The sequence below is a fragment of the Confluentibacter citreus genome, from assembly GCF_002807055.1.
Classification (GTDB): domain Bacteria; phylum Bacteroidota; class Bacteroidia; order Flavobacteriales; family Flavobacteriaceae; genus Confluentibacter; species Confluentibacter citreus.
Map to the genome: position 1 here is coordinate 1 of NZ_NIXN01000001.1, position 57,671 is coordinate 57,671.

The window sequence follows — 57,671 nt, forward strand, 5'->3', positions numbered from 1 at the left end:
AAACAAACAGAATCGGATTTGAATAAAATTGGAAATGAACGAGCAAAATTATTATTCGGATAAAAAACCGATTTGCCAACACCGTGTATAAAAAATTGCTAGTTTTAGCTAACACAAAGTTGGTTGCCCGTTTGCTGGCTTCCGATTTTCCTTCGGAAAATCCTCGCCCACAAACACGCAACTTTCCATACACGAACACGTTGTAAAACATTTGACCAACCTAATGAATATTAAGAAAATACTATCTGACTTTGGCAGTTGGATTTTTGCAGGACTTACTTTTCTCGGATTTATAATCATCTATGCTGGAATTGGAGGAAGAGGAAAATATAATCCTATGGGAGATACAAATTGGTATTTTGTCGGAACTGGAATAATTCTGATTTTACCTTTTGTTATCTATATGATTAAAATAAAGTTTATGCTAAAAAAGTCTTCTGACGAAAATACTGAAAGAATAAATGAATTGATTAGAACAGGAGACAAAATAGCTGTTAATTTAGATAAATTAGAAATTCAAACCAATAGCTACAGACAAGAAATAGAAGTTGGTAGCGGATATAATAGACGAAATGAATATATCAATGTCAACCATAACGTAATTCAAATTGACATTCCTTATAAAAATGAATCAATCAAATATAAATTGAACATTGATATGGATCCTACTAAATTAAAAATGCATTTTGCAATTAAAGAAAAGACTGAATTATATGTTGACCCTGAAAATCCGAACAACAACTATTTAGATTTAAAATTTTTAGAAAGTTAAATAAAAAACGTTTTACAACACCGTGTATAAAAAATTGCTAGTTTTAGCTAACACAAAGTTGGTTGCCCGTTTGCTGGCTTCTGATTTTCCTTCGGAAAATCCTCGCCCACAAACACGCAACTTTCCATACACGAACACGTTAGCCACCATTATGAAAAAAATCCTGCTCCCATTAATAATTTTCGGATTTATTACTCTTTTTTCCTTTCAAAGAAAAACGGATTCCGATTCTTATTGGATAGCAGTTAAATCTTATCCAAGTAACGATGAATCTTTCCATTATGTTTACAACGGAATGATAATTCATTTTACAGATGATAAAGTTGAAATTGGAAATGTTTTTTCAGATTTAAGAAAAGAATATGATTTGAAAGTGGAGAATCAAAAAATCCTTTTAAATAATACTCTTGTGTGTAAAATATTTGCAAAATATGAGGACAGTTTACTTTTAGATTTTGAAGAATCCACAAGAGTTAAATTCATCAGATTAGATAAGAAAAATGCTCTGGAAAAAGAAACCGACTTTCCAAAAAACAAACATTGGATTCTATCACACAATGACCATCAAAGGGGAATAATATTAACGGATTCACTTTATTTTGATGAAAGAGTATCTAAAATATGTATCCAAAAAAACCTTCAAAACAACATATTTATAAGTACCATTGACAAATGGAATTTCATAAACATTAATAATAATTATCTTTTTGTTAAAACCTACAATCAATTTGATGACGAATTTTATAGATTTAAAAATTATATTGGAGATTCCATAATTGAATTAGAGTTACTTGCAAACCCAGAAGTTAAAGCTTCTTTAAAGAAAATTCCATACGTATCTGATTTAAAAAAACGGGAAATACTTAATAAAATAGAAAATTATAAATGGAATACTAATAAAATTATTCAATTGGATACCTTAGGACAAGGCTCATATGATTGGGATTCTAACATAATAAAACTAAAATCACTAAAAGACAAAAAAGTATCATTTAAGTTTTCTAACAATTCGACCTATAATATTTACATATCGGATATTTCAATAGCAAATGGAAATTGGAAATTATCGCAGACTGGAAATGAAATTATTCTAAATGACGGAACTTCTCCTTCGGATTATATTGACTTGATTAATGTAAGCTTAGATAGTATGGTCATCGGTAATTTACGCAGATTTGAGTCGCAAGAAGTCAATTACGGAATGGATATAGAAATGTATTATAAAATTAAATTAACAAAATAACAGTGGCTAACAAAGAACTGAGTTAAAAACGAGCAGAAACTATATAAAAAATGAAAGCATTTTTCAAGGAATTATTTGAATACAATCATCACACAAACCAAAAGTTATGGACTGTTTTTAATGAACATCCAGATAAAACTTCTGAAAAATCCATCACGCTATTTAGCCATATACTCAATGCCCACCATATTTGGAATAGTAGAATTAACCAAATCCAAAACAGGTATGGCGTTTGGGACATACATCCCATTCAAAACTGTTTGGATTTGGATAAAATAAACTACGAAAACTCATTGCTTATACTTGACACCTTAGACTTGAATGATACCATTAACTATAAAACCAGCAACGGACTCGCTTTTAGCAACAGTATTCGCGACACGCTTTTTCATGTCATTAATCATTCTACCTATCACAGAGGGCAAATCGCAACCGACTTTAAGCACCATGGACTTGCTCCGTTAGTGACAGACTACATTTTTTATAAGCGATGATTTTTGGATAAAACAAACCGTTAACTAGAAGCTAAATGAACATCATTGAAGAATTATACAACCGAATTGAAAATGAAAAGTTGTGGACTAAACATATGGTGCTAAAACGAAATGAGTATTTAAAAGTTACGGGCACTACGGACACCAATTTATATTACATCGTGTCGGGAAGTTTAAAAATAACCATTATCAGTGAGTATGAAGAACACATCATCCGGTTTGGCTATAAAAATAACTTCATCACCTCATTGGATAGTTTTATTACCGAAAGGCCCTCTGATTTTTCAATCCAAGCCATCAAAAAAACGGAATTAAAAGTGATTCCTAAATCCATATACATAGACTTCATCAATCAATCCAGTGAAAATAAAATGCTGTGGGATACCATCTTGGAACAATTGATTTTACAACAAATGGAAAGAGAAAAGGATATTCTAACAACATCTCCAAAGGAACGATTTCAAAGAGTATTTAAAAGAAGTCCGCAACTTTTCCAAGAAATTCCGAACAAGCACATTGCCTCCTATTTAAGGATGTCGCCCGAAACACTATCTCGGCTTAAAAAATCTTGATTTCAATCAATCTTTCAAAAAAGTATTATGCCCAAATTTGCAGAAAAAAAACAATGATACTATATTCTGAAAAATTATTACAAGAGCTTTTAGAAATGACTCACGCAAACATAAAAGCGGTAGAGAAATTGAAAAATGAACCTATCGACGTTTTAAATTGGAAAGAACATCCTGAAAGCTGGAGTGCCCTTGAATGTATGGAACACTTAAACAGGTATGGCTATTTTTATATCCCAGAAATAACACAGAGAATTAACCATTCTAAGCACAAAAATTCTGAAATATTTAAAAGCAATTGGTTGGGAAAGTATTTTAGCAAGTCTGTTTCGTACCAAGAGCATTTGAATAAAATGAAAACATTCAAATCTATGAACCCATTAAATTCTAAACTTGATAGGGATACTATAGATACATTCTTAAATCAACAACAACAAATCATTGAGTTATTACATAAATCCAAAGACATAAACCTTGATAAAACCAAAACGAGCATTTCTATTTCAAAGCTAATTAAACTAAAATTAGGTGATACATTTAGAGTTCTTATTTATCATAATGAAAGGCATATAAAACAAGCTGAAAAAGCCATATTGAAAGCTCGCAAATAAATAAAGAAGTAAACTGACTCTAAAAATTCAAACCAAAACCAAACGAAAATCGAAGTCCTTCAGCACCTTGAAACAAATTAAAAGTACCTGATAGCGTTTGGGCTGCTGTTACCCAAAAACCGCCACCATAATCATTGTGCCATTTTCTGGATGGGTCGTTTTCCAACCACACCCTACCAACATCAACACCACCAAAAACGCCAAACTGCAAAGGCAAGACACTGGTTTTGAAAGATGGGAAACTATAGCGTAAATCGGCACTACCAGTTAGCGCATTTTTACCTGTAAAACGTTCGGTTCTATACCCTCTCAACCCATTATTACCGCCAATATTGGCTGCTTGGTAAAAGATGAGATTATCACCAAACCTTAGTTGACCTCTAACATCTGTTTTAATGACTAACTTTTTGTTTGTGGTTAAAGCGTTATAAAAACCCAATTCGGAATTCACAAAACCATAGGTGTTTTTGGTTTCCTTAAACTCTGTTTTTCCACCAACATTTAAAAGAAATGTCATCCCTCGCGCTGGGTTTATGGCATTGTCAAAACTTTTATAATGGTATTGTGCTTGAAGTCCGCCAAAAAAACGTCTTGTATAAAAATCATTGTTGACAAGAGGCATAAAACTAGAAACATAACGATCTGGAGTATCTTCAATCTCAATCCCTTCAAAAAGGGCTTTAAAACCATAATCGCTGCCGAAACTTCCTTTTTTAATGATACCGACATTAACAGCATAAATCCCTGTTTTCACTCGATTATAATCTAATCCCAAATCGTCATCATCATTAACGGTTTCATTGCCATAGCCAAAGAAGTTATTGGTAAAATTTTCGGATGTAAAACGTCCAGAAACCTGTAAGTTCCAAACTTGATGGATGTTGGCAAACTCGCCTTCATAATTAAGTTCAAACCCATCGGTAGCAAAAAAATAACCTCCTTTAAAATGATGTTGCTGGGAAAACGGATTCCGTTGAAATCCTTTTACCGTTTTAACTAAAGAAGCCCCTAATTTAAAACCATCATCGGGGTTAAATCCGAAACTGGGTGTGATTGTAGTTGTTTTGGTGATGTTCTTTTGAAAATCAAAGAGGTTTAAATTATAAATATCCGTGAATTTTATTTGAGCACCATGATTCTGTTCTATGGAATTTTTTTTCGATTTATGGTCGTACACCTTGATGCGTCTACCATTTTCAATGATATAGGTATCATCTCCTTGCCCTCCGATAAGGCGTGTAAAAATCATATTATTTGCCTTGCCCGACACCTGAAAAATATCTTTATCATCCAAGCCATACACCCAAATTTCCTTGGTGACGTCTCTATTAAAGGTTTTGTCTACTATCACATCGGCTTTTTCACCCGCTTTAATCCTTGATATTTTTATATGGGTTTCTTTGTCGCTTGTTCTAGTAATTTCAATATAATCATCTTTATCGGTTCCCATTAAAATGACCAGTTCATTTAAATGCTTGTAATATCGTGTTGCAATATCCAGAAGATTGCCTCGCCTTCCCTTTAGGTGTCTTTTAATGGCATCCAATGTTTCATCCTGTACTTCTTTGGGCACTTTTAAAAACGCTTCTTCAATAACGGCATCAGTGATATGTTCCTGTAAAAATGTTGCTTGCTTTAGCCAATCGTCTTGACTGGATTTTTGGATTAATATCCTATCCAATTTAATTCCAGCACTATTCATCCAGTCAATATCTTTTAATTCTGAATCATACACTTGCAGCTGTTTTGTTGGTCCTGATATGATTTTCATGACATCCAACAAAGCGCCATCAAAATTTGAAAAGGCTTGATCTCTATCTCGAGGTATCGGTCTAAACATTTTATCGCCATTCTCTATTTCAAACTCTGCCCATTTCCACTGGTCTTGATGCCTATCCCAATCGCCCAACAACATATCAAAAAGACGCGCTTTTATAAAATCGTGTTCATCAATTTTATATTTCTCATCTTCCTGAATCTTTTTAATGACATCATAAGTACTTCTAATATCCTTAGGATGTTCCATACTTTGGTCATTAAAAGAAATATCTTCCGGACGTTCTTCAACCATATACAGTTCGTCACCGAATTCATCATTATAATTACCCAACGCTTTGTGCTTTGGGATGTAAAATAATCTCGGATTTGTATGCATTATTTTGGCAGCACTTGACAAATCTGGAATCACAGTAAAAGCATAAGGATGTGCAGCGGTATAAAAATCAAGAACCAAGTTTTCAACAGCAGTTTTCTCAAATTCATCTACAATATAGGTATCTTTAAATAATACCGTTTGCAGGTATTGTGTCGCACTTTTACGGAGTGCCCGCATACTTAATTCTTCACCATCTTTAGTCTTTAAACGCAAAGAGCGCGTTTGGTGACCACCACCTTTTCTAATGACTTCCAAACCTCCATAAAGTGTATCTAAAGTCGCGACTTTAACCTTTATTTTTGTGCTGTAAACATCTCTATAATGTCCGCCCCAAACCGATTCAAAAAAACCTGTTTTATCGGTTTCTTCTTTGGCGTAAATAGACGTTTCAATGTCTTGAGGAAAGTTTTCAGATAGTTTAGAATAATCAAAAACCTGATCAATTTTTTGAACTTCTTTCTGAAATAGCAATTTTGCCTTTCCGTTTTCCGAAGCAAACATGTTAACCCAACTGCTTCCGTCTTTATAAATGACTAATTCAGCAAAACCTTGTTTCCCATAAGAAAACAGGCCATTTTCACCTAATGAAACAGGCGATTCTTTAGAACCAGAGCCAGAGACTATTTGTTTAATCGCTTTATTCTCTATGTATTGCAAAGCATGTTCATGTCCGGAAACAAAAACAACATTGTTTTCACCTAGTGCCATGGTTTCTAAACGGCTCATCAATTCATGGTAACGCTCGTTGTAAAGGTCTTGTGGCGAAACACCGCCTTGGGTTCTTATTTGTGTAATTAAAGACCCTATAATTGGTAATGGGATTTTTTGTTGAAACGGAAAAATATGTTTGTTGGCCGCAACATGACCGCCATGGGAACCATTGGTGTACATGGGATGATGCATAGCAAAAACCACGGTTTTATTTTGGGCTTTTTTTATTTCGCCTTCTATCTCTTCAAAAAAACGATCCCTGGTTTTTATCTCACAATCATCGTTAATGGTTGGCAAATAATCCCAATTTTCTATATACCATTGGCTATCAATGATGATTAATTGAATGGTTTCGCTAATGTCAATACTTTCCAAAGGACAACCATCTTCTGGTAAAAATGTATTTTTTCCTAAAGCGTCTTCTATATAATTTTCCTCGCGTTTTAAGCCCTCCAATCCGTTATCATACCAATCATGGTTTCCTGGTATAAAGATCGCTTTGCCCTTAAAATCCTTTATTGATTTTATTTGGGCATTTAAACTGTTTTCAGCGTTTGCCCTGCCATTCTCGTCTACATCGGGCAAGCCTGACGGATAAATATTATCGCCTAAAAAAATGACATAGTCGGCTTCTGTGTTTTTTTCCGAGATGTAATTTTGAAAGGCTTGTAAGCCATCGGACAATCCAATGTCAGGTGACAGACCCGCATCACCTATCAGATAAAATGTTTTTTCTACTTCTTTATTTGGGGATTGATAATTTATTAAATTCTCATGAGCATATTGTACTTTGTAGGTTGCACAAGCATTAACAAGTAATAAAATTAAAAAAAGAGGGATTGATCTAAATGGCAACTTCATGTAATGATGCTTCTTTTCTAACATAAATATACAAATTAGCAAATCATCTTTTTTCATAAATTTTTCAGTAATTTGTATTATTGTTTACAAATGCAAAATATGTCGGATATTTTAAAAATTACGCAGGAATTCGTTTTTAATTTATTTAAAGAAAAGCTACCAAGCACATTTCTGTACCACAATTATAACCATACCGAATGTGTTTGTAATGGCGTTGACGAAATTATTGAAAATACCAATCTCAACAATGAAGATCGCTTAGCTTTAAAATTAGCAGCGCTTTTACATGATACAGGCTACACTAAAACCATTGAAGGCCATGAAGATGAGAGTGTAAAAATAGCAACTGATTTTTTAAAAGAGCAGGGTATCGATAACAACACCATTGACGCTGTGAACCTTTGTATTTTAGCAACAAAGCTGGACCACAAACCAAACACCACACTCGAAAAAATCATGAGGGATGCGGATGCATCGCATTTTGGAAAAGATAATTTTAATGAGACAAGTGAATTTTTGAGAAAAGAGCTTGAAGTAATGGGTATAAAAAATTACTCGCCTAAAGAATGGTTGGACGAAAACATACAATTACTTTCTGAAAGACATCAATTTTATAGCGATTATGCACTTAAAAACTGGCAACCTCAAAAAGAGATAAACCTCTCTAAACTCATCAATAAAAAAGAAAAACAAACGCTAAAATCAAAAACCGAAGACCTAAAAAACAAACTGAAAAATGAAAATCCAGAAAGAGGCATTCAAACATTTTTTAGGGTTGCTTTAAAAAACCACATAAAGCTTAGTGATATTGCCGATACCAAAGCCAACATTTTATTATCGGTTAATGCCATAATTATTTCACTTGTGCTTTCTAACTTGCTTTCAAAATTAGACAGCCCTTCTAACAATTATTTAATAATTCCAACGCTTATTTTTACCATATCAAGTGTGATATCTATGGTATTGTCCATTATTGCCACAAGGCCGAATATTACTAGCGGATCATTTACCAAAGAAGATGTGGAACAAAAACGTGTTAACTTAACCTTTTTTGGCAATTTCCATAAAATGGAACTTAAAGAATACCAATGGGCCATTTCCGAACTTATAAAAGACAAAGAGTATCTATATGATTCTATGACCAAAGACTTATATTTTTTAGGAAAGGTTTTAGATAGAAAATATAGAATTTTAAGAATTACCTACAACATATTTATGACAGGTATGATTATATCTGTTATTGCGTTTATTGTGGCTTTTAAATTGAGCAAAGGTTAATTTTTAGTGCTCAAAAACGCTCAAATCACTAATATTTAGGCTTTAATTTCACTAATTAAGTCATTGTAGGTATAGAAATTTTTAGTGTCTTTTCCCTTATCTTTATAAAGCACACTTACCCTTATGGCTTTTAGTCCTGTAACGCCTTGAAGGTGTTCCAACTCTACAATTTCTTCATCTGTATCAAGCATTTTTTTAGATTGTAAAAACTTGATATAGCGTAAATATTCCTGTTCATCTTCTTTATGTGAATAAACAATAGCGATTTTACCTTTACCTGTTATGCGTTCTTGAGTTCCTTTAATAAAGGCTTTATCAACTCGTTTTTTAACGACTTCATATCTGGCATTGTAAGTTCCGTCTACATCAAATTTTTTCTCATCCATTCTAAACCTTATAGACAAAGGTTGATTAAAAACCAAAATCATGGAAGCGATATCAAGGCTTAACGGATAATTATCTTGATTGCTATAATAGGCATTTTCCATTTCACACATGGCCTGAAGCTGCCACAGCCTGAGGTTGTATAGGTATATGATGTTAAAATTATCCTCTTTTGTAATAGTTTCACCTATATACATATTGTGTTCTACACCATCGGTTTTAAAACGTTCAAAGAAATGTGGGTACATCTTTTGTGCCTCAATTTGCTTTTCATCCAGCAGCCTAGCCATGTTTTTATTGATCAATGCTACCGTATCGTCATAATTTTTACGGTAATGGTATACCAGTCCCAGACTTTCATCTATTTTACTAAAATAATCGTTAATAACTTCAGTAAATGATTCATCCTGTTTTAAAAGAAATTGGAACAACGGCTCTATTTCGTTTTTAAAAAACACAGAAAGCATCAATTCGCTATCGACTTTAAAATTGGATTTCAATTCTTCCTTAAAGCTTTCAATTTGAAATCGTATTTGGCTGTAAATGGGCAACTCCTTTTCTCTCTCTATTTTTTCAACTATCTTTTCTATCAAACTGAGTTGTAATGTTAAATCTCTTTGTGTGGCTTTATTTCTGGCCTCAGACGATCCTCTAATATCCATTTGACCAAATAAAGGATATACATTTTCGAACACGATTTTACTGAAAGTAGCATTGCCTGTTTGCTTTTGTTTATCAAATAAAAACTTTTTTGCGGCTTTTTTAAATTTCCACGATACACTTGGATGTATGGAAGTACATTCTCGTTGTATAACAGCCTCAATCAAGTTATGTTCCTCCTTCTTAGATCGTTCTACCGTAGAGACTATAAATGGCATGATGTCTACCAGTTTATTGGCATTAATGCTATTTAATACTTTGGGCTGACTTGAAACAAGTTCTAAAATACCCAATAATTCACCATTACTGGCGATGGGCGCTAAAATGGCACTCTTAATACCTTGTTCTTTAAAAATTTTAAACTGAGGACTATCCGAAAGTTTATCACACTTATCAACATCGGATATGGAATAGAATTTCTTTTCATTAAGAAGCATATCATAAGACTCATGGCATAAAGATGATTCACAAAGTAAGCCCTCATTTTTATTAACAAGAAAACTTACCATGCCCTCTCCCACAACCCGCTCAAAGGCATCTTCTTCTTTATTATAGACAGAAAACCCGACTCTTAAATCCTTTAAGCCCAATAACGATTGAAAAACATGTTGAAACTCTTTGATAAAATTCTCATCCTTTTGTTTTACCTCCTTAATTAAGCTAGATTTAATGTTTGAAATAGATTGATCGTCCGTTACATCAAAAATATTGGATATAACAAATCCTTTGAAAATATGGCTATTTGGCGGAAACTTCGCTTTCCAAAGCTCTATATTTCCAAAATTATCCAACAGTTCATCATAATCTTGTTGGGTAATTTTTACAGCATTTTCTGTTGGCACAATTTCACAAAAATCGGCATTGTACAATATTTTATAATAACGCTTAATACCATTCGCATCTGGTATCTCGTAAAACATAGGGCGCTTTAAACTTAAATTGTAACCATAGCACAAATTTAAGATGACCGTACAAGCAATAATGTAGGTGTCATCTTCGGGCATATTTTTGATTTTAAGCTCAAAATCCTTTCCTGCCGTTTTAATGATATTTTTAAACCTATCAGAAGCATTGAATATGATATTTTGGAAAGGGACCGATGCCGTTTTAATTTCGTTTCGTGTTAACAGTGGACTAAATGAATCTTGCAATATGGTTTCTATTTGTTCCTTGTAGGTTTCCAATAACGAAAAATCCGTAAAACCTTCCCTAAGCACAGGGTACTTCTCCTGAAACTCTAAAATATGTTTTGCTTTTGAAATCATAAAATCGTCACCACTATCAAGCAGTGTTTCATACTGTTCCAATAGCTTTTTAAAGCTTATTTGCAAAAGCATTGGGGATTCAATTGGTTGATACATAACAGTTAAACGATTTTATATAACAATAAAAATACAAATAATATACAATAGACGACCGTAATTGATTTTTATTACAAAAAAAATGAAGTTTTTTCTTTTGATTGATTTGAAGATAAATTTCTTTTAGTTTTTACATGCGTGAGAGTGGGATTAAATCTCATGTGTACTACTTCATGAAAATGAGAGTTGCCTTGCTACAGCCAAAATAAAATTACAAACAAATTCCAACTACTTTTTAGAATTAAAAAAGTCTGCATAATAATGCAGACTTTTTGAGTTAAAGTGGGGAGAGCAGGATTCGAACCTGCGAAGACGTAGTCAGCAGATTTACAGTCTGCCCTCGTTGGCCGCTTGAGTATCTCCCCAAAAACCGAGGGCAAATATATTACTCTTCCCTAAATGTGCAAAATAAAAACACCTATTTATAACTGATATATCAATCTAAAAGAAACAAACAAAGGCTGTATAAAATACTCTGTAGCACTAATAGATATATTATTGGAGTTTGTATTACTTTGTGATTTTGTATTAAACAAGTTAGTGGCTCTAACTTCATACTCCAACTTAGAATCAGCGTCTTTTCTGTATGACAATGAAGCATTCCAAAATTTAAAATTATTAAGTGTTTTTACACCATCGCTATAATTGTTATACGAAAAATCGGTTTTAAAAGTAAAGGCCTTTAATATTAGAGCATCTAATTGTATGGATGGCGATTTTGTATAAAATGTATTATTATTATTTTCTTGAATACTGTGGTTATAAGCAATTTCAACATTAGGAGCCGTTTTAAAATTGGTTCTTATCTGGCTTCCATAGGTTTGAGTAAAGCTCTCATTTACAGATTGAATCCCATTAAAAAATTGGTTGAATTTAGAGTAATTAAAAGTCCCATTTACAGACGCTGTAATTTTACCAAATGTTCGTTGATACCTACCATTGGCACTAGCACTTTCGTCGGCAAAGGGCGAATTAAAAGGGGTATTTACAAATATGACATTATTTGAAGCTGTTTGGTCTATTTGGTTTCTTATGTTATCAATACTTTTATTATAATTAAGCCTAGCGGAAACGTTTGTAAAATTAAACATACTGAAACTATTATAATTCAAACTTACATTATGGGACAAAGCACTTTCTAAATCTGGATTACCTGTAAACAATGAACTGTACCCATTTAAAACCAAACCTGCGGCAAATTGGGACACATCAGTAAACTGTGTTTGAACAGCATAGTTTAAAGTAATTTGTTCACTATTTTTTATTTGCATCAGTACATTAACATCAGGCAATACCCTAAAAAAGTTATCGGTAACAGTTGTACCCAGTTGTGTATTTTTAGCACTATAGGCATGTGCGGAAAAGCCTGGGGTGAGGGTGAATATACCAGATTTTAATCTGTAATGAAAACCTAAATAGATATCACTAAAATTATACTTAATAATATTATCGTCTAGACCACCATTTAATGTTGGCGTGGGATTAAACATAGAGTTATTATCTAGAAATTGGAAGATATTGGAATTGAATTTTTGTGTACTCAATATGGTTCCTAAAGTAACATTGATATTACTTGTATTGTTTAAAATATTCCAATAATCTATTTTAGCATCAATTTGATTGCTCTTTACTCTTTTATTTTGATTAAGATTATAACTTAACTGATCTCTATCCAATCCCAAACTTAAAGCTGTATTGTCATACGGATCAGAATCAACATCATCGTTATTTGTTGGGTCATTAGCTAAAATGGCATTATAGAATGGATCTTCGTCTTGCAATAAATGTAAAACTTCTAAAGCAAAAATATTGGAGTCGTTAAGTGTATAATAATATTTTAAATTTTGGTTAAGGCTATAAGGGCTTGAGCCTTCTGCCTGTAGAACGTCCCCATTTATACTTGAGAAAAACCCTTGATCTTGGGATTCTTTTGATAAGCGACCCATAATATCATAATCTAGTTGATTGCTGCCATTGGGTTTATACTTTGCCGACAATTTTAACATCCCTAAATCACTACGTTGTACCGTGTTACTTTCAGTACTCTCGTCAGGGATAACCGAGTTAGGAGCTAAATATTGGACAAACCTATTTTCTTGCATTTCGGTTTTATTATTAGAGAAAATAGCAAATCCACTTAAATCCAATGTCTTTTTAGGAGACCAACTAAAATTAGCTGCGGCCAGTTTTGAAACAATATTTTTGGCTCTATTATTCTGGGCTGTTAAAAACGCCAAATTATTAGATCCCAAATTTATATTGGTGCCACTTTGCTGACTAGGATTAGTAAAACCTCCCGTGAAGTTAAAATAATCTCGACGGGTAAAAGCAACCTCGCCTAAATTGTTCAAATCGGTTATAAGATTAATGCTATAAGTTGGACTATAATAAAATAACTTGGGTTGAAATAAATATAAGCCATCTTGATTTGAATACCCTCCACCAGCGGTTACTGTACCAAACCAGAAATTTGTTTTACCTTCTTTTAACTTAATATTAATGGCTATATTGTCTTGGTTGTTGGTTACGCCACTTAATTGACCAACTTCGGCATAATTTTTAAGAACTTGTACTTTGTCAACAACATTAGAAGGTATGTTTTGGGTGGCCAATTTGGTATCACCATCAAAAAACTCTTTACCATCAACCATGATTTTAGAGACCACTTTACCTTCAATCTCGATTTGACCATCATCATTAATCTCTACACCTGGTAAATTTTTAAGTACATCACCAAGTTTCCTTTCTGTTCCTGTATTAAAAGAATCTGCATTATAAGCAATGGTATCTCCTTTAATGGTTACTGGCATTTCATAAATCAATTCAATTTCGTCCAGACTATTATCGTTTTCTAAATTAAAATCCAAATAAATGTTTTGATCTGTTGTGGTTATGTCCTTTTGAAAAGTTTTCATACCAATATAACTCACCTGTATTTTGTAACTGGTATTTTTATCCAAATCCACTTTGTAACGACCGTCTGCACTGGTAATTCCGTAAGAATCCAACTTTTGTGTTTGTTGGTTAAGGGCAATCACATTTGCCAATTCTAAAGGTGTTCCAATACTATCCTTTACAAAACCTTCTAGTTTTACTTGTGCATACGTAGAGCATGCAACTAAAACAGTTGCTAAAAAAATTAATTTTTTCATTAAATTATCTTATGATTTGTTAGTTGGTAATATGTTTTTTAGAAAGGACCTCTTCCTCCACCAAATCCACCCCCTCCAGGTCTTCCTCCAGAGCTTTCACGCATTTCAGCTTCTTTTTCTTGAGCTATTTTTTCATACTCAGCAGAAGTGACTACTTTTCCCTTAGATGGGACTTTTAATTTTTCTTTATCGGTTGGATTTATAACAATTTTAGAACATAAAATGACCGTATTGTTATCATGAAGTTCTAATATCAAACCTGGCAAGCCCCAATAATCACTTGGCCCTTGGCTAACAGGTATTTGTGGTGTGTACCAAGCAGTAACCGTATACTCGGTTGGAGCTGCTACCTGATTTTCGTTGTTGTTTCTTCCAAAAGGCATCCCGCCGCCGCCAACAATCTTTCTAACTGCGGTAGCTTTAAAACACAAGTATTGACCAATCATTTTAGATTCTGTCCCCATGTCCCAATCCAATTTTGGTAAACTATCAACTATTAAAAATTGCTTACCATATAAATCTGCCTGTTGTATTAATTTTTCTTCTTTCACATTTTTATAATATTCTCCACCACCGGCACCCATCATTCTAAAACGCATATTCCCGCCACCTTGCGCTGGTGCTTCTAATTTTTCTTCTTCCTTATAAAAAGATTCTGATTGGTTAAATGTAAGTATGAAGGTCTTCTCCAAAGAACTTTTCATACGCTCAGCAATTTGCTTTTTTTGTGCCTCGCTCATTTGTGCACCCCCAAAATTCATATCTAGCGATGTCTTGGTTTGGTAATAAGCTTGCCCTTGAAATTCTTTTTGAGCAAAAGATAAAACCGTAGCAAAAAGTAATATGACTGTAACAACTATTTTTGAAGATATAATTTTCATATGGAAATATTTATTGTTTTTTAATGTTCATTTGGTATCGCCTTATTTTGATTGTTTTTTTTTGCAACTTATTGTTAATGGCGATTTCATAACTTTGTTGTTAATGTTATTTATTAACTTGGTTTAATGGCAATTAGACTTACTTAAATACATTTAGTTTAATTGTACACTGTTAAATTTTTATTGAATTATGTAATTAAAATTTTTATACCGAATTTTGGTTAGGTTTTTGTATTTTCAAACCCACTATGAGACACCTATATTATATTATTGCTTTTTTATCTTTATCAATAGTCTCTCAAGATTCTATTGAACCAATATTTATAGAGAAAACCGAATTTACTGCCGACACTTTAGTAAGTGTAAATGATTTCAGTACTACATTTTATATAGTAGAAAACATTTTGTTTAAAAAAAGTGAAGACGTAAAAGGTGTCGATATTGGCTACAACAACTTTCAATTAGGGAGTATTACCTCGGTAAACACTTTCAATCCTCTAAAAATTAATGTTTTTTACAAAGATTTCAATACGGTTGTAGTTCTTGACAACAGACTAGCTGAAATATTTAAAATTGATTTCAATACGCTTCAGCCCTATAAAAACGTTACGCATGTATCTACTGGATTTGACAATACCCTTTGGATTTTTAATCAAGACACGCAAGATTTAGAACTTTATGACTATAAAACCAATGCTACTCGCGCTAAAACCTTACCAATTAAAGGCAACGTTTTAGATTTAAAAAGCAACTATAACACATGTTGGTTACTTACTAAAGACCATTTATATGTATATAATTATTTTGGGAGTTTGTTGAAAAAAATGGCACATGATGGTTATACCCAAATAGTTGAAAACAATGGAAATCTTATTTTAAAAAAAGATAACGCCTTGTTTTATTTGAAAGACAATACAGAAACACCAAACACCATAAAACTCCCTGATTTGTTAATAAATCAGTTTTTTGTAACCAATGAAACCATGTATATTTACGATGGTGAATATCTTCATAAATTTAAAATAAATTAAAACATGCACATTGCAATTGCCGGAAACATAGGAGCCGGAAAAACCACACTTACTAGATTATTGGCAAAACATTATAAATGGGAAGCACAATTGGAAGATGTTGTAGACAATCCTTATTTAGATGATTTTTACAACCAAATGGAACGTTGGAGTTTTAATTTACAAGTTTACTTTTTGAACAGCAGATTCAGACAGGTGCTACAAATTAGAAAAAGCGGTAAAGACATTATCCAAGATAGAACTATTTATGAAGATGCCCATATTTTTGCTCCCAATTTGCATGCCATGGGTTTAATGACCAATCGTGATTACGAAAATTACAAATCCCTTTTTGATTTAATGGAATCTCTCGTTCAAGGTCCAGATGTATTGATTTATTTACGAAGCTCCATCCCAAATTTGGTAGCACAAATACACAAACGTGGTCGTGATTACGAAAATTCCATAAGCATTGATTATTTAAGCCGATTGAATGAACGGTATGAAGCTTGGATTCATGGATACAATAAAGGAAAACTTTTGATTATTGATGTTGACAAACTTAATTTTGTTGACAAACCAGAGGATTTAGGGTTTGTGATCAACACGATTGATGCAGAAATAAACGGATTGTTTTAAAAGTTTTAAAATATACTTATCCATATCATTTTTTAATTAATGCTACATTTTAAAACTTTATTAGCACTATCTTCTTATCTATTATTTTCAAGTATTAGTGTTGCTCAAGAAGACACAACTGCAACAAAAAACAGAGTATGGAAGCAACTTGCTTATGACGGGAAATTCACTTTACAAAGTGTGGGTAACGGATTTACGCAACCTCTAAGATGGCAAAAAGATGATTTTATCACCGCGGGCGGCATAGTTGCTGGCACGGGCATTCTTTATCTTGCAGATAACGACGCACGGACTTTTTTTCAAAATCATCAAAACGACGTTCCTCAAGTCTTGAAAGAATTTGGTTGGTATTTTGGAAGTCCGCAAAACTTCTTCATGATTTCTGCGGGAATTTATGGTTTCGGACTTATAACAGATAACGAAAAAATACGTCATACTGGTGTTCTAATTATTTCATCAGCAGTTACATCGGGTATTATTCAATCAATCACTAAAACCGCTGTTGGACGCGCACGCCCCATGTCAGGAAATCGAGATGATTTTAAGCCTTTTGATGGCACACCAGGATATCATTCATTTCCATCAGGTCACGCTATTCTATCATTTTCAATGGCACATGCTATTGCTAAACAATTTGATAATTTTTGGGTAAAAGCTGGTATTTATACCGTTGGTTCCATCGCTCCTATTTCAAGATTGTGGTCCGACGCCCATTGGTTGAGTGATATTGGTCTTGGCATGGCTATAAGTGTTGTGGTAGTTGATGGAGTAGATAATTTCATGAAAAAGAAAAACGCCTACAACTATTCAAAACCAAAACAAATAAACTGGCAAATGAAAGCTGGCTATGGCACTGTTGGCTTCGTTGGGACATTTTAAAAACTTAAATCAAGTCATTAGCGTGGGTTTTTCACTTCAAAATAGTGTTTTGAAACCACGTGTTTTCCTGCAAGAGTAAAACCTTCTAAAACTATTTCAAAACCACCTTCTATATCTGAAGTATAAAATTCAATGGTTTTTAAATTAGAATCTAGCTTTAAACTAGGCAACCATAATAATTGACTTCTGTAGTCAGGTATTCTTTTTAAATCATTTGAATTTTCGCTATAGTTGGGGCTATAATACATTTTATGGCTCAAAGGAGACTCGAGATTAAAAGTCACTATATCACTGCCATTATCAGGTAATTTAAAATCCTCTTGTTTTGTTTTTATATCTATAATTCCATGAAAAATACTAGGTCCATAAAAATAGGTGCCATTAACTAAATTGATACTTTCAATATTTTTAACAGCATAATCCATAATGACATCTTTGTCTTGTATCATGATACCATCAAAAAGGACTAAAGAACTATAATTAATGAAGTGACCATATTTGTCATCTCCAATATCGTAAACTTTAAATTTAAAATCCTCTTTACTATTCCTAATAGCGCCTGCTTGGATGACTTCAATAAACGTTTCCTTTAATGTAGGAAATCTTTTGTAATCATCTAAAACATATTCAATAGATGCTTTTCCATAAAATAAATTTGGAGGGCGTTCGATTAACACACTATCTTTCTTGGAGTTGTAATAAGCATTTTCAACTTGATTGTATATACTTTGTTTAACAAGCCAATCTTCTAAATTCTGATTTATTTTTATTTTTGTAAAATCCAGATTTGAATAATCTATAAAATTAAAATCATCCAAAATAATCTTGTAATTAGTCTTCTGTTCATCTACAATCTGAATTAAAACATCTGATGTTTTATAATTTTCATACAAATTGAATTTAAATTTTCCGAATTGATCGGTTTTAACATTTTTAAAAACATAGTTTTTTCCAGGGATTGATAATGAAACTATAATATTAGAAATAAGTGAATCTTTTTCTTTAGATTTAATAGTGCCTGATATTATTTCTCCTCTTAATTCAGGAAGCATATTAAAATCATTTTTCCATTTTATTTTAATATTGTTTTCTACGGTCTTATCTTGAATTTCTATGGAAGCTGTTTTTCTCACAGATAAAGAATAATTCCCAAAATATAAATCTTCAAAGCTACTTTTTAAATCTATAGATACTAAGCTTCTAGAATTTACAATATTTGAGTTTATTTCTATTTGAATGGAGTTGGCTTCTTCATTAAATCCATCGTTTTTTGATTCAGAAATTTGAATTTCATTAACAGATTCACTGTCTTCATTATTCTGATTTTGAAGATATGGATTAAGAATATACACATTCCCTATATAAGCAGCGCTAGCTGTTGTATCATGTATCCACTTCGTGTACGCAACTAATTTATACTGACCAGTTTTAATTTCAGTTGGAATAAAATAATCTCCATATCCAATACCTTTGTCTAAATTCAACTTATGCTTAAAAAGGATTTCTTCATTATCACCAACCAATTCAATATAGCCTATTTTACTAATTAAGCTAGCATTTTTATTATCATTTAGAAGACAAAAGAAATTATAGTACAAGGTTTCACCTACCAAAAATACTTTTGAATTGGTGCTTAAATGTACGGCTTCACGTGTCATCTCATTTAAAGAAACAGTATTCTGTGCTTTAGAACAAATACTTGAAAAGCATAAAAAAATTACAATTATGAGTATTTTATTTTTTTTCATTCTTCCCAAAAATCAGGCTTAACACTAGACGCAAAATAGGTACAGTTTCCACAGGGCTGGGTCACTATATCATAAACCGATTGCATATCGCTTACATACTTATAGTTATATAAAGCCATGTAATTATAAAATTCATATCTATCACCAACGGTTGTATAATCACAATCATAAAAATAAGGAGGCCTGCTATTAATATCAAAATCCCTATAATTAAAATATATTCTTTTTGAAGTGAAAGAAGACACATCAAAATAGCCAATCACTTTTTCCTGACTATTTTGTTGTGACATTATATTGCCTTTTACATATCCAGGTTGCGCATCTAATAACAAACTAACGTCGCCACTAAATTCTTTTAGAATTTTATAATAATTATTAGCGTTGGCAGATTGAACATACTGTTGAACTAGAATACTATATCTATCTCTTAAAACACTATTGTTCTGGTTTATAAATCTAATAGGAAATCTAGATATTTTATCTTCTGAGAGTCCATTTGTATTAGTTAGAATGATTTCGCTTGAGTAATTTGTTGAATAACATGTTTTCTGTTCAATGGGTCTATCTACAAATCCTATAGTATAGCTTATAGCCTGAGGATCGCCTGCATTTTGCACGTTACTAAAAACGACATCCCTAGTGGCATAATACGGGGCTACAATTTTATAAGTTTCTTCATAGGTGTATCTGAAAAATACAGCATCACCTAAATTATCATTCGTATCCACAAATACTTGCAGGCCCATATTCCCATTTAAATTTATCAATTCAGCATACGCATTTTCTATTTCAACTTTAGGTGGCATCAATTCTTCATTGGAGATGTATTGTTTTCCATCCTGAGTGTTAATTATGAGCTTATATGAAATACCTTGATAAGCTTGGAAGGGATTATCAGATATATAAATTCCACTGCCTGCATCATAAAAATTGTAAACATTTTGATTACTATCTTCAATTTGAACAGTGGCATTATATTCCAGTATTGGGAAATCATCTTCTAATACATAAGATCTTGAAATTTTAATGCGTTGATGCCTGAATTCATCTGTTATAGTAGCCTCTACTACCAAAACATCTTCAAAACTTTCTGTTTTTAACTCAATTTTTTCAGTACAACTAAAAATATATAAACTAGCTATACCTAAAGCTATAAAAATGGCTATATATGATTTATTTTTCATCAAAACTTAAAGTTATATGTTATAGTGGGTACGGGTACAGAAAAAATGGATGACTGGTAGGCCTGTATGCTTCCATTTTCATTTACAAAGAAAACAGAATACGGATTGTTTCTACCCAAAACATTGTAAACTGAAATATTTACAAAACTATGTGCCAACTTGACATTTTTGTGATTGCCTTCAATATTTACACCAATATCTAGTCTGTAATAATCCGGTACTCTATACTTATTTCTGTCGCTATAAAGTAAATATTCAGTTCCTGCATAGGTGTATTTTCCAACAGGATATGTGATAGGTCTCCCTGATTGATAATTAAAATTAAAAGCGACGCTGTATCTTTTGGTTATTCTATAATTTGAAATAATGTTAAAATCGTGAGGCCTATCTTGATTGGCCGCAAAATACTCTCCATTATTCACCTGATTGGTTAAGAATGGGCTATCAAGTTTTATTAATGTTCTAGAAAAAGAATACCCTAGCCAACCATTTAACCTTCCCTTTTTCTTTTTAAGCAAAAATTCAACACCATAAGCTTTACCAACTCCAGGTAACAACTCGGTTTCTATGTTTTCATTCAAAATTAACTCGGCACCCACCTTAAAGTCTAAAAGATTTTTCATTTTTTTATAATAGCCTTCAATACTGACCTCATGGGAATCATCATCAAAGTTTTTAAATAATCCCACTGAGAGTTGCTGTGCTTTTTGTGGTTTAATATTAAGATCGGATAATTTCCAAGAATCAACTGGCGAAGCGGTTGTATTTGTAGATAATAAATGGGAATATTGAATGGTGGTATTATATCCTGCCTTTACGGATAAACTTGGAGATAGAAAGTACCTTCCGGATAAACGAATCTCTGGACCTCCATAAGCTTTAATAACGTCATTGTTTTTATAAACTTTAGTTTCAATCACACTTTCATTACTTATTGGTTGGCTTGTATTATAAATATTCTGATTTTTTGGACCTAGAGCTAAAAAAGTAGAAAATCTAAGACCTACATCAAATGATAATTTATCATTAACTTCAATTAAATCTGAAACAAATAGTGCAGACTCCAAGCCTTTTTCTTTTTGGACTTTTTTCTCTTGTACTACGGATTGGTCTCCCAAAGGTTTCATATAACCCGGTTGAATATTATACAATTTACTACTTATTCCGTAATCAAACTTATGCTTTTTGCTGTGATTATATTTCGCAATCAACTTCAATTCAGTTTCATTAATCTTATAACCGTAATCAAAATTTCTATTAAAATTACCGTCGTATTCAATATTAAATTTATATTGGCTAGATGCCAATATCACATCTACACTATTTTTATTGTCAATTTTGTGTCCCCATTTTATGGAACCTAACAAGTTGCCATAACTAAAAACAGAATCTGAAGAAATACTAAACATGTCCCTACTTGTATAACTTGTAATTTGGAGTTTATTATTACTATTTATGCTATCTTCATATTTAATAACACCATCATAAAAGGATGCACTACTATTCTTTATAGATTCTTCTGAAATACTTTTTAATATCCAATCTGAATAGGTTGCTCTAACACCCATCATTAAAGAACTCTTACCCTTAACGATGGGTGTTTCTATACTTAAATTCCCTGTAACTGGTCCAATACTGCCTTCGCCAGACAGCTTCTCCTTATTACCCTCTTTAGTAGATATATCTATCACTGAAGACAAACGTCCTCCAAACTCTGCGGGTATATTTCCTTTATAAATATCGACACTTCCCGAAACAAATGGATTAATAGCTGAAAAAACACCAAAAAAATGCGCCGGGTTGTAAATGACTGCATGATCAAACAAAATCAGATTTTGGTCCACTTTGCCACCTCTAACATTATATCCTAATGCACCTTCTCCCGCTGTTTTGATACCTGGCATCGTCGTAGCTATTTTTAATATATCGCGTTCACCTAATACCAATGGAATATTTTTAATGCCTTGGATGTCAATTTTTGTGACACCAGCAATGATGGTCCTAATATTATCATCCTTGTTGGCATCAATAACCACCTCTTCTAATTGTTCAAGGGATTCAATAAGATCAAAACTGAGCGATCCATCACCATAAACGACCACTTGCTTTTGGGTTTTTCCGTAGGTCAGTGAGGAAGTTTCTAAAATATTTAATCCCGCGAGTAATTTCAACCTATAATAACCATTGGCATCGGTCACGGTATTGACATTGCCCTCTTTTACAAAAATGGCTACATTTTCAAGGGGTAACTGTGTTTTAAAATCTTTTATATATCCGGAAACCGTATGGCTAGTGTTTAAAGATGATTTATTTTCTTTACCAACGGAATAAACCCTAGAATCCGTATAGACATTTGAATTTCTCACATATTGCCTTTGAAGAATTGGTGCAGACGTGACTTCATTATCAGTTTTGGTTTTCTCTTCACCAAAGAAATTGGGAGGAAGTTGATCAACTATCAAATTATTTTTTGTTAAAATGACGTTATAATCAATAATTAAAAAATTGAGTGGTGTACCTTCTAATATTTGAGTTAAAATATCAGCAATATTTTCATTATTAAAAGATTTTGAAATTAAAGATTCATCAAACCATTCCTTAATAAAATAAAAATTTAACTCGACCTCTTTTTCAAGTTGCAATAAAGCATCCATTCGATTTACATTTTCAAAAGTGATGGATATTTTTTTTTCAGTTTGTCCAAAAGTATATTGGACTAACATTATAAATAAAAACATTAAGAATGCCTTTTTTACATCCATAAAACGTTTAGTTATTATTAAGGGCATCAAGATCTTCTAAATTTTTAAATAGCTTTTCTAAAAACTGTTCTCTATCTTTTTTATATAACTTTCTATAATTTGTATAAAATTTTTGAATTTGATCTTCCTTTTCTTGGAGCAAATTCATAACGTCTTTTATTTTACTAATTCTATAATAGTGATTATTATAGAAAAGAACATGAATCGATTGCTCACCGAATACATAATAAACCCTTTGATTATGAAACCTTTCGGATTTGCTTTTTAGATATTTTACGTAAAATGTGTAATTATTTCCTTTATAAGCTTCTTTAAAAAATCCATTTCCATAAAATGGAGTAAGATCTTGATTTTCAGTAATTTTATAAAATTTATACCCTTCTATTTTAAACTCATCAACTAATTCATTATTTAATTTTAAATAATTATGCATTTGATTAAGATACTCTACAACCAAAAAATCATATAATAAATCATACTTCATTTTAACATTAAAATAGGGTTGGCCATTATAGATAATATCTCCAAGTATGTATTCATCTTTACTGAAAAATTTATGATTCCCTTTTTTAAAATTCATATATCTATCAACATATTCTGCTCCATTAAAAATGCCATTATTGTAATAACTATCAAATGAATCAAACAACTTGTAGTTTTGGTTGTTTGAAATTTCAGACTGAGAAAATATAAGATTGGATATTAAAAAAATATGAAGAAAAAAGGTGGTGGGATAGTTGGTCATTAAATTCATTTTTTAAATATAATTATTTTTTTTATTTAAAAAACTGAAAGACAATTATTTAATAAGATAAATGCATATATGTTTTCGATTGACCTGGGAATAAACAAAAAACCCATTTCATTAATGGGTTTTTTGTTTTAAATTAAAATATATCATTTAACCATAACGTCTTCTCTAATCTGGGTCTTTGAAGTTGTGGATGTCATAGCGTTATTTTTAATTTTAAAAGCCTCAACATTAGCTTTCACTTCTGCTCCTGTTCCTGTAAAATTTTCGTAGCTGGTAGATGTTTCTCCATTTTTAGTGACAACCGTTGTTACTACTGCTTTATAGGTACCATCTTCATTTTCCATCATATCTACCTTAACTTCTTTAGAAACTAATTCTTTTGACACATCATTACTTGAAACATACGCTGTCATAATTTCATCTGAAGATAAAGCAATACTTGGTGCGATTACCAAGGCTACAACAGACATTAATTTTAACAATATATTTAATGAAGGTCCAGACGTATCTTTAAATGGATCCCCAACAGTATCACCTACTACAGCTGCTTTATGGGCATCGCTACCTTTACGTCCGTCTGCTTCTATCATTTTCTTGGCATTATCCCAAGCACCACCTGCATTTGATTGGAAAATAGCCATTAACACTCCACAGGTAGTAACTCCCGCCAATAAACCTCCTAACATTTCTGCACCACCAATAAACCCTACGGCTACTGGAACAGCAATGGCTAATAACCCTGGCAACACCATTTCTCTAATAGATGCTTTTGTTGAAATGTCAACACATTTTTCATATTCCGCATAACCATCGGCAGCATCAAAAATAGCACGATCCTCTGGAGTTGCTTTACTCATATCGGAATCGTATTTGCGCATCACTACCAAAGCCGCTTTTAACTGAGGAATGTCCCTAAATTGACGACGCACCTCTTCAATCATGGCCATAGCAGCTCTACCCACAGCATTCATCGATAATGCAGAGAACACAAAAGGCAACATACCACCAACCAATAAACCAGCCATAATATCTGGCTTAGATACATCAATAGAGCTAACATTCGCTACTTTCATAAAAGCAGCAAACAAAGCCAACGCTGTTAAAGCTGCAGAAGCAATAGCAAATCCTTTACCAATAGCGGCTGTTGTATTACCAACAGCATCTAATTTATCGGTACGCTCACGCACTTCATGAGGTAATTCTGCCATTTCAGCAATACCACCAGCATTATCAGAAATAGGTCCGTAAGCATCAACCGCTAACTGAATGCCTGTATTGGCTAGCATACCAACGGCAGCAATCGCAATACCATAAAGTCCTGCAAAATGGTGTGATACCAAAATAGCAGCTGCAATGAATAAAATTGGGAACATAGTAGACATCATACCAACACCTAAACCGGCAATAATATTTGTAGCTGCGCCTGTTTCAGATTGCTTAACAATGGAACTTACTGGTTTGGTTCCAGTTCCTGTATAATATTCCGTTATTTTTCCAACTGCTAAACCAGCAAGTAGGCCTGCAAGGGTAGCTAAAAAAACACCTAATGAGGTGTATTCAACACCACTATAAACCCATGTTTCAGGAATTAACGCATCAATAATAAAATAGGATGCTAAAACCATTAATCCTGCTGACCCAAACTCTCCAATATTTAAAGCTGTTTGTGGATTACCTCCATCCTTAACTTTCACGAAAAATGTTCCGATAATGGACATAACGATACCAACAGCAGCTAGCACCAATGGTAAATACACAGCGCCTAAACCAGCAAAATCTGGCGTAATTATAAAAGCACCCAACACCATGGTTCCAATAATAGAACCTACATACGATTCAAATAAATCGGCTCCCATACCAGCAACATCACCTACATTATCACCCACATTATCCGCAATAGTTGCAGGGTTTAAAGGATGATCTTCAGGGATTCCAGCTTCTACTTTTCCAACTAAATCGGCTCCAACATCGGCTGCTTTGGTATAAATACCGCCTCCAACACGAGCAAACAACGCAATGGATGATGCGCCTAAAGAAAATCCAGAAAGCACATTTAACACCAAACCTAAATTATCTGCCCCAGGCCATATTACTTGATATATAGCAAAAAGGCCACTTAAGCCTAAAACGCCTAACCCAACAACACCTAATCCCATGACGGCACCTCCAGCAAAAGCGACTTCAAGAGCTTTGCCTAAAGAGGTTCTTGCTGCTTGGGTGGTTCTAACATTGGCTTTAGTCGCTACCTTCATGCCTATAAAACCTGCCAAAGCCGAACAAATGGCCCCAACAACAAATGATACAGCAACCATGCCGTTTGAACCTACTTCATTGCTTCCTTTAAAAAACAACAAAATAGCCACAGCAATGACGAAAATTGATAAAATTTTATACTCTGCTTTAAGAAAGGACATAGCGCCATCGGCAATGCTTTTGGCAATCCTTATCATTCTTTCATTACCTTGCTCTTGCTTGGTAACCCATGCGCTTTTCACAAAAACAAATAAAAGTCCTAAAACACCAAAAAGCGGTAAAAAGTTCACTATTAATTCCATATTAGTTTAGTTAGTTTATGAATATTTTTTTAACGTGGCTAAAAATAGTAAAATATAAGTGATAAAAAAAACCACCTTAAATTTAAGATGGTTCATTTTTTTGATGATTTTTTATTAATCCTTCATTTAGATAGTAAATGTTCTTTTTTTCTTGTGTTCACTGTCATCATATCGTTGTACACATCTATGATAAATCTCAATGGCTTCTTCAGCATTGCCCCATCCGCCGGTATCAACTTTTTTCTTTTCTAAATCTTTGTATACTTGAAAGAAATGCTCTATTTCTTTTAACCTATGCGGATTTAAATCGCTTATATCATGGTTTTTGCTCCAAATGGGGTCTGATACAGGTACACAAATGATTTTTTCATCCGGCCCTTTTTCATCTGTCATGTGGAATACACCGATTGGTCGCACTTCCATGACTACCATAGGATACGTTGGTTGATGTCCCAATACCAAAACATCTAGTGGATCTTGGTCTAACGCCAATGTTTCCGGTATAAATCCGTAATCTCCTGGATACATCATTGACGAAAATAACATACGGTCAAATCTGATTTTGTGTAATGTGAAATCGTATTCATATTTATTTCTACTTCCTTTTGGTATTTCTATTAATACATCAAAAGTTACTGGTTTGTCTTCGCTCATAGCTAATATTTTTTAATGCTCTTTTACCCTTTCTCAATGGTAACGTATATTTAAGACTGCAAATTTACTGAAGACTTATACGTTTAACAACAAAAAGAACTTGTTTTCTGTATAATTATTATTAGTTAACAATGTGTCAATTCTTATACTAAATTATTGACTTATATATAAAAAAAACACCCAAAATGGGTGTTCTTTCTATTTTTATGGATGTTAATTAATAATAGTCATTATGGTTATTATTCATAGTGTAATTAAAAACTTTGGTAAAAGTATATTTAATTAAAATCCGCACAAAAGATTTTATTGCATTTTAGATTATAAGATGAAATCCTCGTTTAAAAACTCTGGGAATGCCAATGGTCGTTAAAATTGAACGTAACAAATTCTTCTTTGTTTTTTTTATACGGACAAATTAATCTAAAATAGAGAGATGTCTTTAATCTAAATGTAACAAAGCTTCTAAATAATCACGATTGTTAGAGAGCCTAGATATTTTGTGTTGTCCTCCCAATTTATTATTTTGTTTTAACCAATCATAAAACAAATGCTCTCTTGCTACATGTATGATAGGCTTATTAAGCGTTATATTATTATAACGTTTTGCTTCGTAATCTGAATTTAATGCCTTTAATGCGTTATCAAATAATTCATTAAAATAATTAATATCTTCTGGCGGTGTTTTAAACTCTATAAGCCACTCGTGTCCTCCCTTTTCTTTACCTTCCATAAAAATAGGCGCTGCTGTATAATCTACAATTTCGGCTTTGGTAAGTTTACAAACTTTTTTAAGAGCTTGTTCGGCATTTTCAATGATGAGTTCTTCACCAAACACATTAATGTGGCTTCTTGTTCGTCCTGTAATTTTAATTCGATACGGACTCAATGATGTAAATCTAACCGTATCACCTACTTTATAGCGCCAAAGCCCTGCATTGGTTGTAATGATTATGGCGTAATTTTTATGTAATTCCACCTCACTTAATGGAATGGCTTTTTCTTCACTTAAACCATATACTTCCATGGGAATAAATTCATAGAAAATACCATAATCCAACATCAATAATAATTCATTGGAGTTATTTTGGTCTTGAATGGCAAAAAAACCTTCAGATGCATTATAAATCTCATAATATCTAAATCCTTTCTTAGGCAATAGTGTTTTATACTGGTTGGCATATGGCGTAAAGCTCACTCCGCCATGAAAATACACTTCTAAATTGGGCCAAACTTCAAACAAATTTTGCTTTCCTGTAGTCTCCAAAACATTGTTAAGCAAGACCAACATCCAAGAAGGCACGCCTGCTAAACTGGTGACATTTTCAAGAATGGTTTCATCTACAATGGCCTGCATTTTATGCTCCCAATCGCTCATTAAAGATACTTTGTTACTCGGCGTGCTGCTAAACTCTGCCCAAAAAGGCATGTTATCAATTAAAATAGCCGACAAATCACCAAATATGGTCCCATTTTCTTTGTATAATTCCTTGCTTCCTCCAAGTCTTAAACTTTTCCCCGTGAACAATTGAGAATTTTCATTGTTATTTAAATACATACATAACAAATCCTTGCTGGCAGCATAATGACAATCTTCCAAAGATTCTGCACTTACGGGAATAAATTTGCTTTTAGACTTTGTAGTGCCACTAGATTTAGCAAACCATCTTATGGGTGTTGGCCAAAAAATATTGTTTTCGCCATTTCTAGTTCGCTCAATAATATGTTGACATCCTTCGTAATTGGTTATTGGTACTCTTTCTGCAAATGTTCTGTAGTTGTGAATGGATGCAAAATCATATTGTTTTCCAAAATGGGTGTCCTTAGCAACATCAATTAAACTTAAAAGTAATTCGTTTTGTACTTCATTAGGGTATTTTAAAAACAATTCTATTTGGTGAAATCGCTTTTTTAAGAACCAAGAAGCAATAGAATTCACTAACGGATTCGACATATTTATTTTATCTTTAATTTTTTAAAAATAATACTTTTTTTCATGACTTTTGAAGGTGTTTTAACAAAAATGGAAAGTGAATTTTCACATCCTATACAGTACTATTTGGTATTTGAGACTGATTTTTTGAATATGAACCAGTTACTCAATAAAACCATAACCATTCAATTCATTAAATACCAATGTTTAAACTGTGGGTTGGACAAACCTCTTTACAGACAAGGTTTTTGTAAAAGTTGTTTTTTTGATGTTCCCCAGGCGGCGGATTGGGTGATGCGCCCAGAGTTAAGTACCGCACATTTAAATCAAGAAGACCGGGATTTAGAGTATGAAAAGAAAGTGCAACTGCAGCCGCACATAGTATATTTAGCAAATTCAAGCAATGTAAAAGTGGGTGTGACAAGAAAAAGCCAAGTGCCCACACGCTGGATAGACCAAGGGGCGCACGAAGCCATTGAAATTGTTGAAGTTCCAAACAGATATTTAGCTGGCATCACCGAAGTGGCCTTAAAAGATTATGTAAGCGATAAAACCAATTGGCGCAGCATGCTTAAAAACGATATTAAAGATGAAGATTTGGTGGAATGGCGAGAGCGTATAAAACAATATATTCCTGATGAAGCCAAAGACTATTTTATTGCGAGCAACTCTGAAACCAATATAGAGTTTCCAGTGCATAAATATCCCGTAAACCCAAAAAGCTTGAATTTGGAAAAAGAACACACCTATACAGGAAAACTAGTAGGCATAAAAGGACAGTACCTCATTTTTGAAGATGATACCGTTTTTAATATCCGGGGTAACGAAGGCTTGGTTGTTGGAATTTCCGTAAATTAGTTTACCGTATCTTTCTTCTTGTTACCTAACAATCCGCCAAGTACATTTCTAACTGCGTCTTTTGTTGGATTGGTTTTGGTGGTATCTGTTTTCACAGTAGTGGTATCCGTCTTGGTTTTGTTACCGCCAATAAGCCCTCCTAAAACATCCTTAACAGCATTGTTTTGTTGTGTTTTAAGGGAGTCTGTTTTGGATTTATTGCCACTTATTAAATCCCCGAGCATGCCTTGTACTTTATCTTTTCCTTGATTCAGTAATTTTTGTTTCTCAATCTCAACAAGTTGCTTGGTTAAATTGGTAACACCGCTTGTTAAATCGGTTTTAACAGTTGGGCTGGTAAAAGTACCACCAATGTTCGCCGTTACAGGAATGGTGATGTTATTGGCTTGTTCGTTATCTATTTTACCAATAAGTCGGTTGACATCGCTACCCAAATATTTTGCAGGCACATTAAATACGGCACTATAACCTATGGCTTTATCAAAACCATGAGAACCAGAAACATCAATAGTAATATCTTGATATTTAAGTTGAAATGGTTTCACACTCACTTTTCCATCGGCAAACGCAATGCTGGTTTTTAAATCTTTTAAATCTAGTTTGTTAAAATCAACGAATGATAATGAGCCCGCTAGTTTGGTCAATAATTCACTCTGATTTGAATTTAATTCCGTACCCAATAATTCTGCTAAAAGATCTCCAGAAACGGTACTTAAATTTGGCGTGAATTCTTTATCTAAATCTCCAGATAAGCCAATCGTTGTATTTAATTTCCCTTGTAAAAACTTAGCAATGGGCGCTAAATTTTGAAACAAATCCAACCCTTTAAACGCTTCTGAAATATCAAAACCATTAGCTCCTAGATTAAAACTAAATGTAGGTGTTTCGTTTTTTGTAGATACACTACCATTAAGCGCCAATTTACCATTAAACAAATTGGATGTGACATCTTTTATGGTTGCCTGTTGGTCTTTAATTAAAAGCGTTCCCATCACATCCTTTAGATTCAAATTATCGTACACAACCGTTTTTGCCACAGCACTAATGGTACAATCTAAAAACTGTGGAATTTTTAATGTTTCGGTATTTGTGGTTTTTGCCTCAGTTTTGGCTTCTGTAGGTTTATCATCTGACATAAAATCCTTTACCACAAAATTATTTGAATATAATTCAAAATTACCTTGCAAGGTTTTATCACTCATCACAAATCCCAATAAATTTTGAATAGTTCCTTTGGCACTTAAATCACTTTGTCCTGTTTTTGCATCAAAAGTATTAAGTGTTACGGTTGACGGATTGAAAGTCATATCCATTTTTGAAATGTTCATGGGCTTATTCATGGCATCGGACGTGAATACAAAATTGGTGATGTTCATATTTCCAGAAGCCTTAATACGGTCATAAGCATTAGCATCAATAGCTTCCATATCAAAAGAGGTATTGATATTGGCTTTTAAAATGCCACTTAAGGGGGCATCTAATTCTATTGGATAGGCTTTGGTTAGATTCCCAAGGTTTAAAACACCATCAATCACGGCGTTTACAAACATATTGCCTGTAATGTTATTAAGCAATATAGACGATTTAAAAACATCATTATCAATTTTAAAATTCAATGCCTTGATATCCACATAAGTGTCATCAACGTTACCCGTGGTATTTTTTATGGACGTATCAATAACAATATCTTCCACCTTTTTCGGTAAATCCGGATACTTAAACGAGGCATTATTTGAGGTAATATTGATATCTAAAGTCGGAATGGTTTCCTCAGTCACCTTCCCTTTTATAATGCCTTTGACTTTAAAATCACCCGTAGTTTCAACATTTTCAATATTTTTTGAATACGCTTCTGGAATCACTGCCAAAAAGCTTTTAAAAGACGATTCTGGATTTTCAAAAGTGATATCTATATCTTGTCCCTCTTCCAAAAGTTGCACATAGCCTTTAAATTCTATGGGCAATTTATTGATGTAACCTGTATTATCTTTAAACGTGTATTTACTATTTGGTAAGTCCATCCCAATTAAGGCATCCAATTTAATACGATTATTATTTAGGTAATTGGTGCTGTCCATAGTTAAACTTAAATTGGCTTCGGTTTTAGTATCTAACTCCGATTTATCAGCAGAAAAAATGCCTTTCCCTTCATGATTCAACTCTGTAATTTGAAGACTGATATCAGACTCTTCACTTAAATACATGATGGCACTGTTATTTATTTTGTAATCTTGAATATCAAAAGAGAAATTGCCCGAACTTGTTTCTTCCGATGGGTTTTCATCTTCTTTTGTAATATCGTAGTTGTTGTTTCCGTATTTATCGGTTTTTAAGGTAAGCAAGGCTTCATCTACAGCAATAGAGTTGATAACGATGGGTTCTTCATCCGCATTTTTAAACAATTCTTTTACCGACATGGTAAACGATATATTTTTTGAAGTAATAAATGTCTCGTCTTTAAAAGGCTCGAAATTGGTAATTATTAAATCGCTTACACTCACATGTGCCTTAGGGAAACTTCTTATAAAACTTAAGCTGACATCATTAAATTCCACATGTGCATTCAAGTTTTGGTTTATAAACTTTTTGACCATATTTTGTATCTGCGATTGAAATAAAAACGGTGCAGCAATCAATAGAATGATAACTACAAGTAATGTTATGCCCGTAATTTTTAAAGCTTTTTTCATCTGTAAATATTTATTTTATTTTTAAGGTCATATGGTATCGCCTTATTTTTATTGGTGTTGGTTTGAAACAAACTTGTAATTAGGGGCGATTTCATAATAATTTATTTTTCATTTGGAGTCGAAAAAATACATCTAAAATAAGATACGTAAAATTGGCACTAAAAGATGAATTATTATCTTATTTTATGTTAAAACCGTATTCTAAATTTTACAATAAGGCAATTTCTTCGTTTACCTGCAATTTAAACCTTTTTCTAAAAATATAAACACCCAAATACATAAAAGGTGTATCGAAAATGGCAATTAACCATTTAAACACCACACCACTTATTAATAATCCGTTAAATTTTTCCCATTCAATAATATCAAAAGAACACAGTAAAAATACAATGGTAAAGGTATCTATGAATTGCGAACAGAACGTCGATCCATTATTGCGTAACCACAAGTGTTTCCCTTTAGTAAGTTGTTTCCAGAAATGGTAAATTTGAATATCTATAAACTGTGCAAATAAATAGGCTAGCATACTTGCGGTTACTGCAATAGCAGTGCTGCCAAAAACGGTTTTAAACATGCCATTTGTTACGGGCGACCAACTGGTTGCTGGCACGGCATTGGACACCAACACAATGCCCAAAGAAAAAATAGATGCAAAAATACCAGCAATGACCACTTGATTGGCGCGCTTTTTACCATAGATCTCGCTTATTAAATCCGTTATTAAAAAGGTGATGGGATACGGCAAAATACCAACCGAAATCTCAAAAAGTTTCGTTCCAAAAATCTCTATGTTGAACGGATACCAATAGAAAAACTTCTGAAATATTAAATTGGAAACCACGAGCGAGGTTATAAATAACGCACCCAAAAGCATGTAAATACGCTGGGCGGCAAGTTTGTCTTTCAAGGTCATAGCAATATGTTTTCTGTCATTTTTAAAAGTTCTTCTCTTGATGCTTCTCGATACAAATTTGTTACGTTGCCCTTCACAAATTCACTCGAAGTGACATTTAGGTTTGCTGTTTATTTATAGTTACATTGTCAGTTCGAGTGCTTCAAAATTTTCTTTGAAGTGTATCGAGAACAATTTGTGAATAAATACGCCTTGTAAATATAAAGGAAACCATTTACTTTTTATTATTTTGCTTAAACTATGAAGCTACCAACAACATTTTACATTGCCTTAGGAAGCAATAAAGGCGATAAATTTAAAAACCTACAGGATGCTGTTAACGCCATTCATAAAACCATTGGGCAAATAAAACACATCTCTAGGGTTTACAAATCGCCGGCATTTGGTTTTGATGGCGACGACTTTTTAAATGCCGTGTTGGTTGTAGAAAGCCATTTGTTAGCTGAAGACTTATTAAATGACTTATTAGTCATTGAAAAAAGCTTGGGGCGCACAAGAAACACTAAAGGCGTTTATGAAGCACGCCCAATAGATTTGGATATTATTTTTGCTGATAACCTCATCATTGATTCCGAAAACCTAAAAATCCCGCACCCTCATTTAGGTAAACGCCGGTTTGTATTGCAACCGCTAAACGAGGTGGATCCCAAAATGAAACATCCTGAAAACGGCAAAGAGATTTCTGAATTACTTAATGACTGTGACGATAAAACCGTTTTGGAGTTCATTAATATGTGGTTGAAAAACCCTAGTAAAGCCTACAATTTTTCTAAATACAATTACATCGCTATTGAAGGGAATATTGGTGTAGGTAAAACCAGTTTGTCCACGCAAATAGCACACGATTTTAATGCCAAACTCATTTTGGAACGCTTTGCCGACAATCCGTTTTTAGCCAAGTTTTACGAAGAACCCAAACGTTATGCCTTTACTTTAGAAATGAGTTTTTTGGCTGACCGCTACCAACAAATAACGGACGATTTATCGCAGCTCGATTTGTTTAAGGACTTTATTATTAGTGATTACGATGTCTTTAAATCGCTTATCTTCTCTAAAATTACACTGCAAGAAGATGAGTTTAATTTGTACAGAAAACTGTTTTACCTCATGTACAAAGACTTACGGAAACCCGATTTATATGTGTTTTTACACCAAAGCACTGAACGTTTACAGGAAAACATTAAAAGCCGCGGGCGTGATTACGAGCTCAACATTAAAAACGAGTATCTGGAAAAAATAAATGCTGGTTATCTGGAGTTTTTAAAAAGCCAACAAGATTTTAACGTGAAGATTATTGATATCTCCAACAAAGATTTTGTTGAAAATAGAGCGGATTATTTATGGGTTTTGGGGGAGATTTGTGGGTGAAGAAATAAGTGAAAAGTGAATGGTGAAAAGTGAAAAGTTTGTGACGTGACTGTTTTACGAATTACCTTAGGATGAAGTTTGGTGGGAATTTAGCTTTTATTGTTGAAATAATGACAGTAGGCGGGTTTAGCGGGAATTAGGAACTTATCGCTGAGCTTCTTTTACAGCTATAACAACTAATTTTATGTAATAAGTTATTACTACAATTAAAAGCCAAATATTTAAAATGATCACAAAATTTTCAAACCAGCTGCTCCCCCAATAATTTAACATTTGATCTTTGATTGCAAAATATTCATATATAAATGGAGCAAGGAAAATCAAAAATAATGGCCATGTTAATATTGTTGTTAATATTCCAACTTTGCCATTGTGGAAGAACTTTTCATTTATTTCTTCCGAAAGAGAAAACGGCATTACAGATCGCAAAACTATATTAGAATAAAAAGATTTTTCTACAAGACTTGGTTCAAGCTTAAAATATCTAATTCCTATCTCACGAATATTATCTATAACAATAGCTCTTTGTACATTTAAAGTTGCAAACTGAAGAAGCATAAATGTAAAGATTATTGGAATGCATAATTTGAGGAAGTGGTTGTTGGTTTCAAGGCTTATGAAACCCAAATCTATATTATTGAAAAAATTAAAATCAATTCCAAAATGAATAATCACAAGTACTAATAACCAAAGTTGAATCTTATGATTTTCACTTTTAACTGATTCTAATTTTTCTAATAATTTATAGAAGTAGTCCTTTATTTTATCTTCTCCATTCGACTTTATGAAATCAACTATTTGTTTTTTGCTCATTCAATTATAGCTTTTTGTTGACAACGATATAGATATGACTTTGTTTTCCCTGAATACTTAACATCCATCAATAAACGAATTTAAATATTTAAAGTTTAAAAATCAAACAAAATTGTAAGCTATGTTTGTCGAGTGAAATTCTTTTTCAAGAATCTTGTATCGAGAACCAAAGCTAGAGAAATTAACTGAGAAAGCAGGAATCCACATTGAAGTTATAATTATTAAGAGATTCAGTAACAAGTACGGAATGCAACATAACTTTATTGAAAAGAAATCCCTTTTTGATTATTACTATAATTAAAAGGTTTAAAATATTCTCCCATCACTTGACAATTGACATTCACATTGGTGCCTATGGCATTACCAAAAATACTCGCCACAGCAGAATCTGCCGCATCCCTTCCATTGGAAATTTTTACCAATCCATTGAGGGGGGCTAATTTTGTAGAATCAAAAATGATCCAATTCCCATCTATATATACTTCCATGCAGGCATGAAAATCCTGTGGATTTAATTGATACGCATACCCCGTAAAATATCTTGCTGGAATGGATAATGCCCTGCACAACGCAATACCTAAATGGGCAAAATCACGACACACACCCACGCGTTCTGTAATGGTATTTATGGCAGAGGTTTGTGAATTGGTACTACCCAGAGTGTATTCAATATTGCAGTGAATCCATTCGGTTATTGCCACAATTTTTTCGTAAACCGAACCGTAATGTCCGAATTCCTTAAAAGCAAACTTCATTAATTGATCGGACTGGCAATATCTACTGGGATAAAGAAACGACACAATATAGCTATCCAATTCTACTACAGGCACTGTTTTAGCCGAAGCGCTTTCGTCAATGATGGTATAATTCATCTCTACAACCGCAGAATAGGTTAATGTAAAATTAGTGGCTTGTTGTACTTTAAGGCGAATAAACCTGGAATTACCATCGTGCGAGGTATATTGCTCTAAATTCATTTGTGGCTCAATGTCGAGTTTTTCTTCCAAAACTCGTTGACTATTGGTGTTTAATGCTTGAATATTAAAAATGAATGTTGTGGGTCCGTTTACAACATAAGAAAGTGAACTGTTTACATTGAATTTCATATGTGGATATTATTTGTTTTTAAAAGTCGTATGAATCGCTTATGACGATTACATATTAATTTTTGTTGATTGTTTTATTGGCGGCATCTTTCATCCAATCTTCTGGAAGCTCATATAACACCTGTTTCAATTTAGTGTCCCATAACTGTGACATCTCTTTCATATCGCTTGCCGTATATCTGTTTTCACTCATATGGTAGGCATCTTTTTCATAAAGAACCACATCAATAGGAAATCCCACATCGTTAGAACTTAATCGGGTAGAATCAAAGGAAAGAAAGCCTGCCTTCAGTGCTTGTTTAAGTGTAAAATCGCTATTTAACACTCTATTTAATAATGTTTTACCATACCCCGAATTACCAATGATGACAAATGGCGAATCATCATTTACTTCCACCCAGTTTCCTTGGGAATAGATTAAAAACAGTTTATGCTCTTCATCATCTTTTAGCTGACCTCCAATGATGGTATTAAGATTAAATTTTAGCCCTGCTTTTTCGAGTGCTTGTTCATCTTCTGCAGCGACCCGTTTTACTTGTTCGCCAAAGGCATTAACTGCTTTATACATTTTATTGTAATGTGTGATGCTGCCTTCACTAAACAATTCTTCAAAATACACAACCGCCTTATCTCGAACCGATCTCAACCCACTGGTCATGATGAACAAAGAATGCTTTTCTCTTTGTTGGACATATATCTTTTTTTTAGTGGATTTATTGGTTCCAGAAGTTATTCTTGTGTCTGCAATGGCAACCAATCCTTCTTTGGTTTTAATCCCTAAGCAATACGTCATAGCATTAAATTTTCTTATATAACGCTAAATATATTACATAAGGCTATGGCAATATTTATACAATTATCAAAAAATATAACATGATTAATGGTAAGAAAATATCTCTATTAATAGAACAGCAATAAGAATAGTTAGGCAAAAATAGAATTATTCGAAAGTATTGTCCCTCCTAAATTTTATATTAAAATCTAAATTAGTAAGACAACGCCACAACCATTCTACGGGGCCGTAATAATATTTTTTATTCCAATAAACACTTGCAAAAGCTTGGATTATGAAAATTAAAATACCGAGTATGACGCTCCAAGTGGATCCTAAATATTTATACATAGCCAATCCGAAACCATAAAAGAACACCACCCCAAACACGGCTTGAAACATATAATTTGTTAAGCTTAATTTCCCGTAGGCAGCCAAAAGGCTAAAAATATTGGCTTTTTTAACCTTTATATAAATCAGACAAAAAAGAACTACAAATATGGATGTTATAGCTAGATTGGTTAATGATGATAAGAATGTATTTAAAAACTGTTTTTGAAGACCGGCTAGCCCTGAATTTTGAAATGTATAATCCATAAAAGTCAGTAATACATAGGCAACAAAACTATAAGTTAAAACCCTGTAAAATCTTTTTTTATTGTCTTCAATATGATGGAATGTATAGTTTCTACCTAAAATGATCCCCACAATAAAAAGTGCCAAAAGTTGCAGATACCTGCCATTTTCTATGGTCCAAGACCATACAGATTGTCTTCCTTTCCAAAAATTGTATTTTACAACGTCCCAAAAATTGCCAGAGGCATATATCTCATTGCCTTCATCAAAGTAATTTTTTAAAAGAGGCGTATATTGATAATTAGAGTCTATTAAGGTTTGCGTAAAACTATATATAATTGGAATTTGTAACACCAACAATACAGCAATCATCCAAAGATATTTTGTTTTTAAATTATAAATAACAATGATTGGAAAAGACAAAAGCGCATAAATATGAAGGATATCGCCTCTATATATTAATGAATGAAAAAAACCGATAATGAGAAGAACCATCATTCGCCATGCAAAAGTGTTCCGATAATCTATACCAATTTTGGCCTTATTATCTATTTGTATAAATAAACTTAGCCCAAATAATAAAGCAAAAATGGAATATGCCTTACCGCTAATTAACAAAAAGACGGTATCCATGACATTTTTATCAAAAGCATTCGAAAAAATAAAATTGACTTCTGGATCTTTAAAAAGCTCTAAATGTTCAACATAATGAATTATAATAATGAGAAATAAGGCAAATCCGCGAAGCGCATCTATAATGATGATTCTTTCATTTTTCATGGTTAGTTGATTAGAACCATAAAAATATTTAGAATTTTTGATTTTACAAAAATTAAGATTTCACCTTCATTTTCGAAAAAATATCCCAAATAACCACACCAACGCTCACCGAAATATTTAAAGAATGTTTGGTGCCATATTGTGGAATTTCAATTACCAAATCACTGGCATTCACCACCTCTTGGGCAACGCCTTTTACTTCATTACCAAAAACCAAGGCGTATGTTGTCTGTTGTTGGGGTGCAAAATCGTTTAGCATGGTAGCGTTTTCTGCTTGTTCGATGGCACAGACTTTTACACCATCAGCTTTTAGCTTATCCACTAATGTTTTCGTGTTTTCAACATATTCCCAAACAACGGTTTCGGTGCTTCCCAAGGCCGTTTTATGAATATCTTTATGTGGTGGCGTCGCGGTGATGCCGCAGAGATAAATCTTTTCTATTAAAAAGGCATCGCTGGTCCTGAATACTGAACCAATATTATTCAGGCTTCTTATATTATCGAGAATGATGATGAGTGGTGTTTTAGCAACTTCTTTAAAGTCGTTGACACTCAATCGGTCTAATTCGCTGTTTTTTAGTTTACGCATGTTTGTCGTTTTCCGTCATTGCTTCTCCCGATAGCTATCGGGAGAAGCAATCTCACGAAGTAGAACTACAATTAAGCAGATTGCTTCGTCGTGCCTCCTCGCAATGACGAGTACATTGTTAATAATTGTAGATAACTTCTGTTATTTCAATTTCAAAAAAAATCAAAATAATGCTACATTAGCAATCTTACAATCCTGATACCTATCGGGACAAAAATAATACTAAAAAACCACTTTACCTTGTCAAAAAAAGAAACCCCTTTAATGAAACAATATAATGCTATTAAAGCAAAGTATCCAGATGCTTTACTATTGTTTCGTGTGGGCGATTTTTATGAAACCTTTGGTGAAGATGCCATAAAAACGGCAGGGATTTTAGGCATTATTTTAACCAAGCGTGGTGCTGGTAGTGAAAGTGAAATTGAGCTTGCTGGGTTTCCGCACCACTCCATAAACAACTATTTGCCAAAGCTTGTAAAGGCTGGGGAACGTGTGGCTATTTGTGACCAACTAGAAGACCCAAAACTGACTAAAGATATCGTAAAGCGTGGTGTTACCGAACTGGTAACGCCTGGTGTGGCTTTAAATGATGAAGTTTTAATATCAAAATCCAATAACTTTTTGTGTTCAGTTTATTTTGATAAAAATTACATCGGCGTATCTTTTTTAGATATTTCCACGGGCGAGTTTTTAACATCACAAGGAAATGCCGAATATATTGATAAGCTGTTACAGAATTTCAGCCCCAGTGAAGTCTTGGTTTCCAAACAAAAGCGAACCCTTTTCAACGACACCTTTGGCAAAAATTTCCACACCTTTTACATGGAAGATTGGGTCTATCAAGCCGATTATGCCTATGAAACGCTTATAAAACATTTCAACACAAAAACGCTTAAAGGTTTTGGTATTGAAGATTTGTACGAGGGCATTATTGCTTCGGGCTCTATTCTTCATTATTTAAATGAAACGCAACATCATAAACTTCAACACATTGCTTCAATTTCTAGAATTGCTGAAGACGATTATGTTTGGATGGATAAATTTACCATCAGGAATTTAGAGCTTTATAATTCTACAAACAACAATGCCGTCACGCTTTTAAGTGTGATTGATAAAACCATTTCGCCTATGGGCGGACGTATGTTAAAGCGTTGGTTGGCATTGCCATTAAAAAATATTGATAAAATCAAGCAACGCCATGATGTGGTTGGTTTTTTTATGAATGAACAAACCGTTCTTCAAAAAATCCAAAATCACATCAAACATATTGGCGATTTGGAACGGTTAATTTCTAAAGTGGCTACAGGAAAAGTGAATCCACGAGAGGTTATTCAGCTTAAAAATTCTTTGGAAGCGATTGTTCCCATTAAAGCGTTATCTGCTAATTGCACCAATGAATCGCTTAAAATTATTGGTGACACCCTGCAAAGCTGCGATGTTCTTCGATCTAAAATAAAGGAGATGCTTAATGAAGATGCGCCTGTGAATGTTTTAAAAGGACATACGATCGCGGCTGGATTTTCGGCCGAATTGGATGAGTTACGTGGTTTATCAAAATCGGGGAAAGATTATTTAGATACCATGCTTCAACGTGAAATGGAACGCACAGGCATTACATCGCTTAAAATCGACTCCAATAATGTTTTTGGATATTATATTGAAGTCAGAAACACACATAAAGACAAGGTTCCGACCGAATGGATTCGCAAACAAACCTTGGTAAGTGCCGAACGCTACATTACCGAAGAGCTTAAAGAATACGAATCCAAGATTTTAGGTGCCGAAGACCGGATTCTAGCCATAGAACAACAATTGTTTTCTGAACTTGTCATGTGGCTCAATCAGTATATAAAACCCATACAGCAAAATGCACATTTAATTGGGCAATTGGATTGTTTGTGTGGATTTGCACAATTGGCAAAAGATAATACTTATGTGCGCCCAACCATCGATGATTCCTTCGATTTAGATATTAAAGATGGCCGCCACCCTGTGATTGAAAAACAACTCCCCATTGGCGAACCTTATATCTCCAATGATGTGTTTTTAAACAGAGGCACCCAGCAAATCATTATGATTACGGGTCCAAATATGTCTGGTAAATCGGCTATTTTACGGCAAACCGCCCTCATTGTTTTATTGGCTCAAATGGGAAGTTTTGTACCTGCAGAGTCTGCAAGGATTGGTTTGGTAGATAAAATTTTCACGAGAGTTGGTGCTAGTGATAATATCTCTATGGGCGAATCGACTTTTATGGTGGAGATGAATGAAACGGCCTCTATTTTAAATAATATTTCTGATAGAAGTTTGGTTTTGCTTGATGAAATTGGTCGTGGAACGAGTACCTATGATGGTATTTCCATTGCATGGGCCATTAGCGAGTATTTGCACGAACATCCATCAAAACCAAAAACGTTATTTGCAACGCATTATCATGAATTAAATGAAATGACCGAAACCTTTGGTCGTATTAAAAACTTCAACGTCTCCGTAAAAGAATTAAAAGACAATGTGTTGTTTTTAAGAAAATTGGTTGAAGGCGGTAGCGAACACAGTTTTGGTATCCATGTCGCAAAAATGGCTGGCATGCCGCAACAAGTTTTACATCGCGCCAACCAAGTTTTGAAGAAATTAGAGAAATCGCACTCCAGTGAAGCACTAACAGATAAGGTGAAGTCCTTAAATAATGAGATGCAATTAAGCTTTTTCAATCTAGACGATCCCATCCTTGAAAATATTAAAGAAGAAATATTACATATTGATATTGATACACTTACACCTGTGGAGGCACTTATGAAATTGAATGAAATTAAACGTATGTTGGTAAAGAAAAAAAGGGCTTAGAAATAAAAAATATTATTTTAATAAAAAGCCTTTGGTTTTAGTATAAAAATTTTAAATTTGCATCCGCTATCGAAAGATTAGCACGTTCATAAATACATACGCGAAAATAGCTCAGTTGGTAGAGCGCCACCTTGCCAAGGTGGAGGTCGCGGGTTCGAATCCCGTTTTTCGCTCTGAAATTTATAAAAATTCCATGCTGAGGTGGTGGAATTGGTAGACACGTTGGACTTAAAATCCAATGGCCATTAGGCTGTACGGGTTCAAGTCCCGTCCTCAGTACTAAAGCCTTTACAAGAAATTGTAGAGGCTTTTTTTATTTTTTTTCTTCAAATATGCATTCTCCATTTACAGGAAAACAAACGAGAGGTTTTTTTACTTCAATTCACTAAACATTAATTCGTTTTTAGCGTCTAAGAAAGTCAACTTTTAAATAAAATCGATTTGCAGTAATAGATTTTCGCATGCGCTGTTAAGGTCATTTTTAGCCCAAAATGGAGACATTAACTCTATTTTGTCTCCTTCTGATGTAGAAGAATTTATACATCCAAAATAAACAACACTTTAAAAAATTAAAAACCTTCTTGCCAGATAAAAAATTATGCTTATTTTTGCATAACAGAACAGAACAGAACGGATAAGTGAATTTAAATATAAATTTCAATAGTGACATTCCAAAGTACCAGCAGTTAGTTAATGCCATTAATGATGCACTTTCTAACAATTCGCTGACTAGCGGAGATGCCTTGCCTTCTGTAAATAGTATATGTAACAGTTATAACCTCTCAAGAGACACCGTTTTTAAGGCTTATACGATTTTAAAGGAAAATAGCGTTATAGAGTCTGTACCCAACAAAGGCTATTATGTTACCAACGACACTCGAAAAGTGCTTTTGGTATTAGATACTTTTAAGGCTTATAAAGAGGTTTTATACCATTCTTTTGTAAATAATTTACCGAAAAATGTTATTGTAGATGTACAGTTTCATCATTACAACATCAATAACTTTAAAACTATTTTAAATAATGGTAAGGGTAAATATTATAAATTTGTAGTAATGAGTTTTAATCATAAGGATGTACCAATGGTATTATCTGAATTTGATGATGAAAAACTACTTTTAATCGATTGGAATATCCATTCAAATGGAACAAAAAATTTTGTATTTCAAGATTTTGGCAAATCGTTTTATGAGGCTTTAAAAGAAGCCACTGTTCCTTTTAAAAAATATAAGAAACTCGTTTTTGTTTATCCAACATTCACAAACCATCCAACAGAATCGCTTACTTATTTTAAAATGTTTTGTGAAGCCTATAGTTTTAAATATAAAATCATTACAAACACGGACGAATTTAAGGTGACAAAAGGCGAAGCTTATATAAGTGTAAGCGATAGAGTTTTAGGAATGTTTTTAGAACAATGTAGAACCAAAGGTTTCGAACCCGGAATGGACGTAGGTTTCTTATCATATAACGAAACACCCATGAAACAATTTATATATAAAGGTATTTCTGTTATTTCAACCGATTTTCAAGAATTAGGCGCTAAAGCCGCTGCTTTTATAAAACAAGATAAACCAGTACAAAGTTATATACCAACAACATTAATATTAAGAGAATCATTGTAGATTATGTATTATTTAGGATTAGACATAGGAAGTTCTTCCATTAAAGCGGCTATCGTTGAAATAGCAACAGGAAAAAGTATTGGCGTGGTTCAAGAACCAGAACAAGAAATGGGCATGTTTGCTCAAAAAAATGGTTGGGCAGAACAAAAACCTGAAGATTGGTGGGTGCATATATGTAATGCCATTACCCGATTAAAAAAACAATATAATATTTCCAGAACCCAAATAAAAGGCATTGGTATTTCTTATCAAATGCACGGTTTGGTTATTGTGGACAATGAGGGTAAACCACTCCGTAAAAGTATCATTTGGTGTGATAGTAGAGCGGTAGAAATTGGCAATAAGGCTTTTGAAGACATTGGCGAAGACATCTGTTCATCACAATTACTTAACTCGCCAGCAAACTTTACAGCATCCAAATTAAAATGGGTAAGAGACAATGAACCAGAACTCTACAAAAAAATTTACAAGTTCATGCTTCCTGGCGATTTTATTGCTTACAAGTTTTCAAACGTTATAAATACGACCATTTCTGGACTTTCTGAAGGCATTTTTTGGGATTTTGAAAATAATTCCGTGGCCGATTTTCTTCTAGAATATTATGGCATAGAGAAATCATTAGTCCCTGATATTGTTGATACCTTTGGCTTACAATCTGTTGTAAATGAAAAAGGGGAAGCCGAAAGTGGTATTGCTGCAGGCACACCTATTTATTATAGAGCAGGTGACCAACCAAATAATGCCTTATCTTTAAATGTCTTTAATCCAGGTGAAGTAGCAGCAACAGGAGGAACCTCTGGCGTTGTTTACGCTGTAACCGATAGTTTATCTGTTAAAGAAAGCGCCCGTGTTAACAATTTTGCTCACGTTAATTACAAAAAGAATGCAGCGGCTAGAATTGGTAAATTATTATGTATCAATGGTGCTGGTATTCAATATAGATGGTTGCTAAATAATTTGGATGTAGATTCTTATGAAGAAATGAATAACTTAGCATCCAGTATCACGGTAGGGTCTGATGGGGTGTGTTTAATCCCATTTGGCAATGGCGCAGAACGCATGCTAAACAATAAAGAAATAGGCACCAGAATCGTAAATTTAAACCTTAACAACCATCATAAAGGACATATTTGTAGAGCTGCTTTAGAAGGGATTGCGTTTTCATTTGTTTATGGGATGGAAATTTTAAAATCTGATGGCATAGAAGCAAAAGTTATTAGAGCAGGTAATGATAATTTATTCCGTTCTGATATCTTTGCAAATACGGTAGCAACATTAATTGAGCAAGAGATAGAAATATATAATACGACAGGTGCCATTGGTGCTGCGCGAGCTGCAGATTTACATAAAGGCGATTTTGAAAGCTTTGGAAAGGCCATTATTGATAACGATCATGTCATGACTTTTATGCCTTTTAAAGATAAAAAGCCGTATCTTGACGCTTATCAAAATTGGAAAAACGAATTAGAAATCATATTAAACAACAAATAAACATTAATTAAAATATAATTACAATGGCAATTATAGGAAACAAAGAATACTACAAAGGTATTGGCGACATTAAGTTTGAAGGAAAAGAATCAGACAATCCATTAGCGTTTAAATACTACAATCCAGACCAAGTGGTTGCAGGTAAAACCATGCGCGATCATTTTAAATTTTCAGTAGCATACTGGCATACATTCTGTGGAACTGGTGCAGATCCATTCGGGCCTGGAACACAAGATTTTGAATGGGACAAATCTTCTGACGCTGTACAAGCAGCAAAAGATAAAGCAGATGCTGCGTTTGAATTTACAACTAAAATGGGATTTGGGTACTACTGTTTCCATGATTTCGATTTAATTAGAGAAGGTGCTACGTTTGCAGAATCTGAATCTAGATTAGCAACTATTACTGAATATTTAAAAGAAAAACAAGCTGCTTCGGGTGTAAAATTACTTTGGGGAACTGCAAACTGTTTCTCTAACCCACGTTACATGAACGGTGCTTCTACCAACCCAGATTTTAATGTGGTTGCAAGAGCTGGCGGACAAATAAAATTAGCTTTAGATGCTACTATCGCTTTAAAGGGTGAAAATTACGTATTCTGGGGAGGTCGTGAAGGTTACATGACTTTATTGAATACTGATATGGGTCGTGAATTAGACCACATGGGTCAGTTTTTAGCGATGTGTAGAGATTATGCTCGTTCTAAAGGATTTAAAGGAAATTTCTTTATCGAACCTAAACCAATGGAACCATCTAAACATCAATATGATTTTGATAGCGCCACAGCTATTGGTTTCTTAAAGGAATATGGTTTAGATAAAGATTTCAAAATCAATATTGAAGTAAACCATGCTACTTTGGCACAACACACATTCCAACACGAATTGGAAGTAGCTGCAAAAGCAGGTATGTTAGGAAGTTTAGATGCTAATAGAGGTGATTATCAAAATGGTTGGGATACCGATCAATTCCCAAATAACATCCAAGAAACTACCGAAGCGATGTTAGTTTTCCTTAAAGCTGGTGGTTTACAAGGTGGTGGCGTTAACTTTGATGCTAAAATCAGAAGAAACTCTACCGATTTAGAAGATGTATTTTTAGCCCACATTGGTGGAGCAGATACGTTTGCTAGAGCCTTATTGATTGCTGATAAAATCATTACATCGTCTCCTTACGAGAAATTGAGAAAAGAGCGTTATGCTTCTTTTGATTCTGGTAAAGGAAAAGATTTTGAAAACGGTAAATTAAGTTTACAGGATTTATACAAAATAGCTCAAGAAAATGGCGAACTATCTTTAAAAAGTGGTAAACAAGAGTTGTTTGAAAATATCATTAATCAATATATATAATCAATAATTGATTCCGTTGATTTAAGAAAGAGAAGCTAAAAGCTTCTCTTTTTTTTGTTTATTTAAATTTCAGTTTCTCTCAAAAAAGGCTGTATAACAACCAATAAGATACATTTGGCGCCCTAGTGAATCAATAAAATACATATATTTACGACCAACTAAACTTAATCAATTTATAATATGAAACATTATTTTTTAGCTATGCAATCGGTGATGGAAAATCTGGATTGGGTAGTTTTAGGAATTTATTTCCTTGCTTTGATGGCTGTTGCTGTGTGGGTTGTTCTTCAAAAAGACAAAAACACAGAGGATTATTTTTTAGCAGGTAGAAATGTAGGATGGTTTGTTATTGGGGCATCGATTTTTGCTTCCAACATTGGGTCGGAACACGTTGTAGGTCTTGCCGGAACTGGTTTTGAATCGGGTACACCGATGGCACATTATGAGTTGCATGCTTGGATTGTTTTACTTCTGGGGTGGTTATTTCTACCTTTTTATATTAGAAGCGGTGCTTTTACCATGCCCGAGTTTTTAGAAAAAAGGTTCGACAGCCGTTCGCGATGGTTTTTATCTTTATTTTCATTAGTGGCGTATGTTCTTACTAAAGTGTCTGTTACTATTTATGCAGGGGGTATTGTAGTTTCGGAATTATTAGGAATTCCATTTTGGTACGGTGCCATAGGTATTGTAATTTTTACTGGAATTTATACGGTTGTTGGCGGTATGAAAGCAGTAATTTATACTGAAACTTTACAAACAGTCATTTTAATTTTGGGATCGGTTATTATTACATATCTAGGTCTAAAAGAAGTTGGTGGGTGGTCTCAATTGCATGAAACAGTAACTGCTGTAAGCCCCGATCATTTTAATATGTGGCGTTCTATGAATGACCCAGATTTCCCATGGACAGGATTACTATTTGGAGGCACCGTTGTAGGGATATGGTATTGGTGTACCGACCAATATATTGTACAGCGTACTTTAGCTGCCAACAATATAAAAATTGGTAGACGAGGCGCCATTTTTGGTGCTTATTTAAAATTGCTTCCCATTTTAATCTTTTTAATTCCAGGTATTATAGCATTTGCTTTAACCATTCAAAACCCAGATGTGTTTTTTGTTGAGAAAGCAGATAGAGCATTTCCGATGCTAGTAAAAACGTTATTGCCAGTAGGCTTAAAAGGATTGGTTGCAGGAGGTTTGATGGCTGCTTTAATGAGTTCTTTAGCGTCTGTTTTTAACTCATGCTCTACCATTTTTACTATTGATATTTATAAAAAATTATATCCAGAAAAAACCGAAAAGGTTTTGGTTAAAACAGGTAAAATTGCCACAGGATTCATTGTTGTTTTAGGTATTATTTGGATTCCAATTATGGAGAAAATTGGTGGTGGCGTTATGTATCAATATCTTCAAAACGTTCAATCTTATATTGCACCACCCGTAACTGCTGTTTTCTTATTGGGAATCATTTGGAAGCGTGTGAATGCTACCGCTGCCATTTCAACATTAATGGTAGGATTGGTGCTCTTAATTTTAAGATTAGGAAGCGAAATTTACTATCAACCGCAAATAGCAGCTGGAGAGATCGTAAATAATATTGCTTTTAGTTTTGCCACCATAAACTTTGCCCATATGGCGATATTCATGTTTATATTTTCCGTTATTTTCTGTATCACCGTTAGCTTAGCATCTCGAGCTCCAAATTATGAACATATAAAGGGCTTAGCTTTTGGAACACTTTCTGAAGAGCAAAAAGCCGCTAATAAAGATAGTTATGACACTATTGACATTGTTCTATCAGTGATATTAGTATTAATTGTTATCGGTGTACTCGCATATTTTACATAGGATACTGCTTTTAACAAACCATAAAAAAGGGAGGCAATAACCTCCCTTTTTTATTCTACGGTATGAACTAATTTTTTTTTATTTCATCAACCTTTTTATCCACTGCTTCACCGGCAGTTTTAATAGCTTCTCCTGTAGCTTTTACAGCATCATCAGTAGCATCAACAGCGTTATCAAGAGCTTTACCAGCTTCTTCTAGCGCACCTTCCGTTGCTTTTGCCGCATCATCTGCCGCATCTTCTATAGCATCTCCTGCATTTTCCAGCGCCTCTTCTACAGAATCAGCTTTTTTGTTATCCCTACATGAGGAGAAATTTACTCCTAGAATACATATTAAAGCGGAACATAATAAGAATTTTTTCATTGAAAATGTTTTTAGTTGTTAATTAGTTATACGCTAATAATTACATATTTAGATGATATTTACTTAAAATATTAGTTTAAATTGATATTTAAATAAAGAAATGTAATTTGTTTTTAAAAATGTATATTTGACTTATTTTTTTATTAATATGAAACAAAACACGGAGGTTACTATTTACGATTTAGCGAAAAAGCTGAATTTAGCTACTTCAACCATTTCCAGAGCTTTAAGTAGTCATCATAGTATTAGCCAAAAAACTATTGATAAAGTAAAGAAAACAGCTACTGAAATGGGATATCGCCCAAATAACTTAGCTGCTAGTTTAAGAAATAAAAAAACCAAAACCATTGGGGTTTTACTACCTACCATAGCTCAACCTTTCCTTTCATCACTAATTAGTGGTGTTGAAACGACGGCTCAAGAAGCAGGCTATAATGTTGTTATCATGCAATCGCATGACTCCTATGAAGAAGAACTGAATTTAACCCAATCTTTATACAGTAGCCGGGTTAGTGGTGTTATTTGTTGTTTAGCTATGGAGACTTCAGACACTAAGCATTTCAAGATATTCACAGATAATGGCATTCCGTTAGTTTTTGTGGATAGAGTTCCTAAACATGCGGATACCTATCGCGTCATGATTAATAATTATGAGGCTGGTTATAATGCTACTAAACATCTCATAGATCAAGGTTGTTTAAGAATTGCCCATATTACAAGAGCATCCGAATTTGGCAACATATATAGTGAAAGAAAAAAAGGCTATATAGAAGCTTTAAAGGAAAACAATATGCCTATTGACAACAAACTTATTGTAAACCTTAATTCTGTAAGCTATGAAGAAACCGAAGCGGCAACCAACAAATTACTAAACTTGAAAAATCCGCCTGATGGTATATTTGCCGCAGGAGACATGATGGCCATCAGTGCTATTCAATGCGCTAAAAAAAGAGGTGTTAGAATTCCTGAGGAATTAGCTGTGATTGGTTTCAATAACGACCCCAATTCGAGAATTATAGAACCTAATTTATCAACCATTTCTCATCCTGCTGAAAAAATGGGGCAAGCTTCTGCAGAAATTATTTTAAAAAATTTAGAACAATCTACAAAAGATGATATTAAAGCCATCACGGTTTTAAATACCGAAGTTCTTGTTCGTGATTCTTCAAAAAGAAATTAATTTATTTTATATTCCTATATCTCCCTCAATTACCATTTGATTATTTTACAGCAATTAAAACCTCTGACATTTTTGGCGCTCCTAGTTCTATACTTCGTTTCATTGGACTTGAACCACCAACATAAATTTTAAATTCCCCTGCTTCTATAGTTCTTGTACCGTCTTCTTTTACAATTTCAAAATCTTTTGGAGCAACCTCAAACTCTAGGTTTTGAGACGTACCAGGCTCCAAAGTAACTCTTTTTGTGTTTATAAGCTGAAAGTTAGGAACTGTTACCGATGCTTGTACATCTGAAATATATATTTGGACAACTTCATCTGACTTTACTTTTCCAGAATTCATGACTTTTACTTGTACTTTAACAGTATCGCTTTTTGAAATTGTTTTATTTGTGACTTTTATATCACTGTAAGTAAAACTGGTATAACTTAATCCAAACCCAAAAGGATATAACGGTTCTTCATTCATGTATTTATAAGTCCTTCCTTTCATGGAATAATCATCAAAAGCTGGTAATTGATCTAAGGATTTTGGAAATGTAATGGGCAATCTGCCAGAGGGTGATACGTTTCCAAAAAGAATATCTGCTACTGCCGTTCCACCTTCTTCCCCAGGATACCATACCAATAAAACAGCGTCTGCCAATTCTTGTACTTCAGCTAAATTCATAGGACTTCCTCCTGTAATTACAGCAACGATAGGCTTTTTGTCTTCAGGATTTTTATCGGCTGTTTCTCGTAATTGTTTAAGATAATCGACTTGGTTCTTTGGTAAATCGTAATCCAATCTATCTCCTGCTGTTGAAGAATCAATAGAATCCCCTTCCTCACCTTGCAAGGTACTCGACAGACCCAACACAACAATGGTGACATCACTACTTCCTGCATGACCAATAGCATAATTTATAGGATTTATAGATTTCTGATTTAGCATAGCACCTAACCGATATTGTAATTGACTTGTTGGAAGTATAGCGGCACTTATACCTTCTAAAATTGTGACCATATTTGAATTTACACCATAATAATTTCCTAAAAGCACTTCTATATTAGAAGCATTTGGTCCAGTAACAAAATATTTAGAAAGGTCATTTTTTAAAGGTAAAATACCATTGTTTTTTAAAAGTACCATACTTTTTTGAGCTGCTTCTTTAGCTAAAGCTCGATTGGTTTCTCCGTTTACCACATCCATAGAAATGGCATCATAAGGATTGCTTCCCTTAGGATCGAACAATCCTAATTTAAACCTTGTTTTTAATAAAATAGCTAATTGCGTATCAATGTCTTGTTCAGTTATTAAACCCTCTTTAAGGGCATCGAGTAACTGCTCATAAACCACACCGCAATTAAGGCTTACGCCACTTTTAAGTGCTAGTGCCGCTGCTTGCACTGGCGTATCCACTACGCCATGACCACCTTCATTGGCCTGCTTATAAAAATCTTCCAATGCTCCACAATCGGTTAAAACGTGTCCTTTAAAATCCCATTTATTTCTAAGAACTTCTGTTATTAAATAATTGCTTGAGCAGCAGGGCTCTCCATTTGTTCTATTGTAAGCACACATTACAGATTCAACATTGGCATTTACTAAAGCCTTAAATGCTGGTAAATACGTTTCCCATAAATCTTTTTGGCTTACTTCAGCGTTAAATTCGTGTCGCACTTGTTCCGGACCGCTATGTACCGCAAAATGTTTGGCACAAGCCGCTGTTTTTAAATAATCCGGATTGTCACCTTGTAGACCTTCAACAAAAGCCACCCCTAAAATAGACGTTAAGTATGGATCTTCCCCATAAGTTTCTTGACCACGACCCCATCTAGGATCTCTAAATATATTAATGTTTGGCGTCCAAAACGTTAAGCCATTATATTGTAAGTGAAAACCTTTTTCACTAGTAGCATTATATATAGCTCTGGCTTCATCTGAAATGGCGGAGGATACTCTAAATGCCAAATCGGCATCAAACGTAGCACCAATCCCAATAGCTTGAGGAAAAATGGTTGCTGCGCATGTACGACCTACCCCATGCAAAGCTTCATTCCAATAATCATAGGGAGGAATTTGCAATCTTTCAATGGAAGGCGTTCCATTCATCATCTGGCTTATTTTTTCTTCAACTGTCAATCTAGAAATTAAATCTTCAACTCGTTCATCTATGGAAAGTGAAGGGTTATAAAAAGGAAGTGAATCATAAACATTGCTAGAGGATATTGTTTCACTTTGTGAAGTATTATCATTCTTATTATTGCAAGAAATAAAAATTAAAAGCGGTAGAATAATTAAAGTAGCAGGAAATATTCTTTTTCTCATGATAATTGGTCCTATTAAGTTAAATTGTAATCTAATACAGTAAATGTATTGAAAAATTTTTATTTTAAATTTGATTGTTTTAGTTTTACGAATTAAATCATGTTTTAAATAAATCTTCCATATTTTAATGGTAGCTGCATTGCTAAATACATATTAATTGCACATTTTTTTGCACTTTAAAAAAAAATTGATACTACTATACAGATGAAAATTATTTATCTTTCAAACAAAATTTATGTTTAAAAAAATCATCTTTTTTCTTACGTTTTCAATTGTTTTTTGCAATAACCTTTTAGCAAATGATGGCTATAATTTATGGCTACAATATAGCTATATAGAAAACACTTCTTTAAGACAAGAGTATTTATCCGCCGTAGAAAAATTATCGCCCTCAGGAAATTCTGAAACCATACAAATAGCATCAAAAGAACTTAATAGAGGCCTTAGCAGTATGCTTGGGTCTGAGTTTTCATCCAATTCAACTAACAATAACGGCAACACTTTGATTTTTGGCGCAAAAGCTAACTTATCAGAAGAAGTGATTCTGCAATTAGGAAATGCTTTTAATGAAATAAATGAAGAGGGGTATATTATAAAATCTTTCTCTCTTAAAGGCAAAAAACATATTATTATTACTGGTAATTCTGATATTGGAATTTTATATGGAGTTTATAACTTTTTAAAATTATTGCAGACAAATAAATCAATAGAAAGGTTAAGTATTATTGATTCCCCTAAAATCAAAGTCCGTATTTTAAATCATTGGGACAATTTAGACAGAACCGTTGAAAGAGGTTATGCCGGTTTCTCTATTTGGGATTGGCATCGCTTACCGGATTACCTAGACCCAAGATATACAGATTATGCACGGGCAAATGCATCTGTGGGCATCAATGGCACCGTGTTAAACAATGTAAATGCTAATGCACTCATTTTGACTCCGCATTACTTGGAAAAAGTGGAGGCGCTTGCCAACGTTTTTAGACCCTATGGCATTAAAGTATATTTAACTGCGCGTTTTTCTGCACCTATAGAAATTGGTGGATTGAAAACAGCTGATCCATTAGATGCCAACGTTATAAATTGGTGGAAAGAAAAAACTGCGGAAATTTACAAAAGAATTCCAGATTTTGGAGGCTTTGTAGTTAAAGCAAACTCTGAAGGGCAACCAGGACCCCAAGATTATGACAGAAATCATGTTGATGGTGCCAATTTGCTGGCAGATGCCCTAGCTCCTTTTAACGGCATCGTTATGTGGAGAGCCTTTGTGTATTCTGAACATGATGTTACTGATAGAGCAAAGCAGGCTTACCCTGAGTTTGTACCTTACGACGGCCAATTCAAAGACAATGTAATTATTCAGGTTAAAAATGGTGCTATTGATTTTCAACCTCGTGAACCATTTCATCCCATGTTTGGTGCAATGCCAAAAACACCCCTAATGATGGAGTTTCAAATAACACAAGAGTATTTGGGCTTTAGCACGCACTCCATTTTTTTGCCTACGATGTATGAAGAAACCTTACAGGCAGACACCTATCAAAAAGGGAAGGGATCTATTGTAGCTAAAGATCTGGATGGCACCTTGCACAATAAAAGGTTAACCGGCATGGCGGGGGTTAGCAACATAGGTAATGATATTAATTGGACGGGCAACCCAATGCTACAAGCTAATTGGTATGGATATGGAAGACTTGCGTGGGACCCCTACTTAAGTGCTGAAAGCATTGCTGATGAGTGGTTGAGATTGACATTCACCAATAACAAAAAATTTATTGAACCCATAAAAGAAATGATGTTAAATTCTAGAGAGGCTGCTGTTAATTACATGACTCCTTTAGGCTTACATCATATTATGGATACGGGACATCACTATGGACCAGGGCCGTGGGTATCCAATCTTTCAAGACCAGAATGGAATCCTGTATATTATCATAAAGCAGATTCACTTGGAATTGGTTTTAATAGAACACCATCAGGAAGTAATGCTACTGAACAATATGCACCAGAAGTCGCAAAAGTTTATAATGATTTAAAATCTATTTCAGAAAAAGACTTATTATGGTTTCATCATGTACCGTGGGATTATAAACTTAAAAATGGCAAAACACTTTGGGATGGTATGGCATTGAAATATCAAGAAGGGGTTGACCAAGTTGCATCCATGATTAACACTTGGAATCAAATGGAAAGCTATGTTGATGCTGAAAGATATAACAATGTTAAAATGCTATTAAACATTCAATATAAAGAAGCAAAATGGTGGCGAGATGCTTGTTTATTGTATTTTCAACAATATTCTAAAATGCCCCTACCAGAAGGCGTTGAAAAACCTACACAAACTTTAGAATATTTTCAATCATTAAAATTTCCTTTTGCACCCGGGAATTAAAATGAGAGATATGATAAGAAACTAGTTATAGTAAATGAAATTAACTCATTATTTAATTATAATAATTGCAACACTTTTAATTAGTTGCTCAGGTTCAGGAGATGACGATCCTAAGGCTAATCCTATTCCCGTCCCTACACCCTCTGCAACTTTGAAAGCATCTGCGAATTTTCCAATAGGAAATATTGTTTCTGCAAGTAAATTATCTGGAACAGATACTTACTTTAGAACATTGCTAAATAAAGAATTTAATAGCATTACTGCTGAAAATGACATGAAAATGGGAGCTATGTTTACGGGGCCTGATACTTATGACTTCAGTAAAGGAGATGCCATTGTTAACTACGCCAAAACAAATGGGCTTAGAGTTCATGGACACGCCTTGGTTTGGCATGCATCCATTCCCAATTGGTTAAAAAATTATACTGGCACTGACGCTGAATTTGAAGCACAAGTGAAAGGCTATATAAAAGCAACCGTTGCCCATTTTGCTGCAATAAAAACAACAGAAGGAAAATCGGTTCTTGAAAGCTGGGATGTTGTTAATGAACATTTTACAAGCGATGCGGCGGCTGCCGTTTTTAATACTAGAATGGGAAGCGATTATGTCTCTAAATGTTTTATTTGGGCGCGTGAAGCTGATGCTGATGTAAAATTATTTTATAACGATTATAATTTAGAAAGTCAGAATTCCAAAGCTGCCCAGGTTGTAGATATGGTAAATACTTTTAAAACAAATTTAACGCCTATAGATGGTATTGGCATGCAAATGCATATTGACTATCAATATCCGGACTTAACAACATTATCAAATAATCTGACGTTGCTTAAAAATACAGGTTTATTAATTCATTTGTCTGAATTGGATATGACGGTAAACAAGGATAAAGCATTAACCTCATTAACAACAAATAGAGCAAATGCTCAAAAAGAAAAATACAAGCAAGTTGCTACAATGTACAATACACTGCCTGCAGCACAAAGATTTGGTATTACTTTTTGGGGTATGAGGGATAATGACAGTTGGCTTATTAATTTTCATAATAATCAAAATGAATGGCCTTTATTATTCGATTCAAATTATAATTATAAACAAGCATTTATAGGCTTTTTAGAAGGATTAAACAACTAAACTAAATATTTAAAATCATGAAAATAAAAAAACAATTCCTATTTATTACAGCAATACTAATTTTAGTGATTGCTTGTAAAGAAGCAAGTGTGGAAACACCTACCGAACCTGTAACGCTTAGAAACGTTTATAAAGATGCCTTTTATATTGGTACTGCCCTTAATACATTTCAAATTGATGAAACAGATTCAATAATGGCAGGCATTGTTGGTAGAGAATTTAGCAGTATTACTGCCGAAAACGAAATGAAATCAATGCAAATTCATCCAGCAAAAGACACTTTCAATTATGAATACGCAGACAAATTTGTCGCTCTTGGCGAAAAATACAATATGTTCATACATGGACATACTTTAGTTTGGCACAGTCAGTTATCTCCATGGATAAGAAACATAAAAGATAGCACAGAAATGGCTGAAGCACTTGAGAGCCATATAAAAGCAATAGTTGGCAGGTATAAAGGCAAGATTGACTCTTGGGATGTTGTTAATGAAGCATTAAATGAAGATGGTACCTTAAGAAAGTCTGTTTTCTTAGAAGTGATGGGAGAAGACTATTTAGCGTTAGCTTTTAAATGGACTTCTGAAGTAGATCCTAATACAGAATTATATTATAATGATTACAATATGGCAAACCCAGAAAAAAGAGAAGGTGCTATACGATTAGTTAAAAACATTATGGATAAAGGTATTAAAGTAGATGGAATAGGTATGCAAGGCCATTGGCATTTAAATACTCCTTCTCTTGAAGAGATTGAAAAAAGTATCGTAGATTATGCAGCACTTGGTGTAAAAGTAGCCATTACTGAACTTGACATAAGTGTTTTGCCGAATCCTAGAGATCTTGTGGGGGCTGATATAGGTCAAAATTTCGACAATAGTGAATTATTAAACCCTTACACAAAAGGCTTACCAGATTCTATTCAGGTTAAATTAGCGAATCGTTATACCGACATTTTTAAAATATTTTTAAAGCATAAAGATAAAATAAGCAGAGTTACTTTTTGGGGTGTTAATGATGGACAGTCATGGCTGAATGGCTTTCCTGTAAGAGGAAGAACCAATCACCCTTTACTTTTCGATAGAGAGTTAAAGCCAAAAAGTGCTTATGATAGCATCATTGCACTAAAACAAAGAGAAGATAAACAATCCAACTAATTAAGTACATGGGTTCAGATTCACACAAACTATCCATTAAGGAAAAAATTGGATATAGTTTAGGAGACCTTGCCGCAAACTTGGTATTCCAAACATTGGTTACTTATTTAGCCTATTTTTATACCGATATATATGGGCTTAAAGCAAATGACGCTTCGGCAGTTACACTAATTGTTGGTCTAATTGCTGCCTTTGCTTTTAATCCCCTAATGGGTGTCATAGCCGATAGAACAACTACAAAATGGGGTAAATTTAGACCTTGG

Annotated in this window: 41 protein-coding genes and 3 tRNA genes (1 of these 44 running past the window's edge); 23 read left to right on the top strand and 21 right to left on the bottom strand. The window is 33.6% G+C overall.

Annotation, left to right across the window (positions count from 1 at the left end):
* Nucleotides 1–223: 223 nt before the first annotated feature.
* Genes CDH49_RS00010 through CDH49_RS00030 form a run of 5 tightly spaced genes read left to right on the top strand, consistent with a single transcriptional unit; the run spans nucleotide 224 to nucleotide 3,689 of the window.
* Nucleotides 224–772 carry a hypothetical protein gene (locus CDH49_RS00010; protein WP_100613284.1) on the top strand — a complete coding sequence of 183 codons (549 nt, stop codon included), beginning with the start codon at nucleotides 224–226 and terminating at the stop codon, nucleotides 770–772.
* 34 nt (nucleotides 773–806) lie between these two features.
* A complete protein-coding gene (locus tag CDH49_RS00015) occupies nucleotides 807–2,015 on the top strand; it encodes a hypothetical protein (protein ID WP_157805248.1) in 1,209 nt (402 codons plus the stop codon).
* Between the two features lie 50 nt (nucleotides 2,016–2,065).
* Nucleotides 2,066–2,509 (top strand): DinB family protein, encoded by a 444-nt coding sequence (locus CDH49_RS00020; protein WP_100613286.1) that lies wholly within the window; start codon nucleotides 2,066–2,068, stop codon nucleotides 2,507–2,509.
* A 35-nt stretch (nucleotides 2,510–2,544) separates the two neighbouring features.
* The gene (locus tag CDH49_RS00025; protein WP_100613287.1) at nucleotides 2,545–3,081 is read left to right on the top strand and encodes a Crp/Fnr family transcriptional regulator; all 537 of its coding nucleotides are present in this window, start codon (nucleotides 2,545–2,547) and stop codon (nucleotides 3,079–3,081) included.
* Between the two features lie 53 nt (nucleotides 3,082–3,134).
* A complete protein-coding gene (locus CDH49_RS00030; protein ID WP_100613288.1) occupies nucleotides 3,135–3,689 on the top strand; it encodes a DinB family protein in 555 nt (184 codons plus the stop codon).
* Nucleotides 3,690–3,708: 19 nt separating this feature from the next.
* Here CDH49_RS00030 and CDH49_RS00035 read toward each other — a convergent pair whose 3' ends face one another.
* On the bottom strand, nucleotides 3,709–7,440 hold the full coding sequence (locus tag CDH49_RS00035; protein WP_239970518.1) for a metallophosphoesterase: 3,732 nt from the start codon (nucleotides 7,438–7,440) through the stop codon (nucleotides 3,709–3,711).
* 75 nt (nucleotides 7,441–7,515) lie between these two features.
* Between CDH49_RS00035 and CDH49_RS00040 the strand changes: the two genes are divergently transcribed.
* On the top strand, nucleotides 7,516–8,694 hold the full coding sequence (locus tag CDH49_RS00040; RefSeq protein WP_100613289.1) for a Pycsar system effector family protein: 1,179 nt from the start codon (nucleotides 7,516–7,518) through the stop codon (nucleotides 8,692–8,694).
* Between the two features lie 35 nt (nucleotides 8,695–8,729).
* Here the strand turns inward: CDH49_RS00040 and CDH49_RS00045 are convergent, their stop codons facing one another.
* The 4 genes from CDH49_RS00045 to CDH49_RS00060 all read right to left on the bottom strand — a co-directional run bounded on the left by CDH49_RS00045 (nucleotide 8,730) and on the right by CDH49_RS00060 (nucleotide 15,132).
* Nucleotides 8,730–11,099, bottom strand: coding sequence for a GAF domain-containing protein (locus tag CDH49_RS00045; protein WP_100613290.1), 2,370 nt, complete (start codon nucleotides 11,097–11,099; stop codon nucleotides 8,730–8,732).
* 283 nt (nucleotides 11,100–11,382) lie between these two features.
* Nucleotides 11,383–11,464 (bottom strand) — tRNA-Tyr (locus CDH49_RS00050).
* A 57-nt stretch (nucleotides 11,465–11,521) separates the two neighbouring features.
* Nucleotides 11,522–14,251, bottom strand: a complete 2,730-nt coding sequence (locus tag CDH49_RS00055; RefSeq protein WP_100613291.1) for a TonB-dependent receptor — start codon at nucleotides 14,249–14,251, stop codon at nucleotides 11,522–11,524.
* Between the two features lie 38 nt (nucleotides 14,252–14,289).
* Nucleotides 14,290–15,132 (bottom strand): GLPGLI family protein, encoded by an 843-nt coding sequence (locus CDH49_RS00060; RefSeq protein ID WP_100613292.1) that lies wholly within the window; start codon nucleotides 15,130–15,132, stop codon nucleotides 14,290–14,292.
* A gap of 248 nt (nucleotides 15,133–15,380) precedes the next feature.
* Here CDH49_RS00060 and CDH49_RS00065 point away from each other — a divergent pair, with 248 nt between their 5' ends.
* Genes CDH49_RS00065 through CDH49_RS00075 form a run of 3 tightly spaced genes read left to right on the top strand, consistent with a single transcriptional unit; the run spans nucleotide 15,381 to nucleotide 17,660 of the window.
* A complete protein-coding gene (locus CDH49_RS00065; RefSeq protein ID WP_100613293.1) occupies nucleotides 15,381–16,163 on the top strand; it encodes a hypothetical protein in 783 nt (260 codons plus the stop codon).
* A gap of 3 nt (nucleotides 16,164–16,166) precedes the next feature.
* Nucleotides 16,167–16,781, top strand: a complete 615-nt coding sequence (locus CDH49_RS00070; protein ID WP_100613294.1) for a deoxynucleoside kinase — start codon at nucleotides 16,167–16,169, stop codon at nucleotides 16,779–16,781.
* 39 nt (nucleotides 16,782–16,820) lie between these two features.
* Nucleotides 16,821–17,660: a phosphatase PAP2 family protein gene (locus CDH49_RS00075; protein ID WP_100613295.1), complete on the top strand. Its 840-nt coding sequence runs from the start codon at nucleotides 16,821–16,823 to the stop codon at nucleotides 17,658–17,660.
* Between the two features lie 17 nt (nucleotides 17,661–17,677).
* Here the strand turns inward: CDH49_RS00075 and CDH49_RS00080 are convergent, their stop codons facing one another.
* The 7 genes from CDH49_RS00080 to CDH49_RS00110 form a co-directional block, all read right to left on the bottom strand.
* Nucleotides 17,678–19,408 carry a hypothetical protein gene (locus tag CDH49_RS00080; protein WP_100613296.1) on the bottom strand — a complete coding sequence of 577 codons (1,731 nt, stop codon included), beginning with the start codon at nucleotides 19,406–19,408 and terminating at the stop codon, nucleotides 17,678–17,680.
* Nucleotides 19,405–20,592: a DUF4249 domain-containing protein gene (locus CDH49_RS00085; protein ID WP_100613297.1), complete on the bottom strand. Its 1,188-nt coding sequence runs from the start codon at nucleotides 20,590–20,592 to the stop codon at nucleotides 19,405–19,407. Before CDH49_RS00085 ends, CDH49_RS00080 begins: the two co-directional genes overlap by 4 nt.
* On the bottom strand, nucleotides 20,592–23,330 hold the full coding sequence (locus tag CDH49_RS00090) for a TonB-dependent receptor (protein WP_239970519.1): 2,739 nt from the start codon (nucleotides 23,328–23,330) through the stop codon (nucleotides 20,592–20,594). The genes CDH49_RS00085 and CDH49_RS00090 overlap by 1 nt, the downstream gene beginning before the upstream one ends.
* Nucleotides 23,331–23,361: 31 nt before the next feature.
* Nucleotides 23,362–24,099, bottom strand: coding sequence for a hypothetical protein (locus tag CDH49_RS00095; protein ID WP_157805250.1), 738 nt, complete (start codon nucleotides 24,097–24,099; stop codon nucleotides 23,362–23,364).
* A gap of 152 nt (nucleotides 24,100–24,251) precedes the next feature.
* A complete protein-coding gene (locus CDH49_RS00100; protein WP_100613299.1) occupies nucleotides 24,252–26,663 on the bottom strand; it encodes a sodium-translocating pyrophosphatase in 2,412 nt (803 codons plus the stop codon).
* Nucleotides 26,664–26,789: 126 nt separating this feature from the next.
* Nucleotides 26,790–27,317 carry an inorganic diphosphatase gene (locus CDH49_RS00105; RefSeq protein ID WP_100613300.1) on the bottom strand — a complete coding sequence of 176 codons (528 nt, stop codon included), beginning with the start codon at nucleotides 27,315–27,317 and terminating at the stop codon, nucleotides 26,790–26,792.
* A 439-nt stretch (nucleotides 27,318–27,756) separates the two neighbouring features.
* Nucleotides 27,757–29,268, bottom strand: coding sequence for a GH3 auxin-responsive promoter family protein (locus CDH49_RS00110; protein ID WP_100613301.1), 1,512 nt, complete (start codon nucleotides 29,266–29,268; stop codon nucleotides 27,757–27,759).
* Nucleotides 29,269–29,310: 42 nt separating this feature from the next.
* Here CDH49_RS00110 and CDH49_RS00115 point away from each other — a divergent pair, with 42 nt between their 5' ends.
* Entirely contained in the window at nucleotides 29,311–30,105 is a 795-nt protein-coding gene (locus CDH49_RS00115) for a DUF2797 domain-containing protein (RefSeq protein WP_100613302.1), read from the top strand.
* On the opposite strand, the gene CDH49_RS00120 is transcribed toward CDH49_RS00115, so the two are convergent.
* Nucleotides 30,102–32,795 (bottom strand): AsmA-like C-terminal region-containing protein, encoded by a 2,694-nt coding sequence (locus tag CDH49_RS00120; protein WP_100613303.1) that lies wholly within the window; start codon nucleotides 32,793–32,795, stop codon nucleotides 30,102–30,104. The two genes, CDH49_RS00115 and CDH49_RS00120, sit on opposite strands and share 4 nt — an antisense overlap.
* Nucleotides 32,796–33,003: 208 nt before the next feature.
* Complete coding sequence (locus CDH49_RS00125) at nucleotides 33,004–33,708, bottom strand: queuosine precursor transporter (RefSeq protein ID WP_100613304.1); 705 nt, start codon at nucleotides 33,706–33,708, stop codon at nucleotides 33,004–33,006.
* A 240-nt stretch (nucleotides 33,709–33,948) separates the two neighbouring features.
* On the opposite strand from CDH49_RS00125, the gene folK reads away from it, so the two are divergent.
* A complete protein-coding gene (gene folK, locus CDH49_RS00130; RefSeq protein ID WP_100613305.1) occupies nucleotides 33,949–35,076 on the top strand; it encodes a 2-amino-4-hydroxy-6-hydroxymethyldihydropteridine diphosphokinase in 1,128 nt (375 codons plus the stop codon).
* 144 nt (nucleotides 35,077–35,220) lie between these two features.
* Here the strand turns inward: folK and CDH49_RS00135 are convergent, their stop codons facing one another.
* The 5 genes from CDH49_RS00135 to CDH49_RS00155 all read right to left on the bottom strand — a co-directional run bounded on the left by CDH49_RS00135 (nucleotide 35,221) and on the right by CDH49_RS00155 (nucleotide 39,712).
* A complete protein-coding gene (locus CDH49_RS00135; RefSeq protein ID WP_100613306.1) occupies nucleotides 35,221–35,889 on the bottom strand; it encodes a hypothetical protein in 669 nt (222 codons plus the stop codon).
* Between the two features lie 260 nt (nucleotides 35,890–36,149).
* On the bottom strand, nucleotides 36,150–36,995 hold the full coding sequence (locus CDH49_RS00140) for a transglutaminase-like domain-containing protein (RefSeq protein WP_100613307.1): 846 nt from the start codon (nucleotides 36,993–36,995) through the stop codon (nucleotides 36,150–36,152).
* A gap of 55 nt (nucleotides 36,996–37,050) precedes the next feature.
* Nucleotides 37,051–37,788: a peptidase gene (locus CDH49_RS00145; RefSeq protein ID WP_100613308.1), complete on the bottom strand. Its 738-nt coding sequence runs from the start codon at nucleotides 37,786–37,788 to the stop codon at nucleotides 37,051–37,053.
* Between the two features lie 147 nt (nucleotides 37,789–37,935).
* Complete coding sequence (locus CDH49_RS00150; RefSeq protein ID WP_100613309.1) at nucleotides 37,936–39,123, bottom strand: DUF418 domain-containing protein; 1,188 nt, start codon at nucleotides 39,121–39,123, stop codon at nucleotides 37,936–37,938.
* Nucleotides 39,124–39,175: 52 nt separating this feature from the next.
* On the bottom strand, nucleotides 39,176–39,712 hold the full coding sequence (locus tag CDH49_RS00155) for an RNA methyltransferase (RefSeq protein ID WP_100613310.1): 537 nt from the start codon (nucleotides 39,710–39,712) through the stop codon (nucleotides 39,176–39,178).
* A 264-nt stretch (nucleotides 39,713–39,976) separates the two neighbouring features.
* Between CDH49_RS00155 and mutS the strand changes: the two genes are divergently transcribed.
* The 7 genes from mutS (at nucleotide 39,977) to CDH49_RS00190 (ending at nucleotide 48,872) form a co-directional block, all read left to right on the top strand.
* Entirely contained in the window at nucleotides 39,977–42,556 is a 2,580-nt protein-coding gene (gene mutS, locus CDH49_RS00160; protein WP_100613311.1) for a DNA mismatch repair protein MutS, read from the top strand.
* Between the two features lie 100 nt (nucleotides 42,557–42,656).
* A tRNA-Gly gene (locus CDH49_RS00165) sits at nucleotides 42,657–42,729 on the top strand.
* A gap of 22 nt (nucleotides 42,730–42,751) precedes the next feature.
* Nucleotides 42,752–42,835 (top strand) — tRNA-Leu (locus tag CDH49_RS00170).
* A 359-nt stretch (nucleotides 42,836–43,194) separates the two neighbouring features.
* Entirely contained in the window at nucleotides 43,195–44,181 is a 987-nt protein-coding gene (locus tag CDH49_RS00175) for a GntR family transcriptional regulator (RefSeq protein WP_100613312.1), read from the top strand.
* Between the two features lie 3 nt (nucleotides 44,182–44,184).
* On the top strand, nucleotides 44,185–45,672 hold the full coding sequence (locus CDH49_RS00180) for a xylulokinase (protein ID WP_100613313.1): 1,488 nt from the start codon (nucleotides 44,185–44,187) through the stop codon (nucleotides 45,670–45,672).
* 23 nt (nucleotides 45,673–45,695) lie between these two features.
* Nucleotides 45,696–47,021 (top strand): xylose isomerase, encoded by a 1,326-nt coding sequence (gene xylA, locus CDH49_RS00185; protein WP_100613314.1) that lies wholly within the window; start codon nucleotides 45,696–45,698, stop codon nucleotides 47,019–47,021.
* Between the two features lie 180 nt (nucleotides 47,022–47,201).
* Entirely contained in the window at nucleotides 47,202–48,872 is a 1,671-nt protein-coding gene (locus CDH49_RS00190; protein ID WP_239970520.1) for a sodium:solute symporter, read from the top strand.
* A 67-nt stretch (nucleotides 48,873–48,939) separates the two neighbouring features.
* Here CDH49_RS00190 and CDH49_RS00195 read toward each other — a convergent pair whose 3' ends face one another.
* Nucleotides 48,940–49,236: a hypothetical protein gene (locus tag CDH49_RS00195; protein WP_100613315.1), complete on the bottom strand. Its 297-nt coding sequence runs from the start codon at nucleotides 49,234–49,236 to the stop codon at nucleotides 48,940–48,942.
* A gap of 148 nt (nucleotides 49,237–49,384) precedes the next feature.
* Here CDH49_RS00195 and CDH49_RS00200 point away from each other — a divergent pair, with 148 nt between their 5' ends.
* Complete coding sequence (locus tag CDH49_RS00200) at nucleotides 49,385–50,416, top strand: LacI family DNA-binding transcriptional regulator (RefSeq protein ID WP_100613316.1); 1,032 nt, start codon at nucleotides 49,385–49,387, stop codon at nucleotides 50,414–50,416.
* Between the two features lie 40 nt (nucleotides 50,417–50,456).
* On the opposite strand, the gene CDH49_RS00205 is transcribed toward CDH49_RS00200, so the two are convergent.
* Nucleotides 50,457–52,727, bottom strand: coding sequence for a glycoside hydrolase family 3 C-terminal domain-containing protein (locus CDH49_RS00205; RefSeq protein ID WP_100613317.1), 2,271 nt, complete (start codon nucleotides 52,725–52,727; stop codon nucleotides 50,457–50,459).
* Nucleotides 52,728–52,962: 235 nt separating this feature from the next.
* On the opposite strand from CDH49_RS00205, the gene CDH49_RS00210 reads away from it, so the two are divergent.
* The 4 genes in view from CDH49_RS00210 to CDH49_RS00225 are tightly spaced (at most 34 nt apart) and all read left to right on the top strand, a layout consistent with a single transcriptional unit that may run on beyond the window.
* Entirely contained in the window at nucleotides 52,963–55,119 is a 2,157-nt protein-coding gene (locus CDH49_RS00210; RefSeq protein WP_100613318.1) for an alpha-glucuronidase family glycosyl hydrolase, read from the top strand.
* A 34-nt stretch (nucleotides 55,120–55,153) separates the two neighbouring features.
* The gene (locus CDH49_RS00215; RefSeq protein ID WP_100613319.1) at nucleotides 55,154–56,251 is read left to right on the top strand and encodes an endo-1,4-beta-xylanase; all 1,098 of its coding nucleotides are present in this window, start codon (nucleotides 55,154–55,156) and stop codon (nucleotides 56,249–56,251) included.
* Nucleotides 56,252–56,268: 17 nt separating this feature from the next.
* Nucleotides 56,269–57,408, top strand: coding sequence for an endo-1,4-beta-xylanase (locus CDH49_RS00220; RefSeq protein WP_100613320.1), 1,140 nt, complete (start codon nucleotides 56,269–56,271; stop codon nucleotides 57,406–57,408).
* Between the two features lie 8 nt (nucleotides 57,409–57,416).
* Nucleotides 57,417–57,671 carry the 5' portion of an MFS transporter gene (locus tag CDH49_RS00225; protein WP_100613321.1) on the top strand. Its footprint extends 1,182 nt past the window's final position, so 255 of the gene's 1,437 nt are visible here — the first part of the coding sequence; its start codon is at nucleotides 57,417–57,419; its stop codon lies beyond the right edge, outside the window.

What these genes read in the sequence shown, in the direction of transcription:
- xylA (WP_100613314.1), top strand. Translation starts at nt 45,696, where the DNA reads ATGGCAATTATAGGAAACAAAGAATACTACAAAGGTATTGGCGACATT.
- CDH49_RS00145 (WP_100613308.1), bottom strand. Translation starts at nt 37,788, where the DNA reads ATGACGTATTGCTTAGGGATTAAAACCAAAGAAGGATTGGTTGCCATT.
- CDH49_RS00100 (WP_100613299.1), bottom strand. Translation starts at nt 26,663, where the DNA reads ATGGAATTAATAGTGAACTTTTTACCGCTTTTTGGTGTTTTAGGACTT.
- CDH49_RS00155 (WP_100613310.1), bottom strand. Translation starts at nt 39,712, where the DNA reads ATGCGTAAACTAAAAAACAGCGAATTAGACCGATTGAGTGTCAACGAC.
- CDH49_RS00210 (WP_100613318.1), top strand. Translation starts at nt 52,963, where the DNA reads ATGTTTAAAAAAATCATCTTTTTTCTTACGTTTTCAATTGTTTTTTGC.
- CDH49_RS00075 (WP_100613295.1), top strand. Translation starts at nt 16,821, where the DNA reads ATGCTACATTTTAAAACTTTATTAGCACTATCTTCTTATCTATTATTT.
- CDH49_RS00135 (WP_100613306.1), bottom strand. Translation starts at nt 35,889, where the DNA reads ATGAGCAAAAAACAAATAGTTGATTTCATAAAGTCGAATGGAGAAGAT.
- CDH49_RS00030 (WP_100613288.1), top strand. Translation starts at nt 3,135, where the DNA reads ATGATACTATATTCTGAAAAATTATTACAAGAGCTTTTAGAAATGACT.
- CDH49_RS00090 (WP_239970519.1), bottom strand. Translation starts at nt 23,330, where the DNA reads ATGTTTTTATTTATAATGTTAGTCCAATATACTTTTGGACAAACTGAA.
- CDH49_RS00150 (WP_100613309.1), bottom strand. Translation starts at nt 39,123, where the DNA reads ATGAAAAATGAAAGAATCATCATTATAGATGCGCTTCGCGGATTTGCC.
- CDH49_RS00085 (WP_100613297.1), bottom strand. Translation starts at nt 20,592, where the DNA reads ATGAAAAATAAATCATATATAGCCATTTTTATAGCTTTAGGTATAGCT.
- CDH49_RS00045 (WP_100613290.1), bottom strand. Translation starts at nt 11,099, where the DNA reads ATGTATCAACCAATTGAATCCCCAATGCTTTTGCAAATAAGCTTTAAA.
- CDH49_RS00195 (WP_100613315.1), bottom strand. Translation starts at nt 49,236, where the DNA reads ATGAAAAAATTCTTATTATGTTCCGCTTTAATATGTATTCTAGGAGTA.
- CDH49_RS00190 (WP_239970520.1), top strand. Translation starts at nt 47,202, where the DNA reads ATGAAACATTATTTTTTAGCTATGCAATCGGTGATGGAAAATCTGGAT.
- CDH49_RS00205 (WP_100613317.1), bottom strand. Translation starts at nt 52,727, where the DNA reads ATGAGAAAAAGAATATTTCCTGCTACTTTAATTATTCTACCGCTTTTA.
- CDH49_RS00070 (WP_100613294.1), top strand. Translation starts at nt 16,167, where the DNA reads ATGCACATTGCAATTGCCGGAAACATAGGAGCCGGAAAAACCACACTT.
- folK (WP_100613305.1), top strand. Translation starts at nt 33,949, where the DNA reads ATGAAGCTACCAACAACATTTTACATTGCCTTAGGAAGCAATAAAGGC.
- CDH49_RS00020 (WP_100613286.1), top strand. Translation starts at nt 2,066, where the DNA reads ATGAAAGCATTTTTCAAGGAATTATTTGAATACAATCATCACACAAAC.
- CDH49_RS00180 (WP_100613313.1), top strand. Translation starts at nt 44,185, where the DNA reads ATGTATTATTTAGGATTAGACATAGGAAGTTCTTCCATTAAAGCGGCT.
- CDH49_RS00105 (WP_100613300.1), bottom strand. Translation starts at nt 27,317, where the DNA reads ATGAGCGAAGACAAACCAGTAACTTTTGATGTATTAATAGAAATACCA.
- CDH49_RS00060 (WP_100613292.1), bottom strand. Translation starts at nt 15,132, where the DNA reads ATGAAAATTATATCTTCAAAAATAGTTGTTACAGTCATATTACTTTTT.
- CDH49_RS00055 (WP_100613291.1), bottom strand. Translation starts at nt 14,251, where the DNA reads ATGAAAAAATTAATTTTTTTAGCAACTGTTTTAGTTGCATGCTCTACG.
- CDH49_RS00025 (WP_100613287.1), top strand. Translation starts at nt 2,545, where the DNA reads ATGAACATCATTGAAGAATTATACAACCGAATTGAAAATGAAAAGTTG.
- CDH49_RS00035 (WP_239970518.1), bottom strand. Translation starts at nt 7,440, where the DNA reads ATGTTAGAAAAGAAGCATCATTACATGAAGTTGCCATTTAGATCAATC.
- CDH49_RS00200 (WP_100613316.1), top strand. Translation starts at nt 49,385, where the DNA reads ATGAAACAAAACACGGAGGTTACTATTTACGATTTAGCGAAAAAGCTG.
- CDH49_RS00115 (WP_100613302.1), top strand. Translation starts at nt 29,311, where the DNA reads ATGACTTTTGAAGGTGTTTTAACAAAAATGGAAAGTGAATTTTCACAT.
- CDH49_RS00110 (WP_100613301.1), bottom strand. Translation starts at nt 29,268, where the DNA reads ATGTCGAATCCGTTAGTGAATTCTATTGCTTCTTGGTTCTTAAAAAAG.
- CDH49_RS00080 (WP_100613296.1), bottom strand. Translation starts at nt 19,408, where the DNA reads ATGAAAAAAAATAAAATACTCATAATTGTAATTTTTTTATGCTTTTCA.
- CDH49_RS00095 (WP_157805250.1), bottom strand. Translation starts at nt 24,099, where the DNA reads ATGACCAACTATCCCACCACCTTTTTTCTTCATATTTTTTTAATATCC.
- mutS (WP_100613311.1), top strand. Translation starts at nt 39,977, where the DNA reads ATGAAACAATATAATGCTATTAAAGCAAAGTATCCAGATGCTTTACTA.
- CDH49_RS00040 (WP_100613289.1), top strand. Translation starts at nt 7,516, where the DNA reads ATGTCGGATATTTTAAAAATTACGCAGGAATTCGTTTTTAATTTATTT.
- CDH49_RS00215 (WP_100613319.1), top strand. Translation starts at nt 55,154, where the DNA reads ATGAAATTAACTCATTATTTAATTATAATAATTGCAACACTTTTAATT.
- CDH49_RS00065 (WP_100613293.1), top strand. Translation starts at nt 15,381, where the DNA reads ATGAGACACCTATATTATATTATTGCTTTTTTATCTTTATCAATAGTC.
- CDH49_RS00010 (WP_100613284.1), top strand. Translation starts at nt 224, where the DNA reads ATGAATATTAAGAAAATACTATCTGACTTTGGCAGTTGGATTTTTGCA.
- CDH49_RS00125 (WP_100613304.1), bottom strand. Translation starts at nt 33,708, where the DNA reads ATGACCTTGAAAGACAAACTTGCCGCCCAGCGTATTTACATGCTTTTG.
- CDH49_RS00140 (WP_100613307.1), bottom strand. Translation starts at nt 36,995, where the DNA reads ATGAAATTCAATGTAAACAGTTCACTTTCTTATGTTGTAAACGGACCC.
- CDH49_RS00120 (WP_100613303.1), bottom strand. Translation starts at nt 32,795, where the DNA reads ATGAAAAAAGCTTTAAAAATTACGGGCATAACATTACTTGTAGTTATC.
- CDH49_RS00220 (WP_100613320.1), top strand. Translation starts at nt 56,269, where the DNA reads ATGAAAATAAAAAAACAATTCCTATTTATTACAGCAATACTAATTTTA.